Annotated in this window: 53 protein-coding genes (2 of these 53 only partly in view); 24 read left to right on the forward strand and 29 right to left on the reverse strand. The window is 71.9% G+C overall.

Going from position 1 to position 55,410, the window contains the following annotated elements; all coding sequences use genetic code 11:
- The 4 genes in view from BMZ92_RS25065 to BMZ92_RS25080 are tightly spaced (at most 8 nt apart) and all read right to left on the reverse strand, a layout consistent with a single transcriptional unit that may run on beyond the window.
- Positions 1-182, reverse strand: partial view of an acyl-CoA thioesterase gene (locus tag BMZ92_RS25065; RefSeq protein ID WP_091512164.1) — the 5' portion only. 661 nt of this gene lie to the left of the window's left edge; 182 of the gene's 843 nt are visible here — the first part of the coding sequence; its start codon is at positions 180-182; its stop codon lies beyond the left edge, outside the window.
- 8 nt (positions 183-190) lie between these two features.
- Positions 191-955 (reverse strand): crotonase/enoyl-CoA hydratase family protein, encoded by a 765-nt coding sequence (locus BMZ92_RS25070; protein WP_091512166.1) that lies wholly within the window; start codon positions 953-955, stop codon positions 191-193.
- A complete protein-coding gene (locus BMZ92_RS25075; RefSeq protein ID WP_091512168.1) occupies positions 952-2,103 on the reverse strand; it encodes an acyl-CoA dehydrogenase family protein in 1,152 nt (383 codons plus the stop codon). The genes BMZ92_RS25070 and BMZ92_RS25075 overlap by 4 nt, the downstream gene beginning before the upstream one ends.
- A gap of 1 nt (position 2,104) precedes the next feature.
- Positions 2,105-3,157, reverse strand: coding sequence for an alcohol dehydrogenase catalytic domain-containing protein (locus BMZ92_RS25080; protein WP_177228860.1), 1,053 nt, complete (start codon positions 3,155-3,157; stop codon positions 2,105-2,107).
- A 116-nt stretch (positions 3,158-3,273) separates the two neighbouring features.
- On the opposite strand from BMZ92_RS25080, the gene BMZ92_RS25085 reads away from it, so the two are divergent.
- Entirely contained in the window at positions 3,274-5,244 is a 1,971-nt protein-coding gene (locus BMZ92_RS25085; protein WP_091512173.1) for an alpha-ketoacid dehydrogenase subunit alpha/beta, read from the forward strand.
- Positions 5,245-5,312: 68 nt separating this feature from the next.
- On the opposite strand, the gene BMZ92_RS25090 is transcribed toward BMZ92_RS25085, so the two are convergent.
- The gene (locus tag BMZ92_RS25090) at positions 5,313-5,972 is read right to left on the reverse strand and encodes a TetR/AcrR family transcriptional regulator (protein ID WP_091512176.1); all 660 of its coding nucleotides are present in this window, start codon (positions 5,970-5,972) and stop codon (positions 5,313-5,315) included.
- A 223-nt stretch (positions 5,973-6,195) separates the two neighbouring features.
- Between BMZ92_RS25090 and BMZ92_RS25095 the strand changes: the two genes are divergently transcribed.
- The 8 genes from BMZ92_RS25095 to BMZ92_RS25130 are packed head-to-tail and all read left to right on the forward strand — an operon-like array spanning position 6,196 to position 14,591.
- Positions 6,196-6,423 carry a hypothetical protein gene (locus BMZ92_RS25095; RefSeq protein ID WP_091512177.1) on the forward strand — a complete coding sequence of 76 codons (228 nt, stop codon included), beginning with the start codon at positions 6,196-6,198 and terminating at the stop codon, positions 6,421-6,423.
- A gap of 16 nt (positions 6,424-6,439) precedes the next feature.
- Positions 6,440-8,470: a hydantoinase/oxoprolinase family protein gene (locus tag BMZ92_RS25100; protein WP_091512180.1), complete on the forward strand. Its 2,031-nt coding sequence runs from the start codon at positions 6,440-6,442 to the stop codon at positions 8,468-8,470.
- A gap of 11 nt (positions 8,471-8,481) precedes the next feature.
- Complete coding sequence (locus BMZ92_RS25105; RefSeq protein ID WP_091512352.1) at positions 8,482-10,413, forward strand: hydantoinase B/oxoprolinase family protein; 1,932 nt, start codon at positions 8,482-8,484, stop codon at positions 10,411-10,413.
- A gap of 10 nt (positions 10,414-10,423) precedes the next feature.
- Positions 10,424-10,825: a carboxymuconolactone decarboxylase family protein gene (locus BMZ92_RS25110; protein WP_091512182.1), complete on the forward strand. Its 402-nt coding sequence runs from the start codon at positions 10,424-10,426 to the stop codon at positions 10,823-10,825.
- On the forward strand, positions 10,822-11,562 hold the full coding sequence (locus tag BMZ92_RS25115; RefSeq protein WP_245783238.1) for an SDR family NAD(P)-dependent oxidoreductase: 741 nt from the start codon (positions 10,822-10,824) through the stop codon (positions 11,560-11,562). Before BMZ92_RS25110 ends, BMZ92_RS25115 begins: the two co-directional genes overlap by 4 nt.
- A 10-nt stretch (positions 11,563-11,572) precedes the next feature.
- Complete coding sequence (locus BMZ92_RS25120) at positions 11,573-12,346, forward strand: SDR family NAD(P)-dependent oxidoreductase (protein WP_091512184.1); 774 nt, start codon at positions 11,573-11,575, stop codon at positions 12,344-12,346.
- The gene (locus BMZ92_RS25125) at positions 12,346-13,857 is read left to right on the forward strand and encodes an acyl-CoA synthetase (protein ID WP_091512187.1); all 1,512 of its coding nucleotides are present in this window, start codon (positions 12,346-12,348) and stop codon (positions 13,855-13,857) included. The genes BMZ92_RS25120 and BMZ92_RS25125 overlap by 1 nt, the downstream gene beginning before the upstream one ends.
- Positions 13,854-14,591, forward strand: a complete 738-nt coding sequence (locus tag BMZ92_RS25130) for an SDR family NAD(P)-dependent oxidoreductase (RefSeq protein WP_091512190.1) — start codon at positions 13,854-13,856, stop codon at positions 14,589-14,591. Before BMZ92_RS25125 ends, BMZ92_RS25130 begins: the two co-directional genes overlap by 4 nt.
- Before the next feature lie 503 nt (positions 14,592-15,094).
- On the opposite strand, the gene BMZ92_RS25135 is transcribed toward BMZ92_RS25130, so the two are convergent.
- Positions 15,095-15,667: a hypothetical protein gene (locus BMZ92_RS25135; RefSeq protein WP_091512192.1), complete on the reverse strand. Its 573-nt coding sequence runs from the start codon at positions 15,665-15,667 to the stop codon at positions 15,095-15,097.
- Positions 15,668-15,801: 134 nt separating this feature from the next.
- On the opposite strand from BMZ92_RS25135, the gene BMZ92_RS25140 reads away from it, so the two are divergent.
- Entirely contained in the window at positions 15,802-16,686 is an 885-nt protein-coding gene (locus BMZ92_RS25140) for an SCO4651 family lipoprotein (RefSeq protein ID WP_091512194.1), read from the forward strand.
- On the opposite strand, the gene BMZ92_RS25145 is transcribed toward BMZ92_RS25140, so the two are convergent.
- Positions 16,664-17,302 carry a M15 family metallopeptidase gene (locus BMZ92_RS25145; RefSeq protein WP_091512197.1) on the reverse strand — a complete coding sequence of 213 codons (639 nt, stop codon included), beginning with the start codon at positions 17,300-17,302 and terminating at the stop codon, positions 16,664-16,666. The two genes, BMZ92_RS25140 and BMZ92_RS25145, sit on opposite strands and share 23 nt — an antisense overlap.
- A 30-nt stretch (positions 17,303-17,332) precedes the next feature.
- Between BMZ92_RS25145 and BMZ92_RS25150 the strand changes: the two genes are divergently transcribed.
- A complete protein-coding gene (locus BMZ92_RS25150) occupies positions 17,333-17,953 on the forward strand; it encodes a class II aldolase/adducin family protein (protein WP_218153547.1) in 621 nt (206 codons plus the stop codon).
- 83 nt (positions 17,954-18,036) lie between these two features.
- Here the strand turns inward: BMZ92_RS25150 and BMZ92_RS25155 are convergent, their stop codons facing one another.
- Positions 18,037-18,990 (reverse strand): GlxA family transcriptional regulator, encoded by a 954-nt coding sequence (locus BMZ92_RS25155; RefSeq protein ID WP_091512199.1) that lies wholly within the window; start codon positions 18,988-18,990, stop codon positions 18,037-18,039.
- 71 nt (positions 18,991-19,061) lie between these two features.
- Here BMZ92_RS25155 and BMZ92_RS25160 point away from each other — a divergent pair, with 71 nt between their 5' ends.
- Positions 19,062-19,391, forward strand: a complete 330-nt coding sequence (locus BMZ92_RS25160) for a cupin domain-containing protein (RefSeq protein ID WP_091512358.1) — start codon at positions 19,062-19,064, stop codon at positions 19,389-19,391.
- Here BMZ92_RS25160 and BMZ92_RS25165 read toward each other — a convergent pair whose 3' ends face one another.
- The 3 genes from BMZ92_RS25165 to BMZ92_RS25175 are packed head-to-tail and all read right to left on the reverse strand — an operon-like array spanning position 19,392 to position 23,034.
- On the reverse strand, positions 19,392-21,572 hold the full coding sequence (locus BMZ92_RS25165) for a xanthine dehydrogenase family protein molybdopterin-binding subunit (protein WP_091512201.1): 2,181 nt from the start codon (positions 21,570-21,572) through the stop codon (positions 19,392-19,394).
- The gene (locus BMZ92_RS25170; protein ID WP_091512203.1) at positions 21,569-22,552 is read right to left on the reverse strand and encodes an FAD binding domain-containing protein; all 984 of its coding nucleotides are present in this window, start codon (positions 22,550-22,552) and stop codon (positions 21,569-21,571) included. Before BMZ92_RS25170 ends, BMZ92_RS25165 begins: the two co-directional genes overlap by 4 nt.
- Positions 22,549-23,034, reverse strand: a complete 486-nt coding sequence (locus BMZ92_RS25175; RefSeq protein WP_091512206.1) for a 2Fe-2S iron-sulfur cluster-binding protein — start codon at positions 23,032-23,034, stop codon at positions 22,549-22,551. Before BMZ92_RS25175 ends, BMZ92_RS25170 begins: the two co-directional genes overlap by 4 nt.
- A 104-nt stretch (positions 23,035-23,138) precedes the next feature.
- On the opposite strand from BMZ92_RS25175, the gene BMZ92_RS25180 reads away from it, so the two are divergent.
- Positions 23,139-23,783 (forward strand): TetR/AcrR family transcriptional regulator, encoded by a 645-nt coding sequence (locus BMZ92_RS25180; RefSeq protein ID WP_091512208.1) that lies wholly within the window; start codon positions 23,139-23,141, stop codon positions 23,781-23,783.
- Between the two features lie 3 nt (positions 23,784-23,786).
- Here BMZ92_RS25180 and BMZ92_RS25185 read toward each other — a convergent pair whose 3' ends face one another.
- Complete coding sequence (locus tag BMZ92_RS25185) at positions 23,787-24,293, reverse strand: MOSC domain-containing protein (protein WP_091512360.1); 507 nt, start codon at positions 24,291-24,293, stop codon at positions 23,787-23,789.
- 10 nt (positions 24,294-24,303) lie between these two features.
- Positions 24,304-24,912: a LysE/ArgO family amino acid transporter gene (locus BMZ92_RS25190; RefSeq protein WP_091512214.1), complete on the reverse strand. Its 609-nt coding sequence runs from the start codon at positions 24,910-24,912 to the stop codon at positions 24,304-24,306.
- 68 nt (positions 24,913-24,980) lie between these two features.
- Between BMZ92_RS25190 and BMZ92_RS25195 the strand changes: the two genes are divergently transcribed.
- Positions 24,981-25,868 carry a LysR family transcriptional regulator ArgP gene (locus BMZ92_RS25195; RefSeq protein ID WP_091512217.1) on the forward strand — a complete coding sequence of 296 codons (888 nt, stop codon included), beginning with the start codon at positions 24,981-24,983 and terminating at the stop codon, positions 25,866-25,868.
- 34 nt (positions 25,869-25,902) lie between these two features.
- Here the strand turns inward: BMZ92_RS25195 and BMZ92_RS25200 are convergent, their stop codons facing one another.
- Both BMZ92_RS25200 and BMZ92_RS25205 read right to left on the reverse strand, forming a co-directional pair.
- Complete coding sequence (locus BMZ92_RS25200) at positions 25,903-27,135, reverse strand: acetyl-CoA hydrolase/transferase family protein (protein WP_091512222.1); 1,233 nt, start codon at positions 27,133-27,135, stop codon at positions 25,903-25,905.
- 45 nt (positions 27,136-27,180) lie between these two features.
- Positions 27,181-28,350, reverse strand: a complete 1,170-nt coding sequence (locus tag BMZ92_RS25205; protein ID WP_091512225.1) for an amidohydrolase — start codon at positions 28,348-28,350, stop codon at positions 27,181-27,183.
- 61 nt (positions 28,351-28,411) lie between these two features.
- On the opposite strand from BMZ92_RS25205, the gene BMZ92_RS25210 reads away from it, so the two are divergent.
- The gene (locus tag BMZ92_RS25210) at positions 28,412-29,860 is read left to right on the forward strand and encodes an aminotransferase class I/II-fold pyridoxal phosphate-dependent enzyme (RefSeq protein WP_091512227.1); all 1,449 of its coding nucleotides are present in this window, start codon (positions 28,412-28,414) and stop codon (positions 29,858-29,860) included.
- Here the strand turns inward: BMZ92_RS25210 and BMZ92_RS25215 are convergent.
- Positions 29,841-30,290, reverse strand: a complete 450-nt coding sequence (locus BMZ92_RS25215) for a 2'-5' RNA ligase family protein (RefSeq protein ID WP_091512230.1) — start codon at positions 30,288-30,290, stop codon at positions 29,841-29,843. The two genes, BMZ92_RS25210 and BMZ92_RS25215, sit on opposite strands and share 20 nt — an antisense overlap.
- A 114-nt stretch (positions 30,291-30,404) precedes the next feature.
- Here BMZ92_RS25215 and BMZ92_RS25220 point away from each other — a divergent pair, with 114 nt between their 5' ends.
- Positions 30,405-30,761, forward strand: a complete 357-nt coding sequence (locus tag BMZ92_RS25220) for a hypothetical protein (RefSeq protein ID WP_143249937.1) — start codon at positions 30,405-30,407, stop codon at positions 30,759-30,761.
- Between the two features lie 248 nt (positions 30,762-31,009).
- Here the strand turns inward: BMZ92_RS25220 and BMZ92_RS25225 are convergent, their stop codons facing one another.
- The 4 genes from BMZ92_RS25225 to BMZ92_RS25240 all read right to left on the reverse strand — a co-directional run bounded on the left by BMZ92_RS25225 (position 31,010) and on the right by BMZ92_RS25240 (position 35,360).
- Entirely contained in the window at positions 31,010-32,179 is a 1,170-nt protein-coding gene (locus BMZ92_RS25225; protein ID WP_091512234.1) for an ROK family protein, read from the reverse strand.
- 4 nt (positions 32,180-32,183) lie between these two features.
- On the reverse strand, positions 32,184-33,362 hold the full coding sequence (gene xylA, locus BMZ92_RS25230; protein WP_091512237.1) for a xylose isomerase: 1,179 nt from the start codon (positions 33,360-33,362) through the stop codon (positions 32,184-32,186).
- A 77-nt stretch (positions 33,363-33,439) separates the two neighbouring features.
- A complete protein-coding gene (locus BMZ92_RS25235; RefSeq protein WP_091512239.1) occupies positions 33,440-34,060 on the reverse strand; it encodes a hypothetical protein in 621 nt (206 codons plus the stop codon).
- A 79-nt stretch (positions 34,061-34,139) separates the two neighbouring features.
- A complete protein-coding gene (locus tag BMZ92_RS25240; protein WP_091512241.1) occupies positions 34,140-35,360 on the reverse strand; it encodes an MFS transporter in 1,221 nt (406 codons plus the stop codon).
- 163 nt (positions 35,361-35,523) lie between these two features.
- Here BMZ92_RS25240 and sfnG point away from each other — a divergent pair, with 163 nt between their 5' ends.
- Together sfnG and BMZ92_RS25250 are read left to right on the forward strand one after the other, a co-directional pair.
- The gene (gene sfnG, locus BMZ92_RS25245) at positions 35,524-36,666 is read left to right on the forward strand and encodes a dimethylsulfone monooxygenase SfnG (RefSeq protein ID WP_091512243.1); all 1,143 of its coding nucleotides are present in this window, start codon (positions 35,524-35,526) and stop codon (positions 36,664-36,666) included.
- Positions 36,663-37,847, forward strand: a complete 1,185-nt coding sequence (locus BMZ92_RS25250) for an acyl-CoA dehydrogenase family protein (protein WP_091512246.1) — start codon at positions 36,663-36,665, stop codon at positions 37,845-37,847. Before sfnG ends, BMZ92_RS25250 begins: the two co-directional genes overlap by 4 nt.
- Before the next feature lie 44 nt (positions 37,848-37,891).
- Here BMZ92_RS25250 and BMZ92_RS25255 read toward each other — a convergent pair whose 3' ends face one another.
- Together BMZ92_RS25255 and BMZ92_RS25260 are read right to left on the reverse strand one after the other, a co-directional pair.
- On the reverse strand, positions 37,892-38,287 hold the full coding sequence (locus BMZ92_RS25255) for a CBS domain-containing protein (RefSeq protein ID WP_091512249.1): 396 nt from the start codon (positions 38,285-38,287) through the stop codon (positions 37,892-37,894).
- Positions 38,288-38,372: 85 nt separating this feature from the next.
- Positions 38,373-39,110: a TetR/AcrR family transcriptional regulator gene (locus BMZ92_RS25260; protein ID WP_091512251.1), complete on the reverse strand. Its 738-nt coding sequence runs from the start codon at positions 39,108-39,110 to the stop codon at positions 38,373-38,375.
- 53 nt (positions 39,111-39,163) lie between these two features.
- On the opposite strand from BMZ92_RS25260, the gene BMZ92_RS25265 reads away from it, so the two are divergent.
- Positions 39,164-39,541 (forward strand): VOC family protein, encoded by a 378-nt coding sequence (locus BMZ92_RS25265; protein WP_091512253.1) that lies wholly within the window; start codon positions 39,164-39,166, stop codon positions 39,539-39,541.
- 133 nt (positions 39,542-39,674) lie between these two features.
- Positions 39,675-41,693, forward strand: a complete 2,019-nt coding sequence (locus BMZ92_RS25270; RefSeq protein WP_091512256.1) for a phosphocholine-specific phospholipase C — start codon at positions 39,675-39,677, stop codon at positions 41,691-41,693.
- A gap of 44 nt (positions 41,694-41,737) precedes the next feature.
- On the opposite strand, the gene BMZ92_RS25275 is transcribed toward BMZ92_RS25270, so the two are convergent.
- The gene (locus BMZ92_RS25275; protein WP_091512362.1) at positions 41,738-42,664 is read right to left on the reverse strand and encodes an NADP-dependent oxidoreductase; all 927 of its coding nucleotides are present in this window, start codon (positions 42,662-42,664) and stop codon (positions 41,738-41,740) included.
- Positions 42,665-42,752: 88 nt separating this feature from the next.
- Here BMZ92_RS25275 and BMZ92_RS25280 point away from each other — a divergent pair, with 88 nt between their 5' ends.
- The 4 genes from BMZ92_RS25280 (at position 42,753) to BMZ92_RS25295 (ending at position 50,767) form a co-directional block, all read left to right on the forward strand.
- Positions 42,753-43,523, forward strand: a complete 771-nt coding sequence (locus tag BMZ92_RS25280) for a helix-turn-helix transcriptional regulator (RefSeq protein ID WP_245783239.1) — start codon at positions 42,753-42,755, stop codon at positions 43,521-43,523.
- A gap of 1,229 nt (positions 43,524-44,752) precedes the next feature.
- Positions 44,753-45,241, forward strand: coding sequence for a MarR family winged helix-turn-helix transcriptional regulator (locus tag BMZ92_RS25285; protein WP_091512261.1), 489 nt, complete (start codon positions 44,753-44,755; stop codon positions 45,239-45,241).
- 41 nt (positions 45,242-45,282) lie between these two features.
- Complete coding sequence (locus BMZ92_RS25290) at positions 45,283-47,562, forward strand: MFS transporter (protein ID WP_177228861.1); 2,280 nt, start codon at positions 45,283-45,285, stop codon at positions 47,560-47,562.
- Between the two features lie 139 nt (positions 47,563-47,701).
- The gene (locus tag BMZ92_RS25295) at positions 47,702-50,767 is read left to right on the forward strand and encodes a discoidin domain-containing protein (protein ID WP_091512268.1); all 3,066 of its coding nucleotides are present in this window, start codon (positions 47,702-47,704) and stop codon (positions 50,765-50,767) included.
- Here the strand turns inward: BMZ92_RS25295 and BMZ92_RS25300 are convergent.
- From BMZ92_RS25300 to BMZ92_RS25325, 6 genes are all read right to left on the reverse strand, one after another.
- Complete coding sequence (locus tag BMZ92_RS25300; protein WP_091512271.1) at positions 50,764-51,420, reverse strand: MSMEG_1061 family FMN-dependent PPOX-type flavoprotein; 657 nt, start codon at positions 51,418-51,420, stop codon at positions 50,764-50,766. The genes BMZ92_RS25295 and BMZ92_RS25300 overlap by 4 nt on opposite strands.
- Positions 51,421-51,431: 11 nt before the next feature.
- Positions 51,432-52,379 carry a PDR/VanB family oxidoreductase gene (locus tag BMZ92_RS25305; RefSeq protein WP_091512272.1) on the reverse strand — a complete coding sequence of 316 codons (948 nt, stop codon included), beginning with the start codon at positions 52,377-52,379 and terminating at the stop codon, positions 51,432-51,434.
- A gap of 29 nt (positions 52,380-52,408) precedes the next feature.
- Positions 52,409-53,212: a siderophore-interacting protein gene (locus BMZ92_RS25310; RefSeq protein WP_091512275.1), complete on the reverse strand. Its 804-nt coding sequence runs from the start codon at positions 53,210-53,212 to the stop codon at positions 52,409-52,411.
- A gap of 92 nt (positions 53,213-53,304) precedes the next feature.
- Complete coding sequence (locus BMZ92_RS25315; RefSeq protein WP_091512278.1) at positions 53,305-53,871, reverse strand: TetR/AcrR family transcriptional regulator; 567 nt, start codon at positions 53,869-53,871, stop codon at positions 53,305-53,307.
- 91 nt (positions 53,872-53,962) lie between these two features.
- Positions 53,963-55,315 (reverse strand): GH1 family beta-glucosidase, encoded by a 1,353-nt coding sequence (locus tag BMZ92_RS25320; RefSeq protein WP_091512280.1) that lies wholly within the window; start codon positions 55,313-55,315, stop codon positions 53,963-53,965.
- Positions 55,315-55,410, reverse strand: partial view of a glycoside hydrolase family 2 protein gene (locus BMZ92_RS25325; RefSeq protein ID WP_091512283.1) — the end only. It continues 2,355 nt past the right edge of the window; the window shows 96 of its 2,451 coding nt (coding positions 2,356-2,451); its start codon lies beyond the right edge, outside the window — the gene reads right to left on this strand; the stop codon is at positions 55,315-55,317. Before BMZ92_RS25325 ends, BMZ92_RS25320 begins: the two co-directional genes overlap by 1 nt.

Raw genomic sequence — 55,410 nt, forward strand, 5'->3', positions numbered from 1 at the left:
TCCGGCGGGACGGTCCGTTCCGCGGCCACGAAGGCCTGCGCGCACACCTCGCCGCCGAACAGCCGCCCGCCGGGCTCCCCGGTCGACCGGCTGCGGAAGATGTCCAGCTCGATCGGTTCGAGATCGAGGACGTCGAGGAGCGGCGCGAGCCCTTCACGGGCCGCGGGAACGGGTTCTGTCATCGGCTTCCTCACTCACCACGCCAGACCGGAGCGCGCTTCTCCGCGAAGGCACTGGCGCCTTCACGGGCGTCGGCCGATTCAAACACAGGCCGGGCCAGTGCCTGCTGGTGAGTGAAAGCCTCGTCACTCCGCCAGTCCGCGGAGCGGGTGATGATCTCCTTGCTCGCCCGCACCGCGAGCGGGGCGTTCGCGGCGATCCTGCCGGCGAGCGCGAGCGCCTCCGGCAGCGCCCCGCCCGGCTCGGTCAGCCGGTTGACCAGGCCGTGCCGGTGCGCGTCGGCGGCGGAGAAGGAGTCGCCGGTCAGCGCGTACTCCATCGCGAGCTGCGGTGGGATGCGGCGCGGCAGCCGCAGCAGCCCGCCGGCACCCGCCACCAGCCCCCGCTTGACCTCGGGGATGCCGAACCGCGCGTCCTCGGCGGCGACCACGAGGTCACACGCGAGCACCAGCTCGCACCCGCCGGCGAGCGCGTACCCCTCGACCGCGGCGATCATGGGTTTGCGGGGCGGCCGTTCGGTCATCCCCGCCAGCCCGCGGCCGGGCAGCTGCACGACCTCGCCCCGCAGGAACGCCTTGAGGTCCATCCCGGAGGAGAACGTGCCCTCGGCGCCGGTGAGGATGCCCACGACCAGGTCGTCGCGTTCGTCGAGCACGTCGAGGGCGGCACTGACCCCCTGGGTGACCGCCGCGTTGATCGCGTTGCGCGCCCGCGGCCGGTTGATCGTGATCACCAGGACCGGCCCGTGCTCGGCGACCAGCACTTCGTCCGTCATCGCGCGCTCAGTGACCGGGCGATCACGTTCCTCTGCACCTCGCTGGTGCCCTCACCGATCTCCAGGATCTTCGCGTCCGCGTAGAAGCGGGAGATCGTCGATTCGCGGATGTAGCCGTACCCGCCGTGGATCTGCAGGCTCGCGCTCGCCACCCGGTTGGCCACTTCGGAGGCGTACAGCTTCGCCATGGCCGCGGCCTGGCCGAAGGGACGGCCCTGGTCGCCGAGCCAGGCGGCGCGGTAGACCAGCCAGCGGGCGGCCTGCACCTCGGTCGCCATGTCGGCGAGCTTGTGCCCGACCGCCTGGAACGCGCTGAGCGGGCGGCCGAACTGTTCACGCTCACCGGCGTGGCGGATCGCCAGGTCCAGTGCCGCCTGGGCGAGTGACAACGCCAGCGCGGCGACGCTGATGCGGCCCGCGTCGAGGACTTCGAGGAACTGGCGCAGCCCGTTGCCCTCCTCGCCGATGAGGTGGTCGTCGGGGATCCAGCAGTCGGTGAACACCAGCTCCCGCGTGTCGAGCGCGTGCCAGCCGAGCTTGCGCAGCGGCCTGCCCTTCTCGTAGCCGGGAGTACCGTCCGGGACGAAGAACGTGCCGTAGCGCTTCTTGCCGTTCGCGCCGGTGCCGGTCACCGCGAGGACGGTCACGCCGAGGCTCATCTCGGTGCCCGCGTTGCTGATGAACATCTTCGTGCCGTTGAGCACCCAGCCGTCCTCGGTGCGGCGGGCCCGCGTGCGGATGCCGGCCGCGTCGGAGCCCGCCGTCGGCTCGGTCAGCCCGAAGGCGCCGATGTTCTCGCCGGTGGCCAGCGGGGTGAGCCAGCGCCGCTTCTGCTCCTCGGTGCCGAACGCGGCCAGCGGCAGGGTCGCGATCGTCGAGTGCGCGTTCCACGCCGAGGCGATCGACTGGTCCGCCTCGCCGAGCGCCTCCATCGCGGCCACGTAGGACACGAAGCCCGCGTTCGCGCCGCCGTAGGCCTCGTCGACCAGCATGCCCATCAGGCCCAGCTCGCCGAGCTTGCGGAACACCTCGCTGGGGAAGTACGAGCGCTCGGACCAGTCGGCGGCGTGCGGAGTGATCTCCTTCGCCGCGAACTCGCGGCACATCTGTTGCAGCGCGGCGGTTTCCTCGGGCAGGTCGAAGTCCATGTCAGCGTTCCTCCGGGGCGAGCAGGATCTTGAGGTGGGAGCCCGATTCGAGTTCGGCGAAGGCTTCGGGCCCCCGGGACAGTGGGTACACGCCGGTCAGCAGCGGCGTGGGGTCGAAGCGTGCGGTGGCGATCAGGTCGAGCACGCGCGGGATGTCGAAGTTGTAGCCGAGTGAGCCGAGCACGGTCCGTTCGAAGGGCACGATCTGGGTCAGCGGCACGGAGACGTGCTCGCCGCTGATGCCCGCGAGCACGGCGCGGCCGCCGCGGCGGACGGTGGTGACCGCGAGCGCGGCGAGCTCCGGCCGCCCGGTCGCCTCGATCACGACGTCCGGCCCCACGCGGCCGGTGCGCAGGAAAACCTCCCGGCGCACGTCCGTGTGCGCCGGGTCGAAGACCTCTGTCGCGCCGAGTTCGGCCGCCCGCTTCGCGCGTGCCGGGGCCGGTTCGCTGACGTAGATCCCCGCCGCGCCGGCGAGCTTCAGCGCCATCAGCACGGCGATGCCGATGGGGCCCGCGCCGAGCAGCAGGGCGTGGTCGCCGGGCCGCACGGCGGCCCGGCGCACGGCGTGCAGGCCGACGGCGAGTGGTTCGGCGAGCGCGGCGAGTTCGTCGGACACGCCGTCGGGCACCGGCACGAGCCCTTCGACGGGCACGGTGACCAGCCGGGCGAACGCGCCGGGGGAGGCCAGGCCGACCGAGCCGCCCTTCGCGCAGATGTGGTACTCGCCGTGGCGGCACCAGCGGCACGTGCCACAGCGCAGGCAGGGGTCGACCGCCACGCGCGTGCCCTCCTCGACGCCGGGCACCGGACTGCCGAGGGCGACGACGCGGCCGCTGAACTCGTGCCCGAGCGTGATCGGCGGAGCGAGCCCGGTCAGCGGGTGGGGGCTGGTGCGGATGAGGTTCGGGCCGTGGCGGTACTCGTGCAGGTCGGTGCCGCAGATGCCGCAGTAGGCGACCTCGACCACCGCCTGGCCCGGCTCGGGCGCGGCGGGTTCGGGCACCTCCTCCAGCCGCAGCTCGCCTCTTCCGTGCCAGCGCAACGCTTGCATCCGACCCACCTTCGCGCCAGAGTTGTTTTTTCGAACAGTCGGTACAAGAATCGTGGTTCCCCGCCGGATGTCAAGGGGCGGGGTGGAAACACCGGGAAGGCAAGGGCAACAACGCAATGACTTCCACTCTGGCGAGCGACACGGTGACCGGCCCGGCCGCACTTGCCGAGATGTACCGGCGAATGCGGTTGATCCGGCAGTTCGAGGACCGTGCGTCGCGGCTGTACCGGACCAACGAGATCCCCGGCTTCCTGCACCTGTCGATCGGCCAGGAGGCGTCCGCGGTGGGCGCGTGCTGGCCGCTGGACGAGCGGGACGTGGTGACGTCGACGCACCGTGGGCACGGGCACTGCATCGCGAAGGGGCTCGACGTGACCGGCATGTTCGCCGAGCTGATGGGGCGGCGCACGGGCACGTGCCAGGGCCGTGGCGGGTCGATGCACATCGCCGATCCCCGCAAGGGGATCTTCGGCGCCAACGGGATCGTCGCGGCCGGGCTGCCCATCGCGGCGGGCGCGGCGACGGCGGCGCAACTGCGGGGCCGGGGCGGTGTGGTGCTGGCGTTCTTCGGCGACGGTGCCGTGGCGCAGGGGATGTTCCACGAGGCGGTGAACCTGGCCGCGGTCTGGCGGCTGCCGGTGATCTTCTGCTGCGAGAACAACCACTACGCCGAGTTCTCGCCTGCTGCCGACCAGCATCGCGCGACGCTCGCCGACCGCGCACGCGGGTACGGCGTGGACTTCGCGCGGGTGGACGGCAACGACGTCGTCGCGGTCGCGTCCGTGGTCGGGGAGCTGGTGGCGGGGTTGCGCGAGGGCGGTGGCCCGGTGTTGCTGGAGGCGGAGACCTACCGGTGGCACGGGCACTACGAGGGTGATCCGGAGCGGTACCGGGAACCGGCGGAACTGGCCGAGTGGAAGGCGCGGGATCCGCTGGTGCTGCTCGCCGGGCGGCTGGACCCCGGCCGGGTGGCGGAGCTCGACGCCGAGGTGGAGGCGGTGATCGACAAGGCGGTCGCGGAGGCGAGGGCGGCGGAGGAGCCGGCGCCGGAAACCCTGCACCACTACGTCGGCGTGCCGCGTGAGCCGGTGCCCGAGCCGCCGGAACCGGACGGCGAGGTGTTCCGCACGATGGACGGGGTGCGGGAGGCGCTGGAGCACGAGCTGGCGGCGGACGGGGACGTGTTCGTGGCGGGCATCGACGTCGGAGCGGGCGGGAACGTCTTCGGACTGACGCGGGGGCTCGCGGAGAAGTACCCCGGCCGCGTGCGGGACACGCCGATCTCGGAAAGCGCCATCATCGGGGCCGGGGTGGGCGCGGCGATGGCGGGGCTGCGGCCGGTGGTGGAGTTGATGTACTTCGATTTCCTCGGGGTGTGCCTGGATCAGCTGATGAACCAGGCCGCGAAGCTGCGGTTCATGACGGGCGGGGCGGTGAGCCTGCCGCTGGTGGTGCGCACGCAGTTCGGGGCCGGGAAGTCCTCGGGCAGCCAGCACTCGCAGAGCCTGGAGGCGCTGCTGGCGCACATCCCGGGGCTGACCGTGGTGATGCCGTCCACCCCGGCGGACACCTACGGGTTGTTGCGGGCCGCCATCCGGGATCCGAACCCGGTGGTGTTCGTGGAGAACCGGCTGCTGTACGGGCGCAAGGGGCCCAGGCCGCGCCCAGATCACCTGGTGCCGCTGGGAAGGGCGGCGATCCGGCGGCAGGGCACGGACGTGACGCTGGTGTCGTACTCGAAACTGGTGCACGACTGCGTCGCGGTCGCGGAGGAACTGGGGGAGGAGGGGATCAGCGCCGAGGTGATCGACCTGCGCACCATCGCCCCGCTGGACAAGGAGACGGTGCTCAGGTCCCTGGCGAAGACCGGCAGGCTCGTGGTGGCCCACCAGGCGGTGGAGCAGTTCGGGGTGGGGGCGGAATTGGCGGCCATCGCGGCCCAGGAGGGATTCTGGACGCTGGACGCCCCGGTGCTCAGGGTCGGAGCGGCGCACACTCCGGCGCCCTACGCGCCGGCGCTGGAGCGGGCATGGCTACCGGACCAGGAGCGGATCAAGGCAGCCGTGAGGCGGTCGGTGCTGGGGTAACAGCGGCAGCCGGATGGCCCTGCGGTTCGGCGTAGGGCCTCGATGCCGGATTCTGGGTGCTTCGGGGCTTACGCCTCCTCCCGCTCCCGGAACCTCCGTACCCGTTCCTCCAGGTCGTCGGCGTCGTACTCGGGGCTGCGGAAGCCTGAGATCAGCGTCGCGCAGTACTCCCTCGACAGGAACTCCGCGTTCCACTCCCCGCCGGGCTTCGCCCACTGGTAGGTGTGGTTGTGCATGTTCAGGAACTGCAGCATGGCCAGCCGGGGATCGAGTTCGCGGAAGGCACCCGTCTTCATCGCGGCGATCAGCAGGTCCTGCACGATCTTCTCGAACTCCCGGCGCTGGCGCAGCAGCCGTGCCCGGTTCGCGCCCCTCAGGTGCCGGTAGTCGTGCTCGTAGACCCAGATGTGGTCGAGCCGCGCGAGAATGAGCTCCAGCAGGGTCTGTGACAGCAACCGCAGCCGCAGCACCGGATCCTCGTCGAGCGCCGCGATGCGCCGGGCGGCGGTGAGCAGTGGCCGCAGCACCCGGTCCTGGATCTCGACGAGCAGGTTCTCCTTCGAGCCGATGTAGTAGTACAGCGCGCCCTTCGCCAGGCCGGCCACCTGGCCGATCTCGGCGATGCCCGTGGCGGCGTAGCCCTGCCTGGCGAACAGTTCGGCGGCCTGGTCGATGATCTGCTGACGCTTGATCTCGTAACCCGGCCCGTGGCCCGGTGGTCTCGGCATGGCTCAACAGCCTATCGGCCCCTCCCGCCCCCCGGGAGAAGAGTCCACTTCGTCCCCCGCGCTCTCACCCGGTACGGGCTTGTCAGTCCGCCGCCCCGAGCCTTACAGTGCTTCCCGTCACCGTTTCGTAGACCGACTGGTACACGAAACTCGCCACCGGCACAACACACTGGAGTGATGGCCCGTGAGTGATCATCAAACCGCTGTCCCGCAAGGGCTTTCCGTGCCCCGCGAAGAGGTCTCCGAAGCCGAGCTGCGGGAGCTGGGGGTCGACCTGGCGCGGGATTTCCCTGGCAGCACGGCCGCGGACTTCCGCCGTTACCCGGTGCTGTCCGAAGGCGGGTGGTTCCTCGCCGTGAAACACCAGAAAACGCTCGTCTCGGTAGCCCGCGAGCCGTGGCAGCTGCTCGGCCCGATCACCCTGACGTCCGACGGTCTCGACGTCTACTGAGGAAGGAGAACCACCCATGATCGGAGTAGACGTCGGCGGCACGTTCACGGACGTGGTGGCCATCGAGAACGGTGAGATCAAGACCGTCAAGGTCGCCACGGACGTGCGCACCACCGAACGCGGCGTGCTCAAGGGCGCCGAGGAGGCCGGGGTCAGCGCCGCGGAGGTGTTCAACCACGCCAGCACGCACGGGCTCAACGCCATCATCACCCGCCGCCTGCCCAAGATCGCCTTCCTCACCACCGACGGGCACCGCGACATCCTCGACATCGGCCGCACCTGGCGCCCGGTCGAGGGCCTGATGAACCCGGCGTGGCGCCGCTCCTACGGCGACGCGAACCGGCCGCTCGTGCCCCGTTACCTGCGCCGGGGCATCCGCGAGCGGCTCACCGCGGACGGCGGGGTGCTGATCCCGCTCGACGAGGAGCAGACGCGGGCCGAACTGGCCGTGCTGCGCCGCTGCGGCGTCGAGGGCGTGGCGATCTGCCTGCTCAACGCCTACGTCAACGACTCGCACGAGGAACGCCTGCGGCAGCTCGTGCACGAGGAGCTCGGTGACATCCCGGTGTCCATCTCCAGCGAGGTCTCACCGCTGGCCAAGGAGTTCGCGCGCGCCTCCACCACCGTGATCGACGTGTTCATGCGGCTGATCTACGACGACTACACCCGGCGCCTCGACGCGGGACTGCGGGAACTCGGCTTCGCCGGGGACCTGAACTTCGCCGACTGCGCCGCCCAGCTCGTGCGCTCCGACGTCGCCATGGAGCACCCGTTCCGGATCGTGTTCGCCGGCCCCGCCGCGGGCACCGTGTCCAGCGCGCACTTCGGCGGCCTGATCGACGCCACCAACCTGCTCTGCGCGGACGTCGGCGGCACCTCGTGCGACATCAGCATGGTCACCGACGGCAAGCCGTTCGTGAACACGACGTTCGAGCTGGAGCACGACCTCATCGTCAACGCACTGTCCAATGAGGTCTCCAGCATCGGTGCCGGCGGCGGCAGCCTCGTCACGATCAGCCCCGCCGGCGAGCTGAAGGTCGGCCCCGGCAGCGCGGGCGCCGACCCCGGCCCCGCGTGCTACGGCATCGGCGGCACCCAACCGACGACCACCGACACCTGTCTGCTCATGGGCATCATCGACCCCGACGGGTTCGCGGGCGGCCGGATGAAGCTCGACCCGGAGCTGTCCCGCCGGGCGTTCGAGGCGCTGGACACGAAGCTGTCGTTCGAGCAGCGCGTGTCGTACGCCTTCAACATCGGCATCAACAACATCGCCGAGGGCGTCACGAACATCGCCATCCAGCACGGCGTCGACCCGCGTGACTACAGCCTCGTCGCTTACGGCGCGGCGGGCCCGATGCTGCTGCCCGCGGTGCTCGACCTGGTGCACGCCGCCGAGGTCATCGTGCCGCCGCACCCCGGGCTGTTCTCCGCGCTCGGTCTGGTCAGCTCCGACCTCGTCTACGCCGACAGCCGCAGCGCGTACACGCTGCTGACCGCCGAAGCCGCCGAGTCGGTCGACAAGGTGTACCGGTCGATGGAGCAGCGGCTGACCGAGCGGCTGAAGGAGTCCGACCGCGGCAGGGTCACCTTCGTCCGCAGTTTCGACGGACGGCTGGCGGGCCAGACGTGGGAGACGCCGTTCATCGCGGTGCCCGACGGGGAGATCACCGCCGAGGGCGTCGAGCGGATGGTCGCGAACTTCCACGAGGCGTACGCCGAGCGCTCGGGCAACAAGTTCGAGGCGCTGCCGGTGCAGGGCGTGACCTACCGCGTGCAGGCCGTCGTGCACGCCGACAAGGTCGACTACCCGGTGCTGCCGGAGCGGCGTGCGGGCGAGAAGCCGGTGCCGACGCGCACACTCACGATCCGGTACCTCACCGGCGAGGACCTCGCGGCCGCCGAGTACCAGCGCGCGGACCTGCGTGCCGGGGACGAGATCCCCGGGCCCGCCGTGATCCGCGAGCCGTTGTCCACCACGTTCCTCGTGCCCGGCCAGACGGCGCACGTCGGGACCTACGGCGAACTGCGCATCCGCAAGGCGTGAAGGGGACGACCATGACTGTTTCACTGAAAGATCTCGACGACGCGCAGTTCGCGGAGCGGTACGGCGCCGACCGGTTCACCGCCTCCGTGCTCGCCAGCCGGATGCGCTACATCGTGCAGCACATGTGCACGGGGCTGCTGAACAACGCGTTCTCGCTGATCCTGCGTGACTGGTACGACTTCGCCGCGACGATCTCCGGCCCGCCGGAGCAGAACTACCCCATGTCGTCGGTGAGCAACAGCCTCGCGATGTTCCTCGGCACCATGTCGGAGGCCGTGCGCAACACGATCGAGGAGTACGGGCCGGAGAACCTGCGGCCCGGGGATGTGGTGATCTGCAACGACCCCTACCGCGCCGGCAACCACGTCAACGACATCTGCTTCATCCGCCCCGTGTTCTCGGGGGAGCGGTTGATCTCGTTCGTGACCCTGCGGGCGCACCAGCTCGACATGGGTGGGGTGGTGCCCGCGGGGTTCAGCGGCACCAAGCGCAACGTGTACGAGAACGGTCTCGTCATCGCGCCGACGCTGCTCTACCGCGACGACAAGCCGGTCAAATCGGCGTTCAACCTGATCTTCGACAACGCCCGCTACTGCGCGCTGCTGCTGCCCGACATCAAGACGATCTACGCGAACCTGCTGCTGGGCGAGCAGCTGATCCTGGAGAGCGTCGAGCGCTACGGCGTGGCCGCCTACCTCGGCGCGATCCGCTACAGCACCGACGTGTCCGCGGAGGCGATGCGCACCGCGCTGGCCGAGCTCCCGGACGGCGTGTACGAGGCAGAAGAGGGCATCGACTGCGACGGCATCGACGACTCCATCGAGTACCGGATCAAGGTGCGGATCACCAAGGCGGGGCCGCGGATGGAGGTGGACTTCAGCGGTACGTCCCCGCAGGCCCGCACGAGCATCAACGCGGGCATCCTCGACACCAAGACCGCGGTCGGCGTCGCGCTGAAGTTCCTCATCGACCCGGTCACGCCCTTCACGTCGGGTGCCTACCGCGACATCGACATCGTGCTGCCCGCGGGCACGTTCATCAGCGCCACCCCGCCGGACGGCGCGGTGTTCCTCTACTGGGAGAGCACCGGCCCGGTGCTGCTCGCGGTGTTCCGGGCACTGGAAAAGGCGCTGGGCCGCAAGGCCGTGGGCGGCGACTACGGCTCGCTGAACATCCACAACGCCAACGGGGTCCTGGAGGACGGCACGCCCTGGGTCACCACCGCGCAGTGCGGCGGCGAGCACGGTCCGTGGGGTGCGACGGAAGCGGGTGACGCCGACAGCTACTCCGTGGTGTACCAGGCGAACAACCTCGACCCGGCCACCGAGGCGATCGAGTCGGAGCTGCCCGCGGTGGTGCTGCGGAAGGAGTACGTGGCCGACAGCGGCGGCGCGGGGACCAACCGCGGCGGCGCGGCGGTCATGAAGGACACGCTCTACCTCACGGCGGCCGAGCACTGGTCGAGCCCGTTGCACACCAAGCGCGCCAGCGGCGTGGGCGTCTACGGCGGCCGCAGCGGCGGGCTCGGCGCGACGTGGGTGTTCTCGCCCGACCACGTGGACGTGGTGCGCAGCAAGGACCTCATCCCCACCGGCGACGAGGTCTACGCGGGCGCCACTCCGGTCGCCGGCATGCTGGACCCCGAGACGAAGTGCGTCGACCCGGACGGGGAGTACTTCTACTTCGCCAGCACGCCGGTCTGGCACACGAAACCACGCGCGGTGTTCCGCTACCTCACCAACGGGGGCGGCGGCTGGGGCAAGCCCACCGACCGCGACCCCGAGCGCGTCAAGACCGACGTGCGTGATGAGTACGTGACGATCGAGGGCGCCTACCGCGACTACGGCGTGGTCATCACCGGCGACCCCCGCACCGATCCGGAGGGGCTGCGGGTGGACCTCGCGGCCACCGAGAAGCGCCGCGCCGAGATGGCCGCGCAGTAAGGAGACCGCAGTGTCCTCTGTGGAACTGACCGAGCAGCAGCGGGAGCTGCGCGAGCGGTTCGTGTCCGAGCGCGGCTACTGGAACCAGTTCTGGGAGGGGCTGCTCAGCCTCGACCAGGAGTTCTTCGAGGCGTACCTGAATTTCTCCGCCGTGCCCTGGCGCAAGGGCGTGCTGGAGCCGAAGGTGCGCGAGCTGATCTACACCGCCATCGACGCCTCCACCACGCACCTCTACGAGCCCGGCCTGCGGCAGCACATCCGCAACGCGCTCGGCTACGGGGCGACGAAGGAGGAGATCATGGAGGTGCTGGAGCTGACGAGCGTGCTCGGCATCCACACGTGCACGCTCGGGGTGCCGGTGCTGATGGAGGAGCTCGCCGCGCACGAGCAGCGCAACGGCCGGCTGTCGTGACCGGCGTGCTCGACGCGGGCGGTCCCGCCGGGATGCGCGGCCGCCGGGCCGTCGTCACCGGCGCCGCCCGCGGCATCGGGGCCGGGATCGCCCGTGAGCTGGCCGCCGCGGGCGCCGAGGTGACCGTTTTCGACCTGCGGGACCCGGCCGGAACGGTAACCGCCATCCGGGAAGCCGGTGGCCGGGCCACGGGCAGGACGCTGGACGTCTCGGACCGCGCCGCCGTCGAGGAGGCGTTCGGCGAGCTGCCCGGGCTCGACACCCTGGTCACGTGCGCCGCGATCTACGGCGACACGGTGGCGGTCGACGAGCTGGGAGAGTCCGAAGTGGACGCGGTGCTGGGCGTGAACGTCAAGGGCACGCTGTGGTCGATCAAGGCCGCGCTGCCGTTGCTGCGGGACGGCGGCGGCACCGTGGTCTGCATCGGTTCGGTGGCGGGCAAGGTCGGCGGCGTGCTCGCCGGGCCGCACTACGTCGCCAGCAAGGGCGCCGTGCACGCGCTGGTGAAGTGGCTCGCCAAAACCGAGGCGCGGCACGGCATCACCGCCAACGCGGTCGCCCCCGGCGTGGTGGACACCGACATGGTGGCGGGACGGGGCTACCGGCCGGATTACTGCCCGCTGGGCAGGCTCGCCCGGCCCGAGGAGATCGCGCGGGTCGCGGCGTTCCTCGCTTCGCCCGCCGCGAGCTACCTGACCGGCGCCGTGGTGGACGTCAACGGCGGCTACGCGATGTGAGGAGGCAGGAATGGACTGCGCTGTAGTCACCGGCGCCGCGTCCGGGATCGGGCGGGCGTGTGCGCTGCGCTTGGCGGAAAGCGGTTTCACCGTGGCGCTGCTGGACGTGGGCGACGCGGGGGAGACCCGTCGGCTGGTGGAGGAGCGGGGCGGCACGGCTGCCGGTTTCGCGGTCGACGTCACCGACGAGGCCGCCGTCGCCGGCGTCGTCGGGCGGCTGCCCGGCCCGCCCAGGGTGCTCGTCAACGCCGCGGGGATCATCATCCGCAAGAAGCTGCTGGAGACCTCGGTGCAGGAGTGGCGCCGGGTCGTCGACGTCAACCTCACCGGGTACTTCGTCCTGCTGCGGCAGGTCATCCCGGCGATGGCCGCGGCAGGGGGCGGCTCCATCGTGCAGATCGCGTCGATCGCCGGTCACACCGGCTACGGCTTCTCGTCCTACACCGCGGCGAAGGGCGGGGTCCTCGCGCTGACCCGCCAGCTCGCCGCGGAACTGGCCGAGCAGGGCATCCGGATCAACTCGGTCAGCCCCGGGGTGGTCCACAGCGGACTGAACAGGGACACGCTGGGCAACGAGGTCATCCGCTCGGCCACGGTCGGCAACATCCCACTGGGCCGCATCGGCGAGCCCGACGACATCGCGAAGGTCGTCGCGTTCCTCGCCGGGCCGGACGCGGCGTTCGTCACCGGTGCCGATCTGGTGGCCGACGGGGGCATGATCAGCACCATCCACTGGGGCAAGGCCGGCGGCGAGCTGCACAGCTTCCACAGCAGGGAGGGTTGATGGACAACTTCGCCGGGGTGCTCGACCACAACGTCGGCCGTTACCCCGACAAGATCGTGCTCACGCAGGGCGAGCGGCGGCAGACCAACCGGGAGTTCCTCACTCGCGTCAACGCGCTCGCGGCCGGGTTGCGGGAGCTGGGCATCGGCCGTGGGGACGTGGTGGCCCTGCTGCTGTACAACCACCTCGAGTTCCTGGAGGCGGTGTTCGCGCTCAACCGGATCGGGGCGGCGTTCCTCCCGCTGAACTACCGGCTCTCACCCGCCGAGTGGGAGTTCATCCTCGGGCACGCCGAGGCGGCGGCGTTGCTGACCGAGCCGGAGTTCGCCGACGCGGTGTGCGGGATTCCCGTGCCGCGCAAGCTGTTGCTCGGCGGTTCCCGCGACGGCTGGGTGTCCTACGAGGACCTGGTAGCCGGGCACCTCGGGGAGAGCGTACCCGTCGAACCGGTGGGGCCGGACGACCTGCAGCGCCTGATGTACACCTCGGGCACCACGTCGCGGCCGAAGGGCGTGCGCATCACCCACACCAACCTGCTGGCCAAGAACCTCGGCCACATCGTGGAATTCGGCATCACGGGTGAGGACACCACGCTCGTCTGCGGTCCGCTCTACCACGTCGGCGGCCTCGATCTGCCCGGGCTCGGTACCCTGCACGCGGGTGGTTCCCTGGTCGTGCTGCGGAAGTTCGACGCCCGCGAGGTGGTGGACACGATCGAACGCGAGCGCCCGACGAACGTGTGGCTCGCGCCGTCGATGATGAACGCCCTGCTCCAGCTGCCGGATCTCTCCCGGCGGGACACGTCGTCGATCCGCTTCATCATCGGTGGCGGGGAGAAGATGCCGGTGCCGCTGGTGGAACGCATCCGCGCCGCGTTCCCGTCCGCGTGGTTCGCCGACGCCTACGGGCTCACCGAAACCGTCTCCGGCGACACGTTCAACGACCCCGGGCACATGCTGTCGAAGGTGGGGTCCGTCGGGCGGCCCGTGGTGCACCTTCGGGTGCGGATCGTGGACGAGCTGGGTGCCGAGGTGCCCGCCGGGCAGCTGGGCGAGATCACGTTGTCCGGACCGAAGGTGTTCGCCGGTTACTGGCGTGACGAGGAAGCGACGGCGAAGGCGTTGCGGAACGGGTGGTTCCACACCGGCGACATCGGCCGCGTCGACGAGGACGGCTACCTCTACGTGGAGGACCGCAAGAAGGACATGATCGTTTCCGGGGGCGAGAACATCGCCACGCCCGAGGTGGAACGCGTGCTGTACGAGCACCCGGACGTGGTGGAGGCCGCCGTCGTGGGCAAGTCCCACGAGCGGTGGGGCGAGGTGCCGCTGGCGTTCGTGGTGCTGCGCGCAGGCGCGGCGGTGACGGCGGAGGAGCTGGCGGCGTTCTGCCGCGCACGACTCGCGAAGTTCAAAGTGCCCGCGGAGATCCGGTTCCTCGACGAACTGCCACGCACGCCGTCGGGCAAGGTGCTCAAGCGCGACCTGCGGTCCCTGCCGGTGATCGCGTGATCGGTTTCGACCTGACCGGGCGCACGGCGTGGGTGACGGGTGCGGGCAAGGGCCTCGGCCGCGCGATCGCGCGGGGCCTCGCCGCGGCGGGCGCGAGGCTGGTGCTCACCTCCCGCACCCGCGCCGATCTCGAGGACCTGGCCGCGGAGCTGGGGGAGGGCACGCTCGTCCTGCCCGGCTCCGTCGCCGATGCCGGGTTCGCGGACGAGTGCGCCGAGCGCATCGGGCACCTCGACGTGCTCGTCCACTGCGCCGGGATCAGCCCGACGTTCAAGCGCAGTGAGCGCGTGACCGACGAGGAGTGGCAGCAGGTGCTGCGCGTCAACCTCGACGGGACGTGGTTCTGCTGCCGCGCCGCCGGGCGGCGGATGCTGGAACGGGGCGGGGGCAGCATCGTCACCGTCTCGTCCGTGCACGGCACGACGGGCTTCGAGCGGATCGCGGCGTATGCGGCGAGCAAGGGCGGGGTCGAGGCGCTGACCCGGGTGCTGGCGGTGGAGTGGGCCGACCGCGGCGTGCGCGTGAACGCCCTCGCGCCCGGCTACTTCGCCACCGACCTGTCCGGCGGGCTGATGGCGAGCCGCTGGGGCGAGGTGATCCGCCGCGGCGTGCCGCAGGGGCGGATCGGCGCGGCGGATGAGCTGGCGGGCGCGGCTGTCTTCCTGGCGAGCGACGCCTCGTCGTACGTCACCGGCACCACCCTCTACGTCGATGGTGGCTGGACGGCGCACTAGGCTGCTGGGTCTTCCCGAGCTTCTTCGTACGCGTTCGCGTCGCCCCGTGCCCACGCCTCGGCGAGCGAGCCGACCACCAAGGTCACTGCCGTCCTCAGCTCGGGTGCGGCCACGATCTTCCTCCCCGGGTGACGTATCTGTATTTGTGCAATATCTGCACAAATACAGATGATGTTCGTGGCAACCTCGACGCCTGCACCGTCCGAGTGGTACGCGCTCAGCCCGCTCGCCCTCGAGGGGCCGTAGACCTCCGGCCAGCTGTCCGCCGCCACGGGCCGGGCACGTACGCCGGAGCGGGCACCCGGAGGATCGCCGCAAGGTGGTGGTCGAACGGGTCCCCGGCGCACGGTCCGAGATCGAAACGATCGTCGGCCCCCGGCGCCACATCGCCGACGTCCTCACGCGGACCGGGGCGTGCCGGGCCGAACGCGCAGCCCCCCGAGCGATCGGTCCCGGCACGCACCGCCATTGTCCCTGGTCAGCGCTCCGTGTGCGGGACGGTTTCAGCCGAACGGGCGGAAGCGCGGCGGGGTCTCGCCCGCCTCCCACAGCAGTCGCGCGCACGTGTCGACCAGGACGAACGGGAGTTCCTCCGTGACGGGCATGTGCCGGATCGCGGGGTAGACCGCCTCGCCGAGCACGACCGGCTGCGAGGTCTGGAGCACGGCGGGCTCGCCGTCGGCGTCGAGGGTGACCACGACGGCGGTGCCGTCGGCCATCCGCAGGATGGTCGTGCCCGCGGAGTCGCTGTTCGGCGGGGTGAACCGGGCGCCGGTGCCGGCGTAGTGGCCGCGCAGGCCGGGATCGATGCGCTGCCAACGGGTGTCGCCGCCCGAGACCAGCCGCGGGTCGCCCGTCGCGGCGAGTTCCTCGCGCACCGCCTCGACCACCTGCCGGACGGGGATCGAGGGGTCGACGGGCTCGATCACCTCGTAGAGGAGGAAGCGCGTCTCGCCCGGGGCGGGCGGCAGCAGGAACAGGTGGAGCAGGGTGAAGTGCTCGTCCGCCGCCCGGGTCATCGTGATCAGCCTGCGCACCAGCAGGCCGCGCAGCCGGGCCGCCCGTTCGCCGTCCATCGCCGAGAGACTCGGCGCCAGGGATCGCACACCCGCACCCTACAAAGCGTCGCTTACGTGACGATCATCACACCTGTAAGTGTGATCGCCGATTGGGGGGCATCCGAGGCGCACTGGGAGCGAAGGAGGACAACATGCGCACAGCGTTGGGGGCGGCCTCGGGAGCCGCGCTGGTGGCGGCGGGTCTGGCCCTTTCGGCCTGCTCGGCGGACGGGAGCACGGCGGCGCCGGCCGCCCAGCAGGAGAACTCGCCGGACCGGGTGGTGGCCGCGGCGTACGAGAAGACGACGGACGCGCGCACCGCGAAGACGAAGATCGACACCCAGGTGTCCGCGAACGGGCAGTCCATGCCGATCAGCGCGTCCGGCGTGATCGACTTCGCCGGCCGCGCCGCCCAGCTGACCACGACCCTGCCGGGCGGGGCGGGCACCAGCGAGACCAGGTTCGTCAACGGCACCGTCTACCAGCAGCTGCCGGGTCAACTGGGGGCCCAGCTCTCCGGCGGCAAGCCGTGGATCTCGATCGACGCGGAGAAACTGGCGCAGCAGCAGTACGGCGCCTCGCTGGACGACCTGGGCACCAATCTGACCGACCCGGCCGACACGCTGGGCTACCTGCGTGGCGCGAGCGACCAGGTGCGGGAGATCGGGCCGGACACGGTGGACGGCACGCCGACGAAGCACTACGACGTGACGCTGAACCTGGACAAGGCCGCCGCCGGGCAGTCGCCGCAGGTGCAGCAGGGGACCCAGCGGCTGGAGCAGCAGCTGGGCACGCACACCCTGCCCGCCCAGGTCTGGCTCGACGACCAGGGCCGCCTGCGGAAGCTGACCACGGAGGAGAAGATCACGCCGACGACGAGCGCGTCCGCCTCGCCGGGCGCCGCGCAGACCGGGCCGGTGACCATCTCGATCACGGAGACCTTTTCCGACTTCGGCACGCCGGTGAGCGTGACCGCGCCGCCCGCGGACCAGACCGCGGACGTGACGGACCGGCTCACGCAGCAGGGCGGTCGCTGACCGGGCCGTAGCGGGTGGCGGTGGCACTGGTCAGGTGGGCCCAGTAGCGCTCACCGTACGACCAGTGCCACCACTCGGTGGGGTAGTTGACCAGGCCCGCCCGGGTGAGCGCGGCGGCGAGGAGGTCGCGGTTCCGGCGGGCCCGGGCGGAAATCCCGGCGGCGTCGGTGAAACAGGCGCCGCGGCTGCTTTCCGGGTCGGCGTTCACCGCGGTGCCGAGGTCGAGTTCCTCGCCGTCGGCGGTGGCCAGTGTGAGGTCGACGGCCCCGCCGGTGCAGTGCGGCGCGACCTCGGGCGGGGAGACGAACTTGCTCGCCTCCACGTGCAGCCGTTCGCCGGACCAGTCGGGGTGGTTGGCCCGGAGTTGCGCCTGGTAGCCGGAGAAGTAGCGTTCCTGCAGTTCGGGGGAGCGGTAGCCCTCGACGATCAGCAGCCGCAGGCCGCCGGGGAGCGCGGCTTGTGCGGAGAGCAGCCGCCGGACGACGTCCTCGCGGAGCAGCGGCGAAATCCCGGGGGAGCGCGGGGCGAACGGGAGCCCGGGTGAGGTGATCAGCTCCTCGCCGTTGTCGGAGACGGGGATGGCGGCGATGCGCGGGTCGGACAGCAGCACGGTCATGGCACCCATCCTGTACGGCAGGATGGCCCCGTGGACGAGCTGATCGCGAAGCTGGCCGAGGTCGGGCGCCGGGCGGTGGAGCTGGGGCTGGTGGTGGCGAGCGGCGGCAACCTGTCGGCGCGGCTGCCCGGCGCTCGGGAATTCGTCGTGACAGCCGCCGGGACGTGGCTGGACCGGCTGCGGCCCGAGGACTTCGTGAGGATGACCCTCGACGGCGAGACCGTCAGCGGGGCCGCGCGGCCGTCGAGCGAGTGGAAGCTGCACCAGCGCACGTACCGGGTGCGCGAAGACGTGAATGCGATCGTCCACGTGCACCCGCAACACGCCGTGCTCGTCGACGCGCTCGGCCACCCGATCCGGCTGTTCACCCTCGACCACGCGACGTACGTGCGCAGCGTCGGGCGCGCCGCCTTCCACCCCAACGGTTCTGACGAGTTGGCCGACGCGGCGGCGGAGCAGGCCAGGGAGCACAACTGCGTCCTGCTGGCGCACCACGGCTGTTCCACACTGGGCGCCGACGTCGACATGGCGTTCCGGCGGGCGCTCAACCTGGAGGAAGCGGCAGTGGCGACCTACAGGGCCCTCACCCTCGGCGACACGACGACCGCCTTTCCCGCGGAGGCATGGGGTTCGGTACACGAGGTGGGTTGAGCAGTGGGCGCCGCCTGTTCGCCTACGGGACCAAACCCCTGGGCCGCGTTGGCTGCGGCCGTCCTGCTCGTGCGGCTGACCGATCAGGCGTTCACACCCGCCCGGAACGCCCGCCGGTAGGCGCCCGGCGTCGTGCCCAGGGCGGTCGCGAAACGCCGGCGCAGGTTGGTCGCCGACGACAGGCCCGTGCGCCGGGCGATCGCGTCCAGCGGGAGGTCCGTCGACTCCAGCAGGTCCTGCGCCGCCGCGATCCGCTGCGTCAGCAGCCACTGGCCGGGGCTCGTGCCGAGCTGGTCGGCGAAGCGCCGCGCCAGGGTGCGCGGCGACAGGCCCGCGTGCGCCGCCATGTCCTCCAGCGTCACCGGGTCACCGAGCCGCCCGGTGACCCACTCCAGCAACGGCGCCAGCGTGCCGTCGATCTGCGCGGGGTGCGGCGGCGCCGCGTACTGCAGCTGCCCGCCCTCGCGGTGCGGCGGCATCACCATCCGGCGCGCGACCTGCGCCGCGTACCGGGCGCCCTGGTCCTTGCGCACCAGGTGCAGGCACAGGTCGAAACCCGCCCCGGCACCCGCGCTCGTGGCCACGTCACCGTGGTCGACGTACAGCACGTCCGGGTTGAGCCGGACGCGCGGGAAGCACGCCGCGAACTCCTCCGCCTGCGCCCAGTGCGTCGTCGCCTCGCGGCCGTCGAGCAGGCCGGCGTGCGCCAGCGCGAACGCGCCCGAGCAGATGCTCACCACGCGCGCCCCGCAGGAGTGCGCGTCACGCAGGGCCTGGACGACGGCGGGGGAGGGCGGCACCTCCGTCGGCAGCCAGCCGGGCACGATCACCGTGTCGGCGCGGCCGAGCGCGTCCAGCCCCTGCCGCACCAGCATGTCGAACCCGGCGTACGTGCCGACCGGGCCGGGCTCCTCCGTGCACACCTCGAAGGCGTACCGCGTCGGCAATCCCTGTCGCTCCACCCCGAACACCTGTGCCGCGCACCCCAGTTCGAACGTCGACTGCGGCGCGCGGACGAGGGCCACCACGCGATGCATGGCAAAAAAGTACCGCAGGATGTCTTTCCTGACACTCGGCGGTGCGGCACCCGTTCGTCAGGCTGGTGCCCATGACGACACAGCACACCCCCGGTTACGTGTGGTCCGCGGTCGAGGACGCCCCGGTCCGCGAGCTCTTCCCCGGTATCCGCCTGCGCACGCTGTGGCGCGGCGACGGTGGCGCCACGGCGCACGTCCTGGAGATGGACCCCGGTTCGCACTGGGAGGGCATCGACGTGCACGAACCGGGCCCCGAGGAGGTTTTCGTGGTTTCCGGCGTCTTCAACGACGGCGAGCGGGACTACCCGGCGGGCTCGTTCATCCACGCCCCCGCCGGGTCCTCCCACGTGCCGCAGACGACGGCCGGCTGCACGCTGTTCCTCTTCTACCCCGAGGGCTGACTACAGCAGCTTGTCCAGGGTGATCGGCAGGTCGCGGACGCGGACGCCCGTCGCGTGGTGGACCGCGTTCGCGACCGCCGCGGCCACGCCCGTGATGCCGACCTCACCGGCCCCGAGGATGCCCAGCGGCGTCGACGGATCCGGATCGTCCAGAGTGGACACTTCGATGGGTGGCACGTCGGCGTGCACGGGGAGGTGGTACTCGGCGAGGCTCGGGTTCATCACGCGTCCCGTGCGCGGGTCGACGAGGGTTTCCTCCGCCAGCGCCATGCCCAGCCCCATCACGATGCCGCCGCGCAGCTGGCTGTGCGCCGTCTTGCGGTTGACCACCGTGCCGATGTCGAACACCGCGAGCCAGCGCGAAACCCGCACCTCGCCGGTTTCCGGGTCCACCCGCACCTCGCAGAAGTGCGCTCCCGACGCGGCTTTCACCCAGCGCCGCTGCTCCCGGAGGTACCGGGCCACGAACCGCACCTGCCCGGTCACCCGCCCGAACCGGCTGTCCGAACCGACCGCCGCCTCCACGTACGGCTTGGCCGCCCGCCGCAGGATCTCGGCGGGGGAGTCACCGCCGGTGCGCTTCGCCAGCGACGCCAACGACCGCTGGACCTTTCCGCACGCTTCGCCGAGGCTCCGCGCTACGCTCGCCGTCTGCGCGGACCCGCCCGCGGCGGGCCCCATCGGCAGCGCGGAGTCCCCGTACTCGACGCGCACGGCGTCGAACGGCACGCCCAGCGCGTCCGCGGCGATCTGCGCCTGCGCGGTCGCGCCGCCCATGCCCATCTCCTGGAACCCGCAGCGCACCACCACGGTCCCGTCGGCGGACACGCGCACCCGCACGTTCGCCGGGAACTCCACCGCCGGGTGGTACGCCGAGGCCGCCCCGAACCCCACCAGCCAGCGGCCGTCCCGCATGGACCGCGGCCGCGGCGCCCGCTCGTGCCAGCCGAACCGCTGCGCGCCCACCTCGTAGGCCTGGCGCAGCCTCCGGTGCGAGAACTGCTTGCCGTCCAACGGGTGCCTGTCCGGTTCGTTGCGCAGGCGTAGTTCGACGGGGTCCACGCCCAGTTCCTCCGCCAGCTCGTCCATGGCGGACTCCAGTGCGAAGGTGCCGATCGACTCGCCGGGCGCGCGCATGAACGTGTTCGGCAGCAGGTCCATCGTCACGGTCTCCTGCCGCACCAGGATGTTCTCCGCGCCGTACAGGTGCCGCGACTGAGAGGTGATCTGCTCGGGCATCCCGCCGGTCCGCCCGAGCCGCGCGACGCTGGTGTGCACCAGCGCGGTCAGCTTCCCGTCCCGGCCGGCGCCCAGCGCGACGCGCTGCACCGACGGAGTGCGGCCGCCGACCGTCCGGTAGACCCCTTCCCTGGTCTGCAGGAGCCGCACCGGCCTGCGGGTCGCCCGCGCCGCGAGCGCGGCGAGGATCGTGCCGGCCCAGACGCTGCCCTTCCCGCCGAACCCGCCGCCGACGAACGGCGCGATCACCCGCACGTCGGTGACCGGGATGCCGAACCGCACCGCCAGCTGCGAACGGAACCAGTCGATCCCCTGTGTGGAGTCGTGCACGGTGAGCCGGTCGCCCTCCCACACCGCCGTCGTGGCGTGCGGTTCGATCGCGTTGTGCGAGTGGCCCGGCGTGGTGTAGCGGTGGTCGACGGACACCGGTGCGGCGGCTAGCGCGGCTTCCGCGTCGCCCTTCTTCTCCTCGCCCTTCGCCAGCATGCTGTTCGCCTGGGGCTCGGCGTTGGGTACCGCCGCCGCGAAGTCCACAACGGACGGAAAGGTCTCGTACTCGGCCCGTACCAGCCCGGCCGCCTTGCGCGCGGCGGTGGAGGTCTCCGCGACGACGACCGCGATCGGTTGCCCGTCCCAGTGCACCTCGTCGTCCTGCAGGTAGTTCACCGAGGTGCCGGACGCCATCGAGCTGAGGTTCAGCGGGGTGACCTTCGGCGCCGGCTTGAGCGGCGGCGCGTTGAGGTGGGTGAGCACGGTGAGCACGCCCGGTACCGCGGCCGCCTCCTCCGTGTGCAGCCTGGTGATCCGGCCGCGGCTCACGGTCGCGAACGCCAGCGCGGCGTGCGCGAGGCCCGGGTAGGTCTGCTCCGCGGCGAAACGGGCCGCGCCGGTGGTCTTGGCCCCGCCGTCGACGCGGTCCAGTGGCTGTCCGACGACGGTCATGCCGCGCTCCTCTCCCGCAGCCCGCGCAGCGCCGAGACGATCGTGCGCCGGGCCAGTGTCACCTTGAACTCGTTCTGCGGCCGGGTGACCGCGGCGGCGAGCTCGGCCTCCGCCGCGCGGGCGAAGGACTCCTCCGTCGCGGGCGCGCCCAGCAGCACGCGCTCGGCTTCCCTTGCCCGCCAAGGTTTTGTGGCCACGCCGCCCAGTGCCAGGCGCACGTCGGCGACCACGCCGTCCTCGACGGCCAGCGCGGCGGCGACCGACACCAGCGCGAAGGCGTACGACGCGCGGTCGCGCACCTTGCGGTAGCGGGAGTTCGCCGCGACCGCCACGGCGGGCAGCTCGACGGCGGTGATCAGCTCGTCCGGGGCCAGCGTCGTCTCGACGTGGGGCCTGTCGCCGGGCTCGCGGTGGAACTCCGCGAACGGGATGCGCCGGACACCCCGGGTGCTCTCGACCTCGACGGTCGCGTCGAGCATCGCCAGCGCGACGGCCAGGTCGGACGGGTGCGTCGCGATGCAGTGCTCGCTCACGCCGAGCACGGCCGTGCCGCGCGAAAACCCTTCCAGGGCGTCACATCCGCTGCCGGGGGAGCGCTTGTTGCACGCCGCCGCGTCGTCGTAGAAGTACAGGCAACGCGTGCGCTGCAACAGGTTCCCGCCCACCGTGGCCATGTTCCGCAGCTGCGCCGAAGCGCCGTTCAGCACCGCCTGCGCCAGCACGGGGTACCGCGCGCGGATGAGCGGGTCGGCGGCCAGCTTGCTGTTGCGCACCAGTGCGCCGATGCGCACCCCGCCGTCCGGCAGTTCCTCGATGCCGGTGAGCGGCAGCCGCGTGATGTCCACGAGCGTGCCCGGCGACTCGATGCGCTCACGCATCAGGTCCACGAGGTTCGTGCCGCCGCCGAGGAACTTCGCGTCGTCGTCCTCGGTGATGGCGCGCAGGGCCGTGGCGACGTCCGGAGCGCTGACGTACCTCATTCGGCCACCTCCTTGATGGCCGCGACGATGCCGTTGTAGGCGCCGCAGCGGCAGAGGTTGCCGCTCATCCGTTCGCGGATCTCCTCGTCGGTCAGCTCGGCGGACTCCTCGACGTCCTCGGTGACCGCGCTGGGCATGCCCTCCTTGTGCTCGGCCAGCATGCCCACGGCGGAGCAGAGCTGGCCCGGCGTGCAGTAGCCGCACTGGAACCCGTCCGTCCGCACGAACGCCTCCTGCAGCGGGTGGTCGAGCCCCTCGACGGTGGTGATCTCGCGCCCGTCGTACTGGACGGCGAGGGCGAGGCACGAGTTGATGCGCTCGCCGTCGGCCAGCACCGTGCACGCGCCGCACGCCCCCTGGTCGCAGCCCTTCTTCGTGCCGGTGAGCCCGAGGTGCTCGCGGAGCGCGTCGAGCAGGCTCACCTCCGGTTCGAGTTCGAGTGATCTGGCGGATCCGTTGACCCGCAGGGATATCGCGGTCATGACTGCCTCCCGGTCAGCGCCTGTGACCGCCGAAGCTAGCAGAACGCTGTACTCTTAACAAGAGGACGCCGTTCTTTAAACTGGGGGCATAGAATGATCCGGACATGTCCAAGGGAGCGTTTCTGCGGGCCAGGCGCCCGGAGCACAAGGAGCAGCGCCGCGAGGCGATCCTCGCCGCGGCGCGAGAGCTCGCGCTCCAGTCGGGCGTGGGCAAGGTGAGCCTCGGCGCGGTCGCCGAAGCGGTGGGGCTGGCGAAGTCCAACCTGGCCCGGTACTTCGCGACGCGCGAGGAGATCTTCCTCGAACTCAGCGTGCGGGAGTGGCAGGACTGGGAACGGGCGGCGTGCGAGCAGCTCGAAGCCGGGGCCGACGTGGTGGACGCGCTCGTGGACACGATCGTCGTGCGGCCGCTGTTCTGCGATCTCGTCGCCCACAGCTCCCTGACCCTGGAGCACAACATCACCAGGGAGGCGGCGCGCGCCTTCAAGCTGGGCGTGCTCGCCGCCACCGGGAACATCGCGCGGGCGGTCGCGCGGGCCCGGCCCGATCTGACGGAACGCGAGACGGTCGAGCTGGTCGGCGCCACGGCCGGGTTCGCGTCGATGCTGTACCCGGCGGCGAACCCGCCGCCCGTGCTGGCGGAGCTGTACGCGACGGACCCGGAGGTGGCCGCCGCGTGCATCCCCTTCGGGCCGACCGTCCGGCGGGCGGTCGCCGCGATCGCGGCGGGACTGCCCGCGTTGCGCTGAGCCTCAGCCCTCGACGAGGAGCTTCGCCGGGCCCACGCTGAGCGTGCCGTCGGTCACTGGCACGCACCGCACGCCGCCGTGGCCGCGCAGCGCCTTGAACGCGCCGGGCGCGAGCACGGTGTCCATCCACGCGCAGGGGTGCGCGGGCCGGTGGGCCTGGAAGCGGACCGGCCCGTCGCCGGAATCGAGGCTGAACTCGCGTCCTCTGGGCAGTTCGTCCACGGGGTAGCCGCGCAGGATGATGTTGCGGCGGGTCAGCAGCGGGTCGGGGACGGCGGGCAGGCCGAGTTCGGCGGCCAGGCGGTCGAGCACGTCCGCGTCGAACACCGTCACCGCCGCGTTCCGGTGGGCGGGGTGGTCGAAGTAGCGGTCGCCGACGAGGCCGAGCCCGGCCCGCACGCTCACGCGGCCGGTGCCCGCCGCGGCCGGATCGGGGCGCGGTCCGTCCGCCGGGCGGCCCTCGAAGGCGTGCACCGGCGAGACGAGCAGCGCCACGATCTCGATGTCCACGGTGAGCACGCTAGGGGATCAGCAGTGTCACGCCGACCGTGACCATCGTCGCGGCGACCAGCCCGTCCAGCACGCGCCACGACGAGGGGCGCGCGAAGAAGCCGGTGAGCAGGCGGGCGCCGAAGCCGAGCGCGGTGAACCAGCAGACGCTCGCCAGCACCGCGCCGAGCGCGAACTCCCAGCGCAGCGCGCCGTGCGTGGCGGCGATCGAACCGAGCAGCAGCACCGTGTCGAGGTAGACGTGCGGGTTGAGCCAGGTCATCGTGAGGCACGTCAGCGCCGCCCGCCGGGAGGAACCCGCGGTCGTGCCCGAGACGGTGAGCGCGGCGGGCCGGAACAACCGGCGCGCGGCCAGCACCCCGTAGCAGATCAGGAACCCGCCGCCGAGCACGCCGACGACGGTGAGCGCGGCGGGCTGTGCTCGCACGACCGAGCCGATGCCGGCCACCCCGAGCGCGATGAGCACGGCGTCGGAGGCGGCGCAGATGCCGACGACGAGCGGCACGGCTTCGCGGCGGATCCCTTGGCGCAGCACGAAAGCGTTCTGCGCGCCGATGGCGACGATGAGCGAGAGGCCGGTGCCGAAACCGGCGGCCACGGCCAGCAGGAGCGGGGACACACCCCGACGTTAGGAAGTGTGCTGTCAAGAGTCCAGCTAAGGATTCTTACGTATCATTAGCGCTCGTGATGCCACTGGACCAGGTCCGCACCCTGCTGGCCGTCGTCGACGAAGGCACCTTCGACGCCGCGGCAGCGGCGCTGCACGTGACGCCCTCGGCGGTGAGCCAGCGGATCAAGGCGCTGGAGCAGAGCACCGGCCGCGTGCTGCTCCTGCGCACGAAACCGGTGCGGCTGACCGAATCCGGCGAGGTCGTGGTGCGCCTGGCGCGTCAGCTCGCGCAGCTGGAACACGACGCCCGGCGCGAGCTGGGCCTGGCGCACGAGGGCGAGCCGGCGACGCTCCCCATCGCCGTGAACGCCGATTCGCTCGCGACGTGGTTCCTGCCCGCGCTCACGCGGGTGCCCGCCGAGCTGCGTGTGTGCTTCGAGCTGCGCCGCGAGGACCAGGACCACACGACGACGTTGTTGCGGGAGGGCGTCGTGATGGCGGCGGTGACCTCGTCGCCCGACCCGGTGCAGGGTTGTTCGGTGACCGCGCTCGGGCGCATGCGCTACGTCCCCGCGGCGAGCCCGGAGTTCGTGGCGCGGTGGCTGGACGGCCCGCTGCGCCAGGCGATCGGGCGGGTGCCGGTGGTGGTCTTCGACCGGCGTGACGACCTGCAGGACCGCTTCGCCCGGCGGCTCACCCGCGGCCGGGACGCCGGCAGGCTGCGGCACCACGTCCCGTCGTCGGAAGGTTTCCTCGACGCGGTGCTGGCCGGGATGGGCTGGGGCCTCGTGCCGAGCGCGCAGGCGGAACCGCGCCTGCGCGAGGGCGGGCTCGTGCTGCTGGACCCCCGGCGCGCCGTCGACGTGCCGCTGTACTGGCAGCAGTGGAAGCTCCACTCACCCGCCCTCGCCGCGACGGCGGAAGCGGTGGCCGCGGTGGCGGGGGAGGCGCTGGAGCCGTTCTGAGGGCGGGTGGCTCAACCCAGCCGCGACCCGCCCCTCACCGCAGCGGGAAGCCCAGCGCCCGCCCGCCTTCCCGCAACTCCTCGCGGGCGTCCGGGTGTGCGACGTTGTCCACGATCTCCTGCGCCTGGCTCGCCGCGTCGCGGCCCCAGATCGTCGCCGTGCCTTGTTCGCTCACGATGAAACTGTGCTGGAACGACGTGACGGGGCCGGCCAGCCGCGGCACGACCGTCGAGACGTCCGCCTTCGGGTGCCACGAAGGCAACGCGATGACCGCCCTGCCACCGGGGGAGTGCAGCGCCCCCACGACGAAGTCCGTCTGCCCGCCGAACCCCGAGTAGATCACCCCGTGCACGCGCCCGGCGTTCGCCTGCGCGTACAGGTCCACCTGCAGCGCGCTGTTCACCGACACCAGCGCGGGCTGCCGCGCGATCAGGCCCGGATCGTTCGTCTTCTCCGTGCGCAGCATCCGCACCCTCGGGTTGCGGTCCACCCAGTCGTACAGCTCCGCACTGCCGAAGACGAACGACGCCGTCAGCGGCACCTCCTCGTCGAGCGCGCCCGCCTTGTCCAGCCCCAGCACACCGTCGCTGAACATCTCGGACCAGATCTTCAGCCCGCGGCGGGCCGTGAGCGCGGCGAGCGTCGCGTCCGGGACCGCGCCGATACCCAGTTGCAGCGTCGCGCCCTCCGGTACCAGCTCCGCGACCCGGGCGCCGATCGTCTGCGAGACCTCGTTCGGCGGGCGCGGCACGGGGTTCGGCAGCGGCTCGTCCACCTCGATGGCGTAGTCGATCTCGTCCAGCGTCAGCACCGCGTCGCCGTTGGTGAACGGCATCTGCGGGTTGACCTGCGCCACCACGAGACCGCCGCGTGCCCTGGCCGCCTCCACCGCCGCGGGCAGGATGTTCACCTCCGTGCCCAGCGAAACCGTGCCGTCCCGCGGCACCGATGTGTGCAGCAGCACCACGTCGGGCGGCAGCGTCTGCTTCAGCAGCGGCGGCACCAGCGACAGCCGCGACGGGAAGTACCGCAGCCCCGGCTTGCCCCGCATCCCCGGGCCGACGAACGGCGTCTCCAGCGTCACCCCCGGCCGGTCCGGCACCCCGTGCTGCGCGTTGAGCATGAACAGCCGGTACTCGGCCAGCGCCCCGTCGAGGAGCGCGAGCGCCCGTGCCGGCGTCGCGAAATTGCCCGCCGCCACGACCCGGGGCACGCCGGGCAGCCGCGAGAGGGCCGCCGCGAGCTGGGAGTCAGAGATCGTCCGCACGAAGCCATTCTTCCCGGCCCGGGGGGCAGGCACGGGGGACCTTGGTCACCGTTCGGCCGCCGCTTGCCGCGAGAACTCCGCCCACGCCGCGTCCTTCGCGCCGGTGAGCACGTCCACCGCGGTCCTCGCAAGCGCTTTCGCCGACGCCAGCACCACGGTCCTGGCCCGCTCGCTCGCGGCCGCGGCGGCGAACTCCGGCGTGTGGTCGGACTGCTCCGGCCCGGTGATCGCGACGAACGGGTGGATCGCGGGCACGGTCGTGCTGACGTTGCCGATGTCGGAGGAGCCGAGGAACACCCCGGGTTCCGGCGCGGACATCGGGATGCCCAGCTCACCGAGGTGCCGGGCGAACGCCTCCGACAACACGGTGTTGTTGCGGAAGTGCGCATAACCCTCCCGCGGCCGCTCGACGGTGACGGTGGTGCCTGTCGCCTGCGCGATGCCCTCCGCGGCCTCCCGCAGCTGCCCCGCCAGGCGGTTCAACGCGGCCGTGGTCAGGCCGCGCAACCCGAACCGGCCCTCGGCGAGGTCGGGCACGATGTTCGTCGCCTCACCGCCGCGCGTGATGATGCCCTGCACGTGTGACCCCGCCGGAAGGCGGCGTTGCAGCACCGCCAGCACGTTGAACAGCTCGATCAACGCCGCGAGCGCGTCGACGCCCTCCGTGGGGTTGCCGGTGGGGTGCGCGGCGCGGCCGTGGAAGGTGACGGTCAGCTCGGTCTGCGCGGTCAGCGGCGCCCAGGACCAGCTGTGCGTCCCGGGGTGCATCATGAGCGCCGCGTCCGTCCCGTCGAACACACCCGCCGCCAGTTCGAGGACCTTCCCGCCGCCGTTCTCCTCGGCCGGGGTGCCCACGGCGAGCACCGTGCCGGGCAGCTGCGCCTGCCGGAGCGCCAGCGCCGCGCCGAGCGACGCGGCGGCGATCAGGTTGTGCCCGCACGCATGCCCGAGCCCGGGCAGCGCGTCGTACTCCATCAGCAACGCGACCCGTGGACCGCCTTCGCCCGCACGGCCAGTGAAGGCGGTCGGCATCCCCGCGACCCCGCGCTCCACCGAAAATCCACCCTCGGTCAGCTCCTCGCACAGCCGCGCGGCGGCGCGGTGTTCCTCGAACGCCAGCTCGGGGTCGTGGTGCAGCGACAGCGCCACGTCCCACAGGCGGTCCGCGAGCCCGTCCACGGCACTGTCCACAATGGGGTACCAGCGATCAGCCATGATGTCCGGCTACCCGGGCCGCGGCGGTTTGATCCCCCGCCCGCGCGGGCATTTCCGGAGCATGGACCACAGTCGGGCACCGGCGCTGGAGGCGTTGCGGGAGTTCCACGAGCGCGGCTACGTGCCGTTCAACCCACCGGGGCACAAACAGGGCCGCGGCGTGGACGAGGACGTGCTGGACGCGGTCGGGGAAAGCGTGTTCACGGCCGACGTGATCTCGGTGAACGGGCTCGACGACCGCCTGTCGAGGCAGGGCGTGCTGTCCCGGGCGCAGGAGCTGATGGCCGACGCCGTCGGCGCCGAGCACACGTTCTTCTCCACCTGCGGCAGTTCGCTGTCGGTGAAGAGCGCCATGCTGGCCGTCGCGGGCCCGCACGAGAAGCTGCTGGTCGCCCGGCACGCGCACAAGTCCGTGATCTCCGGGCTGATCGTCAGCGGTGTCGAGCCGGTGTGGGTGGACCCGCGCTGGGACGCCGAGCAGCACCTGTCGCACCCGCCGGGCGTGGACGAGGTGCGCGACGCGTTCGACCGCGCGCCCGAGGCGAAGGGCATGCTGCTGGTCACGCCCACCGACTACGGCACGTGCGGCGACATCGCGGCGATCGCGGAACTGTGCCACGAGCGGGACCGGACGCTGATCGTCGACGAGGCGTGGGGCGCGCACCTGCCCTTCCACGACGACCTGCCGCCGTGGGCGATGAACGCGGGCGCCGACCTGTGTGTCACGAGCGTGCACAAGATGGGCTCGGCGGTTGAGCAGAGTTCGGTGTTCCACCTGCAGGGCGACCGCGTGGACCCGGCCGTGCTCAAGGCGCGGGAGGACCTGCTCGGCACGACCAGCGCGACGTCGCTCGTGTACGCGACGTTGGACGGCTGGCGGCGGCAGATGGTGCAGCACGGCAAGGAGCTGCTGAGCGCTGCGCTGGAACTGGTGCATTCGGTGCGGGCGCGGCTCGACGGGATGCCGGGGCTGCGGGTGCTGGCGGAGGAGTTCGCGGAGCTGACGAGTTCCTACGACCCGCTGAAGGTGGTCGTGGACGTCTCGGGGCTCGGGATCAGCGGCTACCAGGCGGCCGACTGGCTGCGGGAGCACCAGTGCGTGACGGTCGGGCTGTCGGACCACCGGCGGGTCGTCGCGCAGTTCACCTACGCGGACCGGGAGGAGACGGCGGAAGCGCTGGTGTCCGCGTTCGAGGCGCTGGGCGGAGCGAAGCTGCCCGAGCCGAAGCCGGTGGACCTGCCGACCCCGGACGAGCTGCGGCTGGAGACGGCGATGCTGCCGCGGGACGCGTTTTTCGGCCCTGCCGAACAGGTTCCGGCGGAGCAGGCGGTCGGCCGGGTCGCGGCGGAGATGCTCACGCCGTACCCGCCGGGCGCGCCCGCGGTGGTGCCGGGCGAGGTCATCACGCGCGACGTGCTGTCGTACCTGCGCTCGGGTCTCGCGGCCGGGATGTCGGTCCCGGACGCGGCCGACTCCTCGCTGGACACCATCAGGGTCGTGGCGAAATGACCGGCCGCCAGCCGCCGGAGGTGCGTTCGACGAAGTAGGGCCCGAGGACCGGGGTCCGGCACGGCAGCAGCTCGCGGACGACCTCGCCGACGCGGTTCGCACCCGCGCCGAGCGCGAGCGTGACGTGTGCGGGAGGCGTGTCGCCGTAGCGGCCGTCGTAGGGCGTCGTCGTGGGGAACTCCGCGCGCAGCCGGGCCAGCACCGGGTCGAGGTCCGGCGTGGTCGCGCCGACGAACCCGTCCTCGACGAGCAGGCCGGTCAGCTCGATTTCGCCGGGCAGGTCGAGCGCCGCGATGCGCCCGGCCGTTTCCGCGCTGGCGGGCGGGCCGGGGTAGAGCAGCGAGACGTGCGCGGGCAGGGCCCTGACCAGCTCCGGCGCGACGCGGCGGACGGCGTCGAGCAGAGGTTCGGCAGCGGGGGTCAGCACCACGACAGCGGTGGAAATCGTGTCCTCCGGTCGGTAGGGGGGCCAGGATTCGTACCAATGCGTAACGGTTGAGTGACTCAGCGCACCCGGCGGTGTCCGTCGTCCTTATCGTGGAGTATGACCGAGAACTCGCCCCTTGCGGTGATGCGGCAGGTCGAGTTGAACCAGCTCCTGATGGAGGTACGGCGCCGTCAGGTTGACCCGCACGTCCTCGTCACGGAGCTGGATCTGCTCGGTGACGACCTGTTCTCCCACCGGATCAGCCCCGCCGAACGGCGGCGCTCCCTCGCACTGGTCCTGCTCGGGATCCTCACCGGGATCCTGCTGGTCGGTGTGCTCGTGCTGGCGCTGCTGAGCCAGCCCATCCCGGACCTGCTCTCCGGCCTCGCCGGCAGCGGGCTCGGTGCCATCGCCGGGATCCTGACGTCCTCCGGCGCCCCCATCGATGTCCCGAGGGCGGGAACACCGGTCTAGCGGTTTGGATGGCTTGCGAGCCGGTGCGGGTAGCGGAACCTGAGGCCCGCCCGCCAGCCCGACCACCACGCCTCACGGACGCTCCGCGGCTGTGCCTCCCACCACGTCAGCGCTGTCCTCGCGAGGAACCGCCCACCCGTCGCCCACCACCACCCTCAACGGACGCGCTCCGCGCGGCAGAGCCGATTCAGACCCGCGGCGGTGCCGGTTGCGCGGGTGGGAAAAGCTGCGGCTGCGCGACATCACATCTAGCCCAGCCACCGCACCGGGTCGGCGAGGAGGGTGGACAGGGCGCGGAAGGCGGCGCCCGTCGCGCCGGGGGCTGGGATCGGTTGTGCCGCCTCGATCTTCGGCGGGGTCCAGCGGGCGGACAGCACACGGGTCCGCAGCTGCTCCTCCAGGTCGTCCCGGAGCAGGTCGGCGAGGTGGGCCAGGTGCCCGCCGAGCACGACGGTGGGGATGTCGAGCACGTTGACCACTCCCGCCAGCGCCACCCCGAGCGCCCGCGCCGCCGTCCCGATCGCGGCGAGTGCCCGTGCGTCCCCCTCGGTCGCACGGGCTGCCAGTTCCGCCGGGCTCGACAAGCCGGCCGCGGCCAGCAGCGCCGTCCTGCCCGCGTAGGTCTCCAGGCACCCCGTCGACCCGCAGCGGCAGCGCGGGCCGTTCGGGTCGGCGGTGACGTGCCCGATCTCGCCGGCCCAGCCGTGCCGCCCGCTCATCACCCTGCCGCCGAGCACCGCGGCCCCGCCGATGCCGATTTCGCCTGACAGGTAGACGAAATCCGACACCGCGCCGGGCCTGCCGGGTGCCGTCTCCGCGACGGTGCGCGCCGCGAGCGCGGCTTCGTTGTCCACCAGCAGGTCCAGCCCGTCCGGCACCGCGTCCCGCAGCAGCGGTTCCGGGCGCACGTCCGACCAGCCGAGGTTCGGCGCGCGCAGCAGCGTGCCCGTTTCCGCCGCGACCAGACCGGGCAGCGCCAGCCCCGCGCCCGTCAGCGTGACCGGGCGCGGCAGGTCGCCGAGCACCCTCCGGCACAGCCGCGCGAGCCTGCCGAGCGTGGCTTCCGGGTCGCTGCCCACGAAGTCGTCCTGCTCCTGCGCCTCGCCGACGACCTCGCCCCGCAGGTCGATCACCCGCACCGCGAGGTAGCCGGCGTTGACCTGCAGCCCGAGCGCGGCGAACCGCGAGCCCGGCACGAGCGGGGTGGCCGGCCGTCCCCGGCCCGCCGCGGCGGGCTCGGTCTCGGCGAGCACCCCGCCCGCGACCAGTTCGTCGACCAGCCGCGACGCGGTCGCCCTGGTCATCGACGTGGCGGCGGCGACGTCGGCGCGCGACGGCGGGAGCGCCGCCGCGCACACCGTGCGGGCCACCAGCGCCAGGTTGGTGGCCCGCAGGGTCGACTGCCGCGCGCTCGTCACCGGCTCAGCCGATGAGGTGCTCGAGGGCCAGGTTCTGCAGCCGGACGAAACCGAAGTCCCGCTGCGCGGCCTTCTCCGGGTCGAACCCGTCGTCGGTGGCCAGGAACGACTCGACGCTCTCGCCCGGGTCCAGCGTCGGCGTCGCCAGGTCGTACACGCCCGCGTACGCCATCGCCTCCTGCACCCGCGAGTCGGCGCGGAAGGCCTTCGCCTTGTCCGCCAGCATCAGGTACGTCGACATGCAGGCGCGCGCCGACTCCCAGACGCCGTCGAGGTACTCCGTGCGCGAGGGCTTGTAGTCGAAGTGCCGGGGACCGGTGTAGCGCGGGCCGTCGGGGTAGCCGGGGAAGCCGTTCTCGATCAGGTCCACGGTGAAGAACGCGGAGATCAGGTCGCCGTGCCCGAAGACCAGGTCCTGGTCGTACTTGAGCCCGCGCTGCCCGTTGAGGTCGATGTGGAACAGCTTGCCGCTCCACAGCGCCTGCCCGAGCGCGTGCGTGTAGTTGAGGTTGGCCATCTGCTCGTGCCCGGTCTCGGGGTTGAGGCCGACGATGTCGCCGTGCTCCAGCTGCGCGATGAGCGCGAGCGCGTGGCCGACGGTGGGCAGGAAGATGTCACCCCGCGGCTCGTTCGGCTTCGGCTCCAGGCCGATGCGCAGGTCGTAGCCCTGGGACTTGATGTAGCCCGCGACGGTGTCCAGGCCCTCCTTGTACCGCTCGAAGGCGGCGTAGACGTCCTTCGAACCGTCGTACTCGGCACCCTCGCGGCCGCCCCACATGACGAACGTGCTCGCGCCCATGTCGGCCGCGAGGTCCACCGCCTGCAGGATCTTGCGCAGCCCGAACCGCCGGATCGAGCGGTCGTTCGAGGTCAGGCCGCCGTCCTTGAACACGGGGTGGCTGAAGGTGTTGGTGGTGACCATCTCGATCACGAGGCCGGCCTTGTCGGCCGCGTCCTTGAGCCGCCCGCTGATCCGCTGCTTCGTCGCGGTGTCCGCGTCGAACGGGAAGACGTCGTTGTCGTGGAACGTGATGCCCCACGCACCCAGTTCGGCGAGCTTGTCGGAGTACTCCCACGGGTCGAGCGCGGGCCGGCTCGGACCCCCGAAGGGGTCGGTCCCGGTCCAGCCGACGGTCCACAGACCGAACGAGAACTTGTCTTCGGGGGTGGGCTGGCGCAGCATCTTCGCTCCTCCATTTTGTTTTTCCATGTAACTTATTCGCGGACGTGGAGGAGCGTCAAGGGGCCGGGGTCACCGGATCAGCGGCGGACGACGCCCAGGACGCCGCCGATCAGGGAGACGACCCCGGCGATGAGGAAGAAGTAGTAGCCCAGCGACGTGCTGTCGGGGTTCGGGTCGCCCCCGGTCAGCCAGAACACCGCGCCGACGACCATGAACACCGACAGCACGAGCGTCACGACGCCGATCGGCCGGTGGTTGCGCATCGGCACGAACATCGTCGCCCCGAGCAGGATCTCCAGCGCGCCGCCGATGAGGACCGCCCACACGCCGATCTCGATCAGGGTCGCGCTCGAACCCGCGCCGAACGCGCTCGCCGCGCTCGCCAGGTCGGCGACGTCCATGCCGGTGGCGTGGACGTTCGAGAAGCTCGAGTCGATCCACGGCAGGAAGAACTGCAGCACGCCGAACAGGCCGCCGAGGACGAGCACCGCGCCGGCCCAGATGTTGGGCCGCGAGAGCGCGGGCGGCTGCCCCCACTGGCCCGGCTGGCCGTAGGGCCCCGGCTGCCCGTACCCGTACTGCTGCTGCCCGTACGGCCCCGGCTGCTGCGGGTACTGCCCCGTGGGGGGCTGCTGCGGGTACTGCCCCGGCTGCTGGCCGTACGGGTTCCACTGCGGTGGCTGGTTCGGATAGCTCACGGTGCCCCCTGGAGAAAACGGCTTCCTGCTCGCGCGGAATCGTACTGCCCCCGGGGCCCGGTACCACCCCGCCGAGCCGTCACGCCCGGCTCGGTTCCACCGTTTCGCCCAGTGTGAAGCCCCGCACCAGGAGCACGGTGAGCCCGGCGAGGGCGACCTGCGCCAGCCCGGAGATCACGAACGTCGTGCTCGCGTGACCCGCCAGGCGCGTCAGCGCGCCGCCGAGCAGTGCCCCGACGGGCACCGCCCCCCACACGACCGTGCGCCACGCGCCGAGCACCCTGCCGAGCAGCTCGCCGGGGACGAGCGCGTGCCGGGCCGTCGCGAGCACGACGTTGACCGCCACGACCGCGGCCGCGAACACCCCGAAGCACACCGCCGCGGCGACCGAGTGCCGGATCAGCCCCATGGCGAGGAAACCGAGCCCGCCGGCCAGGATCCCGCCCACCAGCACGGAAGTCCGGCCGGTGCGCCGGACGAGCCACGGCGCGGCGGCGGCGCCGGCCAGCCCGCCGAGCCCGCCCACGAAGCTGAACACCCCGAACGCCGCCTCGCTCAGCCGCAGGTCTTCGAGGGCGTAGAGGACGAGCTGCGCCTGCGCGAGCTCGCTGGTGACGCTGATCAGCCCCGCGACCAGCACCAGGCGCAGCAGCAACGGGTTCCGGGCGAGCCAGCGCAGCCCGTCGGCGAGATCGGTGCGCAACCGCGTGGGGTTCGCGGGCGCGCGCGGCCGGTAGCTGCCCGCCATGCCGAGCAGCAGTGCGGCCGCGATCGCGAACCCGGCGGAGGAGAGCAGGAACGGCAGCGTGGCGAACAGGGCGAACGTGGCGCTGCCGAGCGGGCCGCCGAGGAAGGTCTGGCCGAGGATCTCGGCGGCCTGGAACCGGCTGTTGGCCTGCTCCAGCCTGCCGCCCTCGGCCACGGCGGGGATCACCGCGTTCACCGCGCTCTCGGCCACCGTCTCCGCGGCGCCCAGCAGCAGGGCCACGAGGTAGATCAGCCAGATCGACAGCGCGCCGGACCACAGGAGCACCGCCGTGCCGAGGACGAGCACGGCCCTGGCGGCGTTGGCGAGCAGCATCGCCCGCCTGCGGTCGACGCGGTCCACGAGCGCGCCCGCGACCGTGCCCAGCAGCAGCCACGGCACGAACTGCGTCGCCGACAGCGCGCCGATCTGCACCGGGTCACGCGTGATCGTGGTGGCCAGCAAGGGAAAAGCGACCTTGCCGATGCCGTCCGCGAGGTTGCCGGCACCCGCCGACCCCAGCAGCCACCACACTCGACGACCCGACAACGACATCCCCCAGGCTGGCACTTCCCGTGAACTCCACAATCACAGTACGGGCAACTCGCCGCAACGGGGCCGGAATCGGCCGGACGACTCATCCGGGTGATGCCGGGTGGAGTAGTCCAGATGCTGAACGGTTTTGCGCCCATTCGCCGTCGTTGCTCTACTCCCTGTCGTGGCCGAAAACGAAAACCCGTACGGGGAACTCCTCAAATTCGCCTACTGGGTCCCGAACGTCAGCGGCGGACTCGTCACGAGCAAGATCGAACAACGCACCGACTGGGGGTACGACTACAACAGGGAACTCGCCGTCCTGGCCGAGCGCAACGGGTTCGAGTACGCGCTCACGCAGGTCCGCTACACCGCCAGCTACGGTGCCGCCTACCAGCACGAATCCACCGGCTTCAGCCTCGCGCTGCTGCTCGCGACGCAGCGGCTCAAGGTGATCGCCGCGGTGCACCCCGGTCTGTGGCACCCCGGTGTGCTGGCGAAGTTCGTGGCCAGCGCCGACGTCCTTTCCGGTGGCCGCGCGGCGGTCAACGTGGTGAGCGGCTGGTTCAAGGACGAATTCACCGGATTGGGCGAGCCGTGGCTGGAGCACGACGAGCGCTACCGCCGTTCGGAGGAGTTCATCCGCGTGCTGCGGGAACTGTGGACCGACGACCACGCGGAATTCCGCGGCGACTTCTACCGCATTCACGACTTCGACATCAAGCCCAAACCGCTCACCGGACCGGGGCGTCCGCATCCCGAGATCTTCCAGGGCGGCAACTCGACCGCCGCCCGCAAGCTCGCCGGGCGCGTGTCCGACTGGTACTTCAGCAACGGCAAGGACTTCGACGGGTTCTCCGAGCAGGTCGACGAGGTGCGCGGGTACGCCGCCGAGCACGGCCGCACCGTCCGCTTCGGACTGAACGGCTTCGTCATCGCCCGTGACACCGAGCGCGAGGCGAAGGACGTCCTGCGTGAGATCGTGGAGAAGGCGGACACCCAGGCCGTCGAAGGGTTCCGCGGCGCCGTCAAGCAGGCTGGTAAGTCCACATCGGACGGCAAGGGGATGTGGGCCGACTCCGAGTTCGCCGATCTCGTGCAGTACAACGACGGCTTCCGCACCGGGCTGATCGGCACGCCCGAGCAGATCGCCGATCGCGCGATCGAGTACAAGCGACGTGGCGCGAACCTGCTGCTGCTCGGTTTCCTGCACTATCACGAGGACGTCGAATACTTCGGCAGGAACGTGCTGCCGATCATCCGTGAGAAGGAACGCGACCTCGCCCGCGGGGCCGCGACACCCGAACCCGTGGGGAGCCTGTCATGACCAGCAGCCAGGAATGGGTCGAGATCGCGCGGGACATCGCCGCGAAGCTCGCCGTGGACGCGGTGGAGCGCGACCGGGCGCACGAGACCCCGTACGAGGAGGTGCGGCTGCTCAAGGACAGCGGCCTGGTCACCCTGCTCGGGCCGGCCGAGCACGGCGGCGGCGGGCAGACGTGGGAAACCGCGTACCGCGTGATCCGGGAGGTGGCCCGCGGCGACGGTTCGATCGGGCAGCTGCTGGGCTACCACTACCTGTGGGCGTGGGCGGTGCGGCTCGTCGGGACCGAGGCGCAGATCGCGGCCGTCGAGGAGCTGTACACGAAGGACAAGCTGTTCTTCGGCGGGGCGGTCAACCCGCGTGACTCGGACCTGACCATCACCGAGGACGGTGACGAGCTCGTCTACTCCGGGCACAAGTCGTTCTCCACCGGCAGCAAGGTGTCCGACCTGACGGTGCTGGAGGGTGTGCTCGAAGGCACCGGGGACCACATCTTCGCGATCGTGCCGTCCCGGCAGGAGGACATCGTCTTCCACGACGACTGGGACAACATCGGCCAGCGGCTGACCGAGTCGGGCAGCGTGACGATCAAGAACGTGCGGGTCCCGTGGGCGAGCGCGGCCGGGTACGTCGACCGGAAGTTCCAGCCGCTCACGTACAACACCCTGAACGTGCCGGCGATCCAGCTCGTGTTCACGAACTTCTACCTCGGCATCGCCCAGGGAGCGCTGGACACGGCGCTCGCGTACACCCGCGACCACACGCGAGCCTGGCCCTACGGCGGGGACGACAAGGCGTCCGCGGGGGAGGAGTGGTACATCCTCGAAGGCTACGGGGACCTGCAGGCGAAGCTGTGGGCCGTGGAGGCGCTCGTGGACAGGGCGGGTGCGGAGATCTCGGAGGTGCTGCACGCGCCGCGCGAGCAGCTCACCCCGCAGCGGCGCGGCGAGCTGGCCGTGCTCATCGCGGCGGCGAAGCAGCGGGCGAGCGACACCGGGCTGGAGGTCGGCACGAAGATCTTCGAGCTGACCGGGGCCCGTGCCAGCGCGGCGAAGTACGGGCTGGACCGGTTCTGGCGCAACCTGCGCACGCACTCGCTGCACGACCCGGTGGCGTACAAGCGGCGTGAGGTGGGCGCGTACGCGCTGCTGGGGCAGCTGCCGGAGCCGACCTGGTACACGTGACGAGGTCCGGCCCGCCGCGTGCGGCGGGCCGGCAACCCCGTCCGTCAGGAGTTGGACGTGGCAGCGCTGATGTCGCCCAGCGCGGAGTCGGAGTCCTTCTCCAGCGCCGCGTCGCCGAGGGTGAACACGCCGACCGCCCGGCCGTCCTCGACCACGGCGATGCGGCGCACCGCGGCCTCGCGCATGCGCTCGATCGCGGTGTCGATGTCGTCGTCCGGAGCGGCGGTGACCAGGTCGGAGCTGCACACGTCCCGCAGGCGGCAGTCGCTGAGGTCGTCGCGGTCCGCCACGGCCCTGGTCACGATGTCCCGGTCGGTGACGATGCCCGCCACGCGGTCGTCGTCGAGCACTAGCACGTTGCCGATCTCGCGCTCGCGCATGCGCTGGGCGGCCTCGCGCACGGGGGTGTCCGCGGGCAGCGCGACGGGGTTGGTGGTCATGACCTCGCTGAGTCGGGTGGTGTTGCCGCGAGCGGGGTGGTCAAACGCGCGGCGCTCACTCCGGACGGGTGGCCCACGGGCAGGCTCAGCCCGCCACGAGGGCGGCCAGCCCGTCCAGCACGCGGGCGAGGCCGAAGCGGAAGGCGTGCTCCGGGTCGTAGGCGCTGCCGTGCGCCTGCCCCGCCGCGGACCCGACGCGGACGGCCCTCGGGTAGGCCTTCTCGTCGAACACCCGCGCCAGCAACGGTTCGCTCGCGTCCCACCACGACTGGTCGTCCCGCTGCTGCGCGGCGGCCGCCTGGGCGCACGACCGCACGAACGCCAGCAGGAACGCCAGCGCGTCGTCGAGCGTCACGTCATCGAGGTCCAGACCGTCCAAAGCGGACAATTCATGCTCGTACTTCGCCAGCTGGCCCGGTCCGAGCACGGGCCGGTTCGTCGCGATGCCCGCTGCCCACGGGTGCGTCCGGTACAGCGCCAGGTTCTCCTCCGCGACGACGGTCAGGCGCTCGCGCCAAGGGCGGCCCGACGTGTCCTCGCGCGGCATGCGGGCGTACGCGGCGTCCAGCATCAGGTCGAGCAGCTCCGCCTTGCCCGGCACGTACGTGTACAGCGTCATGGGCGCGACGCCGAGCGCCTGCGCGACACGGCGCATGCTCACCGCCTCGAGTCCCTCGGCGTCGGCGAGGGCGGTCGCGGCGTCGACCACCGCGTCGATCGTCAGCCCCTGGCGCGGTCCCCGCTTCGGCGCCGCCACCGGATCCCGCCACAGCAGGCGCAGGGTGCGGGCCGGGTCACCGGCGCCGCTTCGTTCGGTCGACATGGGGCAATCTTCGCGTATGCTTACTCTGTACGGTGTACGAAGAAAGGGGTTCCATGCGCATCACCTCCTCCGCGGTGTCCCTCACCGTCGACGATCCGGCCGCGTCGAGCGCGTTCCTGGCGAAGCACTTCGGGTTCACCGAGCAGATGTCCGCCGACGGTTTCGCCTCGCTGGGCAGGCCGGACGCCGGGATGAACGTGATCTTCCTGCGGCGCGGGCTGCCCACCCTGCCCGCCGACCAGCGCGACGAGCGCGCGTCGGGCCTGATCCTCGCCTTCGTGGTCGACGACCTGGAGGGCGAGCTGGCCCGGCTCGAAGCCGAGGGGGTGCCCATCACGATGCCGCTCACCGTCGAGGAGTGGGGCGAGCGGGCGTTCCAGGTGCGTGATCCCAACGGGGTCATCGTGCAGCTGGTCGACTGGCAGGGCTGAACCGGGCATCGAGCGCCAAACCGCCCACGCTCCACAATAGACGTCCGGCGGTAGCCGCCCGCCGCCGGATGTTCGCCGAAGTTTCGCCTTTTCGGTGGTGTACCCGCGGGCCGGGATCAGCAGACTGTGCCCCATGACCGACCTCAACCGCCGCCGGTTCCTCCAGGTCGCCGGCGGTACCGCGGCCGCGTCGATGCTCACCGACAGCATCGCCCGCGCCGCGGCGATCCCCGCCCACTCCCGTACCGGCAGCCTGCGCGACGTCGAGCACGTCGTCGTCCTGATGCAGGAGAACCGGTCCTTCGACCACTACTTCGGCTCGCTGCGCGGCGTCCGCGGCTTCGGCGACCCGCGCCCGGTTTCGCTGCCGAACGGCAAGCCGGTGTGGTACCAGTCGGACGGGACGCGGGAGATCCTCCCGTTCCGGCCCGAGGTGAAGGAACTGGGCCTGCAGTTCATCCAGGACCTGCCGCACGGCTGGAACGACACGCACGCGGCGTGGCACGACGGGCACTACGACCGGTGGGTGCCCGCCAAATCGGCCACCACCATGGCCTACCTGACCCGCGAGGACATCCCCTTCCACTACGCGCTGGCCGACGCCTTCACCATCTGCGACGCCTACCACTGCTCGTTCATGGGCTCGACCGACCCGAACCGGTACTACATGTGGACCGGCTACACGGGCAACGACGGCCAGGGCGGCGGCCCGGTCATCGGCAACGACGAGGCCGGCTACAGCTGGACCACCTACCCCGAGCGACTCGAGAAGGCCGGGGTGTCGTGGAAGATCTACCAGGACGTCGGCGACGGGCTGGACGCCGCGGGCTCGTGGGGCTGGATTCCCGACGCCTACCGCGGCAACTACGGCGACAACTCGCTGCTGTACTTCAACCAGTACCGCAACGCCAAGCCCGGCGATCCCTTGTACGACAAGGCTCGCACCGGTACGGACGCCAAGAAGGGCGAAGGGTTCTTCGACATCCTGAAGGCCGACGTGAAGGCCGGGCGGCTGCCGCAGGTCTCGTGGATCGTGGCGCCGGAGGCGTTCACCGAGCACCCGAACTGGCCCGCCAACTACGGCGCCTGGTACATCTCGCAGGTCCTCGACGCGCTCACCGCCGCGCCCGAGGTGTGGAGCAAGACGGCGCTGTTCATCACCTACGACGAGAACGACGGCTTCTTCGACCACATCGTGCCGCCGTACCCCGCGCCCTCCGGCGCGAAGGGCGCTTCGACGGTCGACACGCGCTACGAGATCCTCAACGGCGTGCCCTACGGCCTCGGCCAGCGCGTGCCGATGCTCGTCGTGTCGCCGTGGAGCCGCGGTGGCCGGGTGTGCTCGGAGGTCTTCGACCACACGTCCATCGTGCGGTTCCTGGAGCGGCGCTTCGGGGTGCGCGAGCCCAACATCTCGCCGTGGCGCCGTGCCGTCGTGGGGGACCTGACCTCGGCGTTCGACTTCTCCCGCACCGAACGCGCCGTGCCGCGCCTGCCGTCCACGGCCGCGTACGTGCCCCCGGACCGCGACCGGCACCCCGACTACGTGCCCACCCCGCCCGGCACCCCGTCGCTCCCGCGGCAGGAGCGGGGGCAGAAGCCGGCGCTGCCGCTGCCCTACGACCTGCACGTCGACGGGCAGGTGCGCGGTGAGCGCCTGACGCTGGAGTTCGGCAACGACGGTTCGGCGGGCGCGTGCTTCCACGTCACGTCGTCCAGCGACCAGAACGGGCCGTGGACGTACACCGTCGAGCCCGGGAAGAAGCTCTCCGCGGACTGGACGCTGTCGGGTGCCTACGACTTCAGTGTCCACGGCCCCAACGGTTTCCACCGCCGGTTCGCGGGGCAGGGGAGCGGGGTCGAGGTCAGCGCCCGCGCCACCGGCCCGGCCGGGGACCTGACGCTCGTGCTGACGAACTCCGGCAGCGCCCCGGTGTCCGTCACCGTCGCCGACGCGCCCGGGTACGGCCACGGCCGCCCGGACAGCTACGGCCTGCGGCCGGGGGCGCGCGTCGTGCACGTGGTGCGGACCGGCGGTACCGCGGGCTGGTACGACGTGTCCGTCACCGCGGGCCGGTTCGTCCGGCGCCTCGCGGGCCACGTGGAAACCGGCCGGATCACCCTCACCGATCCGGGTATCGGGGCCCGCTGAAACAGCGCCGTCCGCCCGGGTGCGCGCCCGGGCGGACGGCGCGCTCACACGGTGAGGACGACCTTGCCCTGGAGGTGCCCGCTTTCGAGCAGCCGGTGCGCGTCGGCGATGCGCTCGAACGGGAAGGTCTCCTGCACGTGGACGCGGAGCTTGCCCTGCTCGACCAGGTCGACGAGACCGCGCAGGGCGACCGGGTCGGGATCGACCCCGATGCCGCTGAACCGCATGCCCGCGGCCTCGAACTTCGCGATGAGTGCGGTGTCCTCCTCGGCGACCGCCGTCACGAGGTGCCCGCCGGGGCGGAGTACCGCGAGCGACCGCTCGACGGTGCTGCCGCCGATCGTGTCGAGCACGAGGTCGACATCGCGGACCGCCTCGGCGAAGTCGACCGCCCGGTAGTCGATCACCTCGTCGGGGCCGAAGCCCTCGACGAACTCCCGTTTGCTCGCGCTCGCGGTGGTGATCACGTGTGCGCCCAGGGCTTTCGCGAGCTGGATCGCGACGTGGCCGACCCCGCCGCCACCGCCGTGGATCAGGACGCGATCGCCTTCGGACACACCGCCGAGGTCGACGAGTCCCTGCCACGCCGTCAGCCCGACGACCGGCAACGCCGCCGCCTCGACGTGCGAAAGCGACGCGGGCTTGCGGACCAGGTGCAACGCCGGTGCGGCCACGGCTTCGGCGTATGCGTTGGCGGCGCGTGGGAACCGTGGCATCCCGAACACCTCGTCGCCCGGCCTGAACCGCCACGTGTGCGCGTCTTCCACTACGCCGCTGATGTCCCAGCCGAGGGTGAACGGTGGCTGCCCGAGCAGCGGGAACTCGCCGGCGCGCAGGCGTGGTTCGAGCGGGTTCAGCCCGATGGCCTTGATGCGGACGAGGACCTCGGTCGGCAGGGGACGGGGCTCGGGCACGTCCACGACGGTGAGGACCTCGGGTCCCCCGAACTGGTGCTGGGTGATGGCTCGCATGGGTTCCACCATGGTCTCGGGGTGTCAGGCGGACCACCGTCCTCCCGCCAGGAAATGCCGGGAATCCGCCACGGTTAGTCTGGATCTCGTGACCGAAGTTGCCCACGAGCCGGTGTTCTTGGACGGCGATGTGGTCGAGTGCGAGCCCCTGTCCCACGGCGAGGTCGTCGCCCCGCACTGCCACGACTTCGGGCAGCTCCGGTACGCCGTTTCGGGAGCCCTGGTCACGACGACCGAGGTCGGCACGTGGGTGACGCCCGCGAACCGCATCACGTGGGTGCCGCCGTTCCACGTCCACAGCAGCCGTGCGCATGGTGAGACCGACATCAGGCTGCTCCGGGTTCCGGCGGACCGGGCGGGGCAGCTCCCGGCGGAACCGTCGGTGTTCGTGGCGAGCGCGTTGCTGCGAGAGGCCTACCTGGCGCTGCTCGGGGATTCCGATCAGGGGCCGCGCGCCCGGCTGTTGCTCGACGTCGTGCTGATGGAACTCGCGCGTGCTCAGCGGGAACCACTGCGCCTCCCGGAGCCGGCGGACCCCCGCCTCAAGGCCGTGGCCGACCTGCTGCACGCGAACCCGGCCAGCCCGGCGACGCTCACGGAGCTGGGGCGGCGGACGGGGTCCAGCGAACGGACGTTGAGCCGGTTGTTCAGCGGGGAGCTGTCGATGAGCTTCCACCAGTGGCGCACGCTGCTGCGGGTGCAGCGGGCGGTGCTCGACCTCGCCGAAGGCGCGTCGGTCACGGACACGGCGATGCGCCTGGGGTGGGCGAACCCGAGCAGTTTCATCGAGGCCTTCACGGCGCTCGTCGGCCAGACCCCGGGCCGGTACCGCGCCACGGCTCGCGCGGGCCGGGGGTAGTGGGGGGTTGGTTTCTGGGGGCGGTTGGCTTTTGTTGGGTGGTCCCGCGCCTGCCCACGCGCGCCCACTCGCTTCGGTTGGTGGGGCCCGCAGGGCTCCGCTCCGCTCCGCCCGCCGCCGCTCGGCGCCCGCGCCCGCCCGCCGCTCGGCGCCGCTCCTGCGCCCGCCGCCGCTCGGCGCCGCCTCGCCCGCGCTCACTCGCTCTGCTGGCCGAGCCCACGTGCGCGCCCGCCCGCCGTCGCTCCTGTGCCCGCGCCCGCCCGCCTCGGCGGAGCCCGCACGGCTCGGCGGGAGCCCGTGCGGCTCCGCTCCGCCCGCTCGGCCACCGGCGCGCGGTTCGCTCGGCGGGGCGCGCCCCCTCCGGTCCCACGGCTCGCCTCGGCTCGCCCCGCTCCCGCCCCCGCGCACTCGCTGGCGCCCCCGCTCGCTCCGCTGGCACTGCCGCCTCCGCTCCGCCGCGTTCGCCCGCTTCGCTCGGACGTGCGCTCGCCTGGCTTCCGCCCGCACGCTCCGCCGCGCCCGCCCGCTCCCGCCTGCCTCCGCTCCGCCGCGCTCGCCCGCTTCGCTCGGCGGGGCGCGCCCCCTCCGCTCCCACGGCTCGCCTCTGCTCGCCCCGCTCCTGCCCGCCTCCGCTCCGCCGCGTTCGCCCGCTTCGCTCGGACGTGCGCTCGCCTGGCTTCCGCCCGCACGCTCCGCCGCGCTCGCCCGCTTCGCTCGGCGGGGCGCGCCCCCTCCGCCGCGCTCGCCCGCTTCGCTCGGCGGGGCGCGCGCCCTCCGCTCCCACGGCTCGCCTCTGCTCGCCCCGCTCCTGCCCGGCTTCCGCGCCGCTCGTTCCGCTGCCGCTTCCGCTCCGCCCGCTCGCCCGCTCCGCTCCGCCCACCCGCGCCCGCCTCCGCTCCGCCGCGCTCGTTCCCGCCCGCACACTCCGCCGCGCTCGCCCGCTCCGCCGCGCCCGCCCACCCGCGCCCACCTGCGCTCCGCCGCGCCCGCCCCCGCTTGCCCCGCTCCGCCGCGCTCGCCCGCTCCGCCGCGCCCGCCGCTCGCCCGCCCCGCGCCGCTCGCTCCGCTCCCGCCGCCTCCACCCCCACCTCCCGACATCCCCACCCGTTCCCGGCACCTCCGGCATCCCGCCCCTCCCGGGCAAGTGGGACAAGTCACCCCTTAGATAGTTGCCACATACAACTACAGGGCTATAGTTGTATGTGACAACCAACTGGGAGGTGGGTGCGATGGGGGCCGGCGGCGACAAGGCGGTCGCGCTGATGCGGGAGCTGCGCCTGTCCGCGCAACTGCAGCACGCCTGGGTCCACCAGGCCTGGCAGCGCGAGGACACGTCCCTGCACCCGGCGGCGCTCATGCTGCTCTCGGAACTCGACCGGCACGGCGAGTGCCGCCCGTCCGACCTGGCCAAGCGCAAGATGGTCGACGTCTCGGTGGTCAGCAGGCAGATCGCGCAGCTGGCCGGCGCCGGCCTGATCGAGCGCAGACCCGCACCCGAGGACGGCCGCGCCAGCCTCGTGCGCATCTCCGCCGAGGGCGTGCGGCGGCTCGCGCGCTGGCGGACGCAGTACCTGGAGTACGTGGACCGCGCGCTCGGCGAGTGGACCGACGCCGAGCTCGACACCCTGACCACCCGGCTGGCCCTGATGAACCAGGGACTGCGCGACGCGCTCGCGCCGGTCGCCTGCCCGCCCCAGGCGGGGGAGAAGAGGAAGTGAGCCCGAAGGTGAGTGCCTCCGCACAGGCAGCACAAGCCCCGATGACCCCGCGCCAGGTGGCGCGCGCGTTCTCGGGGCTGCTACTGGCGCTGCTGGTCGCCGTGCTGTCGTCCACGATCGTTTCGAACGCCCTGCCGACCATCCTGGCCGACCTCGACGGTTCGCAGAGCCAGTACACCTGGGTGGTCACCGCCACCCTGCTGGCCTCGACGGCGAGCACCCCGATCTGGGGCAAGCTGTCGGACCTGTTCAGCAAGAAACTGCTGTACCAGCTGTCCATCGTGATCTTCACGGCGGGCTCGGTGCTCGGCGGCATCTCGCAGTCCATGCCCGAGCTGATCGCGTTCCGCGCGGTGCAGGGCCTGGGCATGGGCGGGCTGCAGGCGCTGATCCAGGTCGTGATCGCGGCGATGATCTCGCCCCGCGACCGCGGCCGCTACAGCGGCTACATCGGCGCGGTGTTCGCGCTCGCCACGGTCTCCGGGCCGCTGCTGGGCGGCCTGATCGTGGACTCGCCGCTGGGCTGGCGCTGGTGCTTCTGGATCACGGTGCCCGTCGCCGTGCTCGCGTTCATCGTGCTCGGCAGGACGCTGCACCTGCCGGTGCTCAAGCAGCAGGTGAAGATCGACTGGCTCGGTGCGACCCTGCTCGTCGGCGGTGTCTCGCTGCTGCTGATCTGGATCTCGCTGGCGGGCGGCAGCTTCGGCTGGTGGTCGTGGTCGACGCTGCTGTACGTGCTGGGCGGCGTGGCGACGCTGGCGCTCGCGGTGTTCGTCGAGTCCCGCGTGAGCGACCCGGTCGTGCCGCTGCGGCTGTTCCGCGGCCGGACCTTCACGCTCGCGGTGATCGGCAGCCTGTCGGTCGGCACGGCGATGTTCGGCGGCGCGGTGTTCCTCGGCCAGTACTACCAGCTGGCCCGCGGCTACTCGCCCACGCACGCCGGTCTCATGACGATCCCGCTGATGCTCGGGCTGTTCCTGTCCTCGACGGTCGCCGGGCAGGTCATCTCCCGCACCGGCAGGACCAAGCCGTGGATGATCGGCGGCGCGGTGCTGCTGGTCGCGAGCCTGTTCCTGCTGTCCACCATCGACCACGGCACGAACCTCGTGCTGATGGGCGGCTACCTGGCGCTGCTGGGGCTGGGCGTCGGCGCGCTGATGCAGAACCTGGTGCTGGTCGTGCAGAACACCGTGGCGATGAAGGACATGGGCTCCTCGTCGTCGGTGGTGACGTTCTTCCGCACGCTCGGCGGTTCCGCCGGGGTCTCGGCGCTGGGCGCCCTGCTCGCGGCGAAGGTCAGCGACCACGTCGCCAGCGCGCTGGCCGCACTCGGCATCCACGGCGGCACCGGCGGTTCGGGCGGCAGCCTGAACCTCGGCGCGCTGCCCGAGCCGATCCAGAGCATCGTGCGCGCGGCCTACGGCGACAGCATCGGCTCGGTGTTCTTCGCGGGCGGCATCATCGCGGTGGCCACGCTCGTCGCGGTGCTGTTCATCAAGGAGGTCCCGCTGCGCCGCAGCATCGACCTGACCACCGAGGAGCCCGCCGCCACGCCGGTGCCGGGCGCGAACGTCTCGGGTGTGGTGAGCACGCCGTCGGGTCGGCCGATCGCCGGTGCGGCGCTGACGCTGACCGATCCGGCCGGGCACCAGGTCGCCCGTGCCGTGACCGGCGAGGACGGCCACTACGAACTGGCCGCGCCCCCGAACAGCGGCTACGTGCTGATCGCCTCGGCGGGCCGGTTCCAGCCCAGTGCCACCGCGCTCGCGGTGAACGGGCAGACGGTGCGGCGTGACGTGACGATGACGGGGGCCGGCGGGCTCAGCGGCGTGGTGCGGTCCCGTGCCGGGCACCCGGTCGGCGGCGCGACGCTGGTGCTCACGGATTACCGCGGCGAGGTGGTCGCCTCCGTCGTCACCGGCGGAGACGGCTGGTACCACGTGGACGACCTGCCCGGCGGCACGTACACGGTGACGGTCGCGGCCGCGGGACACCGGCCGTCCGCCACACAGCTGTCCACTGTGGACGGCGAGGAGTCGGCGCACGACGTCGAGCTGGACTCGGCGGCGGAGCTGACCGGCGTCGTCCGGTCCGGCAGGCTCGGCGTCCCGGTGCCGGAGGCGCGGGTGAGCCTCGTCGACCCGGCCGGTGAGGTCGTGGCCGTCACGACCACAGACGCCGAGGGCCGCTACCGGTTCACCGACGTCCCCGAGGGCGACTACACGCTCGTCACCAGCGGTTTCGCCCCGGTGAGCGCGCCGCTCGCGGTCAGCGCGGGCCACGCCGTCTCGCGGGACGTGGAACTGGGCGCCACCGCCTGACCCTGGTGCGGAGTCGACCGCGTTCCGGCAGGACAGGAACGCGGTCAACTCCGGCCCGAACCCTTGACGCCACCGGCGCCGCCGACGAAAACTCCAGGTGCGGTTTCTGTTGACAACGTTGTCAGGAAGGCAGGGGTGCATGAGCGGGCAGTCGTTCCACGTCCGGCGGCGGGCGGTGCTGCAGGCGGCGGGTGTCCTGGCGGTGGCGGCCGGGCTGCCACGGGCGGCGGCCGCGGCGGAGAGCACGAGCGCGGCGCCCGACCCGGTCGCGGAGACCTACCACCGGGTGCTGCTGCGGCACACCCGCTGGGCGGAGCAGCAGTTCGACTCGGCGCTCGGCTACTACCGCCGCACCGACTTCTCCTTCGCCGTGGTGCTCGGCAACGCCCTCCTGCTGACCCGGGGCCGGTACGACGCGTCGCTCGCGGGGGTGGACCGCGAGACGCTGCGGGCCCACACCCTGGCCACCATCCGGCACTTCGCGGCGAGCAACGTCGTGGCCGGAGGCAGCGAGTGGGGCCAGACCTTGTTCTTCGACACCACGTTCCAGTCCTACTTCGTGCTGGCCGCGCGTCTACTGTGGACTGAACTCGACGACGCGACCCGGGCCGACGTGGACCGGATCGTGCGGGGCCAGGCTGCCTACACCGCGTCGCTCGGCACCGGCAACGACCCGCGTTCGGGCAGCTGGACGCCGAACGGGCTGACCGGCGGCTACCAGGGCGACACCAAACTGGAGGAGATGGGCGTCTACGCGCAGTCGCTCGCCCCGGCGCTGGCGTGGGCAGCGGACGACCCGGACGCCCCGCGGTGGCGCGAGCTGTTCGGCCGCTGGAGCCGCAACGAGACCGGGCTGCCCGCGTCCGACCTGGCGACGCCCACGCTGGTCGACGGCGTGCCGGTGTCGGACAACACCGCGACGAACCTCTACGACACGTTCATCGTCGAGAACCACGGCTCGTTCGGCCCGCACTACCAGGAAGAGCTGTGGCGGACCTCGGGCCGCAACGCGATCCACTTCCTGCTCGCCGGCCGGCCGCTGCCGGAGGTCCTGACGCGGCAGCCGAACGGGGAAGCGTTGTGGCGCACCATCCTGCTGACGATGAGCGACGCCGGTGAACCCCTGATGCCGATGGTCGACGACCGCGAGCACCTGTACGGGCGTGACGTGCTGCCTTTGGCGTTCCGGTCCCAGGTGCTCGGCGACGCCCTCGCCGCCCGTGCGGAGGCGGAGCTGGCGGCCCGGCTGGAGCCGTACCAGGACTACGCACCCGCCACGCGCATCACGAAGTTCTCGGGGGAGCCGAAGTACGAGCCGGAGGCCCGCGCGGAACTCGCCATCAGCTACCTGCTGCACGAGTGGCGGGCGACGCAGCGCGGCGCCGTGACCGCCGTGTCGCGCGAGCGGCTGTTCGCCGACTCGGCCGGGGTGCGGGATTTCGGGGCGGGGCCAGGACTTGTCGCGCAGCAGAGCGCCGCCGCGTGGGCGGGTGCGGTGAGTAAGCCCGGGTTCACGAAGTTCGCGTGGCAGCCGGGGCACGACGACTGGCTGTTCGCGCTCGGCGGGGGCACGCCGATGTTCCTGCCCTCGACCGGCCTGGCGGTGACACGCCGCACGACGCAGGTCTACCGCGGTGTGCGTGACGGGTTCGACGGCTCGGTCACGGTGCTGTCGTTCGCCACCGGGCGCGCGGGTTTCGCGACCCTGCCGACCGGCTCGGTCGTCTACGCCAGCACGGGCCTCGGCGACGGCGAGGGGTGCGTTTCGGTGCACAACCTGACCATGCCGGGTGTGCCGGGGCTCGACGGTGACCGGACGTACACCTTCGCCGAGGGCACGGTGTCCATCCCGGCCGCGGATGCCCGGTCTCTGCCGCCGGGAGTGTCTCGTGTGGACGATCTGACGTTCCCGGTTACCGCCGTGCGGTACGTGCGGATGCTCGGCGTGACTCCGCATCCCGTCTACGGTTACTCGTTGTTCGAGGTCGAAGTCCGCAACGGCGCGGACGGTCCGGACCTCGCACTGGGCGGCACGGCCACCGCGTCCTCGGCCGACACCGGCCGCGCTGCGTCGTACACAGTGGACGGTTCGTACAGCACGCGCTGGGCCGTGTCCCGTGCCGACCGCAGTCGGGCGGACAGCTGGCTGTCGGTCGACCTCGGGTCGGTGAAGGGCGTCGACCGGGTGCGGTTGTTCTGGGAGACGGCGGCGGGCAGCCGGTACGTGGTGCAGGGGTCCGTCGATGGCAGCTCTTGGCGGGACCTGGCGTCGTACCCGGATCCGGACGTGCGCAGCATCGGTGGCTGGCTGGCGGTCGACGACCGGGCGAGTTTCGTCGTGCGCGGCCCGAATCCGCTGACCGTGCAGGGGGACCGGATCGTGCTGTCCGACGGACCTGCCGCGCCCGTGCTGGTGGAAGGACATGTGGGCCGGGTTCGGCCCGGGCCGGCGCCGGTGGCATCGGGCGGATTGCGGGCGAGCCTGGTCGACGGCTACCTCGTGGTGTTCAACCTCGGCGACACGACGACGACTGCGACGGTCACGGTGCCGCTGAGCGGCGAGATCCCGCTGTACGAGGGCACTCAGCGGATCGGGTCGGACGGCAGCGTGCTGACGGTCACGCTCGAGGCGGGCACCGGTCGTGTCTTCGCGCCGAGGTTCCATCTGGACGGACGAGTTTCGTCGGCAACCGTCTACAACGGACAGTCGGTGGAGCTGTCCGGACCGCGGTCGTTGGTGCAGCTGACCGCCGGGACAGGGCGCGCCCGACCGGTGGCGGTGAGCCCGCGGGGAACGTCAGTGGTCTTCCCGGAAGTGCCCGCCTACCCACTCGATGACCTGGCCCTCGGCTGCGACACCTTCCCCGCACCGCCGGTACTGCCACCGGGCATGACCGACCCGGCGGCCGCGGTGGACGGCGACGCGCGGACGTCGTGGACACCGGGGCCGGGCGGGCGGATGGTGGTCGACCTCGGGAGGTCCCGCCCGCTCCGGGAGGTGGTGCTGACCTGGGCGGGCGGCAGGCTGCCCGCCGTCGCGCTCGCCGTGAGCGACGACGGCCGGACCTACACGCCCGTTCCCGTGCCAGGCCGCACCACCCGCCGTACGGTGGTCGCCGTGCGGGCCACGGGGCGTTACCTCGCGGTGTCCACTCCAGACTGGCGGCACGGCGACGCGCCGTTGACGTCGGTTTCGGTGCGTTAGAACAACTCCGTGCGGTAGGAGTGTTCCAGCATCGCGCTCAGCTGGGTCACGTGCTCGCCGAGGCTGTCCGCCATCTTGGCGGCGTTCTCGGCGAGCATGAGCGCCGACACGTCGCCGCCGAGCGTCACCGCGTCCGCGAGGCCCCGCTCGTCGCCCTCCCAGAGCTTCGCCCTGATCACCGCCTTGCCGCACTGCGAGAACACCTCCCGCACCCGCACGACGGTCGCCAGCACCGCGGGTTTCCCGTCCGCGCTGAGCATTTCCAGCAGTTCCGGGTCGTCGCTGATGAACGCGTCCCCGTTGACGCGCACGCATTCGCGCAGCCCGGGCACGAAGAACACCAGCCCGACGTTCGGGTTGCGCGTGATGTTCTCGAAGGAGTCCGCGAGCTTGTTCCCCGGCCGGTCGGGGATCGCGATCGTCCACGGGTCCAGCACGCGCACCGAACCGGGCGGGTCGCCCTTCGGGCTCGTGTCGACCTGGCCCTCGTCGTCGGCGGTGGACACGCAGAAGAACGTGCTGTGCGCGATGAACCGCGCGGCGAACTCGCCCACGCACGGTTCCTTCTTCTCCGCGATGAACGGCATCGGGTGGCCGATGATCTCGCGCACCCGCGCGATGTCGATCGCCCGGTAGTTGTCGGCCGCGATCATGGTCTTCCTCCTCACACGTCGAGCACGAGACGGGGGGTGCTGGCGCGGGACACGCACACGTACATGCGGTCGCCCGCCGCCCGGTCCTCTTCGGACAGGATGTCGTCGCGGTGGTCGGGAACCCCTTCCAGCACGCGGGTTTCGCAGGTGCCGCAGATCCCTTCCCGGCACGACGCGGCCACCGCGACCCCGGCGTCCTCCAGCGCGGACAGGATGCTGCGGCCCGGCGGCACGGTGACCGCGACGTCGGACTGCGCGCACACCACCTCGACGGCGGTGTCCTCGGCCGCCGGTTTCGGCCTGGCCTTGAAGCGTTCGAGGTGCAGCGTGCCCGGCCGCCAGTGCGCGGTCCGCGCCTCGACGGCGCTCAGCAGCGGTTCCGGCCCGCAGGCGTAGACCTCGGTGCCGTCCCTCGGCGTGCCGAGCCAGTCGTCGAGCGGGATCAGGCCGACCTCGTTCTCCGGGTACACGAACACGCGGTCCTCGTAGTCCCGCAGCTCCTCCAGGAACGCCATCGACGACGCGTGCCGCCCGCCGTAGACGAGCTGCCACGGCGCGCCCCACGCCTGCGCCTGGCGCACCATCGGCAGGATCGGCGTGATCCCGATGCCGCCCGCGATGAACAGGTAGGACCGCGCCCGCGAGAACCCGAAGTTGTCGCGGGGCGGCCGGATGCGCACGGGCTGTCCCGGCCGCAGGTAGCTGTGCACGTACTCGGAACCGCCGCGGCTCGCGCGTTCCCGCAGCACGCCGATCCGGTAGGCCGAGCGGTCGTCGGGGGAGCCGCACAGCGAGTACTGCCGGGCGATCCCGGTGGGCAGCACGAGTTCGATGTGGGCGCCGGGCTGCCACGGCGGCAGGTCCTTGCCGTCGGGGTCGCTCAGCTCGACCGAGACGACGCCGGCCGCCTCCCAGCGCAGCTGGCGCACCACGGCGGGCAGTTCGGTGGTGGTGGACATGGTGTTTCTCCTCGTGATCGGGTGGTCGGTCATCCCGGTGCGGACCGGCCGAGCCGCCAGTAGCCGAAGAACGCGATGGCGGACTTGGGCACCTCACGTTCCCGGTGCAGGTACCGGCGCGCCCCGGTGGCCAGCGCGCTCTCCCCGGCGATCCACGCGTAGTCCGGCTGGGGGAAAGCGTTTGCGGTAAGCGCTTCCAGCGCGAGTTGCCCCGGCCTGGCGGTACCGTCGCGAGGCAGCCACGTGATGTCCACACCGGACGGTGCGGACACGTCGTGCACGTCGTCCTTGGCGGGGACTTCGAGCAGGACCGTCGCCGCCAGGTCCGCCGGGGCGGTCTCCAGGATCGCCAGCGCCGCGGGCACGGCGGTCTCGTCGGCGACGAGCAGCTGCCGCCGCGCGCCCTCCGGCGGGAGGTACGTCCGGCCCTCGTCGAACAGCCCGACCTCTTCGCCGGGCCGGGCCCGCAGCGGGAACGCCCCGCCCGGTCCGCCGTCGGCGTGCAGCGCGAACTCGACGTCCAGTTCGAGCGGCTCCCGGCGGAAGGACCGCACCGTGTAGTTGCGCACCCACGGCCGGACCTCCGCCCGCATCAGCAGGGTCTGCACGATCCAGCCGTTCCCGGCGGCGGTGGGCAGGCGCAGTGCGTCCTGGCCCTCCCGACGGAAGAACAGGCGGAAGCACTGGTCGCCGCCGAGCGGTTCGAACGCCGCGAGGCCGGGGCCGCCGAGCGTCACGGTGGCGAAGTGCTCCGACGTGCGCTCGACGTGCAGGACGTGGGCCCGGACCAGGCTGCGCGTTTCCGGGGTCTGCCGCTTCGGCAGCAGGGACATGGCGGCCTCCCTCTTAGGCTTACCTAATTGAAACGGTACTGTTCCGTACTCATCGGTGTCAAGGCGGGGCCCGGTGACTGCACGACCGGTCGTCAGGAGACGGTGAACAGGGGCAGGACGATCTCGTCGGTGAAGCGCACGAGGTAGTCGTCGCTCAGTGCGGGTTCGTTCGGCAGGAGCTGGCTGGTGAACAGGCCTTCGCAGACGCGGTGCAGCCAGCCGAGGTCGATGCCGGGGCGCATCCCCTCGCGGCCGCGCCAGCGCTCGATGAGCGTCAGCCACACGGCGTCGTGCGGTTCGGCGACCTGGCGCTGCAGCTCGCGTTCCAGCGCGGGCTCGCGGCGCGAGGCGTAGATGAGGAACTGGACGACGGCGCGGTTTTCGGCGAGCCAGCGGGCGCTGTTCCGGAGCGCGGCGAGCACGTCCTCGCGGAAGCTGCCCTCGTCGGGCACGCGGAACGCGTCGCGGCCCAGGCGCTGGACGGCCGCGATGAAGAGCTCGTCCTTGCTCGGCCAGCGCCGGTAGAGGGTGGCCTTCGAAGCACCGGCCCGCGCGGCGACGGCGTCGATCGTGACGCGGTCGAGGCCCTGTTCCATCATCAACTCGAACGCGACGGCGAGGATCTCGTCTTCTCGTTCCCGGGTCAGGCGGGGCGGCATTGGAGGAAGCCTAACAACGCGGGTGCTGGGCGCGGTCGGCCGGGACCGGGCGGGGGCTCACGACGGTGTCGCTCGCCCCCGCCGAAAGGGCTCAGTCCGGCAAAGCGTTGCGCCGCACGACGTCGGCGTACCAGCGGGCGCTCGCCTTGGCCGTGCGCCGCTGCGTCGGGTAGTCCACGTAGTACAGCCCGAACCGGCGGGCGTAGCCCTCCGCCCACTCGAAGTTGTCCATCAGCGACCAGCAGAAGTAGCCCGCCACGTCGACCCCCTCGTCGATGGCGTCACGCAGCGCCGACAGGTGCCCGGCCAGGAACTCGACCCGCTCCTCGTCGTCGATGCCGCCCTCCGGGTCGGCGTAGTCGTCGAACGCCGCGCCGTTCTCGGTGATCAGGATCGGCGGCAGGCGCGGGTAGTCGTCCCGCAGCCGGACCAGCAGCTCGCGCAGCCCGTCCGGTTCGATGGTCCAGCCCATCTGCGTGCGCGGCAGCCCCTCGGGGTGCACCTGGTGCGCGTCGAGCGCCGGGCGCAGCGGGTGCCGCAGCCCGGCCCGTTCCCCGGCGGCGATGTGCGTGCGCGTGTAGTAGTTGACGCCGAGGAAGTCCAGCGGCGCGGAGATCGCCTCCAGGTCACCGTCGGCGACCACGTCCTCGAAGCCGTACCACGACACCATGTCCTCCGGGTACCGCCCGGTCAGCACGGGGTCGAGGAACCACCGGTTCTGGCAGCCGTCCATCCGGCGCGCGGCCGCCACGTCCGCCTCGTCGTCGCTGACCGCGCGGATGGGGGAGAGGTTCAGCGTGATGCCGACCTGCCCGCCGGCTCCGCGCAGCACCGGCACCGCCGCGGCGTGCGCGCACAGCAGGTGGTGCGCGGCGAGCAGCGCCGACCGGCCGTCGGTGAGACCGGGCGCGTGCCGCCCGCTGCCGTAGCCCACGAACGACGAAACCCACGGCTCGTTCAACGTGATCCACCTCGGCACGCGGTCGCCGAGCGCCTCCGCCACCACCTCGGCGTAGCGGGTGAACGCGTCGATCGTCACGCGCTCGGCCCAGCCGCCCTTGTCCTGCAGCGCCTGCGGCAGGTCCCAGTGGTACAGCGTGACCGCGGGCTCGATGCCGCGCTCCAGCAGGTCGTCGACGAGCCTGCGGTAGTGGTCGAGGCCCGCCTGGTTCACCGCGCCCGTGCCGTCCGGCACGATCCGCGGCCACGCCAGCGAGAACCGGTACGAAGTCACGCCCAGCTCGGACAGTAGCCCGAAGTCCTCCTGCCAGCGCCGGTAGTGGTCGCACGCGATCGCGCCCGTGTCCCCGTGGCGCACCGCACCCGGCGTCGCGCTGAAGGTGTCCCAAATGGACGGTGCACGGCCGTCCACGTCCACCGAGCCCTCGATCTGGTAGGAGGCGGTGGCGACCCCCCAGCGGAATCCTTCCGGCATGGCACGCATCAGTGGGCCCTCCTGGCGAGTTCGTTGGCGGTGTGCAGTACTTCGGCGAAAGCGGCGGGATCGGCCGCCTTCGGCGCCTGGACGCCGAAGGTGAC

Origin of the sequence: Amycolatopsis sacchari, from assembly GCF_900114035.1 — a bacterium.
GTDB classification, from domain to species: domain Bacteria; phylum Actinomycetota; class Actinomycetes; order Mycobacteriales; family Pseudonocardiaceae; genus Amycolatopsis_E; species Amycolatopsis_E sacchari.

Bases quoted from the DNA above. Each gene is read 5' to 3' on its own strand.
- BMZ92_RS25070 (WP_091512166.1), bottom strand. From the start codon at position 955: ATGACGGACGAAGTGCTGGTCGCCGAGCACGGGCCGGTCCTGGTGATC.
- BMZ92_RS25075 (WP_091512168.1), bottom strand. From the start codon at position 2,103: ATGGACTTCGACCTGCCCGAGGAAACCGCCGCGCTGCAACAGATGTGC.
- BMZ92_RS25080 (WP_177228860.1), bottom strand. From the start codon at position 3,157: ATGCAAGCGTTGCGCTGGCACGGAAGAGGCGAGCTGCGGCTGGAGGAG.
- BMZ92_RS25085 (WP_091512173.1), top strand. From the start codon at position 3,274: ATGACTTCCACTCTGGCGAGCGACACGGTGACCGGCCCGGCCGCACTT.
- BMZ92_RS25090 (WP_091512176.1), bottom strand. From the start codon at position 5,972: ATGCCGAGACCACCGGGCCACGGGCCGGGTTACGAGATCAAGCGTCAG.
- BMZ92_RS25100 (WP_091512180.1), top strand. From the start codon at position 6,440: ATGATCGGAGTAGACGTCGGCGGCACGTTCACGGACGTGGTGGCCATC.
- BMZ92_RS25105 (WP_091512352.1), top strand. From the start codon at position 8,482: ATGACTGTTTCACTGAAAGATCTCGACGACGCGCAGTTCGCGGAGCGG.
- BMZ92_RS25120 (WP_091512184.1), top strand. From the start codon at position 11,573: ATGGACTGCGCTGTAGTCACCGGCGCCGCGTCCGGGATCGGGCGGGCG.
- BMZ92_RS25125 (WP_091512187.1), top strand. From the start codon at position 12,346: ATGGACAACTTCGCCGGGGTGCTCGACCACAACGTCGGCCGTTACCCC.
- BMZ92_RS25135 (WP_091512192.1), bottom strand. From the start codon at position 15,667: ATGGACGGCGAACGGGCGGCCCGGCTGCGCGGCCTGCTGGTGCGCAGG.
- BMZ92_RS25140 (WP_091512194.1), top strand. From the start codon at position 15,802: ATGCGCACAGCGTTGGGGGCGGCCTCGGGAGCCGCGCTGGTGGCGGCG.
- BMZ92_RS25145 (WP_091512197.1), bottom strand. From the start codon at position 17,302: ATGACCGTGCTGCTGTCCGACCCGCGCATCGCCGCCATCCCCGTCTCC.
- BMZ92_RS25155 (WP_091512199.1), bottom strand. From the start codon at position 18,990: ATGCATCGCGTGGTGGCCCTCGTCCGCGCGCCGCAGTCGACGTTCGAA.
- BMZ92_RS25160 (WP_091512358.1), top strand. From the start codon at position 19,062: ATGACGACACAGCACACCCCCGGTTACGTGTGGTCCGCGGTCGAGGAC.
- BMZ92_RS25165 (WP_091512201.1), bottom strand. From the start codon at position 21,572: ATGACCGTCGTCGGACAGCCACTGGACCGCGTCGACGGCGGGGCCAAG.
- BMZ92_RS25170 (WP_091512203.1), bottom strand. From the start codon at position 22,552: ATGAGGTACGTCAGCGCTCCGGACGTCGCCACGGCCCTGCGCGCCATC.
- BMZ92_RS25175 (WP_091512206.1), bottom strand. From the start codon at position 23,034: ATGACCGCGATATCCCTGCGGGTCAACGGATCCGCCAGATCACTCGAA.
- BMZ92_RS25180 (WP_091512208.1), top strand. From the start codon at position 23,139: ATGTCCAAGGGAGCGTTTCTGCGGGCCAGGCGCCCGGAGCACAAGGAG.
- BMZ92_RS25195 (WP_091512217.1), top strand. From the start codon at position 24,981: ATGCCACTGGACCAGGTCCGCACCCTGCTGGCCGTCGTCGACGAAGGC.
- BMZ92_RS25205 (WP_091512225.1), bottom strand. From the start codon at position 28,350: ATGGCTGATCGCTGGTACCCCATTGTGGACAGTGCCGTGGACGGGCTC.
- BMZ92_RS25210 (WP_091512227.1), top strand. From the start codon at position 28,412: ATGGACCACAGTCGGGCACCGGCGCTGGAGGCGTTGCGGGAGTTCCAC.
- BMZ92_RS25220 (WP_143249937.1), top strand. From the start codon at position 30,405: ATGACCGAGAACTCGCCCCTTGCGGTGATGCGGCAGGTCGAGTTGAAC.
- xylA (WP_091512237.1), bottom strand. From the start codon at position 33,362: ATGCTGCGCCAGCCCACCCCCGAAGACAAGTTCTCGTTCGGTCTGTGG.
- BMZ92_RS25240 (WP_091512241.1), bottom strand. From the start codon at position 35,360: ATGTCGTTGTCGGGTCGTCGAGTGTGGTGGCTGCTGGGGTCGGCGGGT.
- BMZ92_RS25250 (WP_091512246.1), top strand. From the start codon at position 36,663: ATGACCAGCAGCCAGGAATGGGTCGAGATCGCGCGGGACATCGCCGCG.
- BMZ92_RS25255 (WP_091512249.1), bottom strand. From the start codon at position 38,287: ATGACCACCAACCCCGTCGCGCTGCCCGCGGACACCCCCGTGCGCGAG.
- BMZ92_RS25260 (WP_091512251.1), bottom strand. From the start codon at position 39,110: ATGTCGACCGAACGAAGCGGCGCCGGTGACCCGGCCCGCACCCTGCGC.
- BMZ92_RS25265 (WP_091512253.1), top strand. From the start codon at position 39,164: ATGCGCATCACCTCCTCCGCGGTGTCCCTCACCGTCGACGATCCGGCC.
- BMZ92_RS25270 (WP_091512256.1), top strand. From the start codon at position 39,675: ATGACCGACCTCAACCGCCGCCGGTTCCTCCAGGTCGCCGGCGGTACC.
- BMZ92_RS25275 (WP_091512362.1), bottom strand. From the start codon at position 42,664: ATGCGAGCCATCACCCAGCACCAGTTCGGGGGACCCGAGGTCCTCACC.
- BMZ92_RS25285 (WP_091512261.1), top strand. From the start codon at position 44,753: ATGGGGGCCGGCGGCGACAAGGCGGTCGCGCTGATGCGGGAGCTGCGC.
- BMZ92_RS25290 (WP_177228861.1), top strand. From the start codon at position 45,283: ATGACCCCGCGCCAGGTGGCGCGCGCGTTCTCGGGGCTGCTACTGGCG.
- BMZ92_RS25295 (WP_091512268.1), top strand. From the start codon at position 47,702: ATGAGCGGGCAGTCGTTCCACGTCCGGCGGCGGGCGGTGCTGCAGGCG.
- BMZ92_RS25300 (WP_091512271.1), bottom strand. From the start codon at position 51,420: ATGATCGCGGCCGACAACTACCGGGCGATCGACATCGCGCGGGTGCGC.
- BMZ92_RS25305 (WP_091512272.1), bottom strand. From the start codon at position 52,379: ATGTCCACCACCACCGAACTGCCCGCCGTGGTGCGCCAGCTGCGCTGG.
- BMZ92_RS25310 (WP_091512275.1), bottom strand. From the start codon at position 53,212: ATGTCCCTGCTGCCGAAGCGGCAGACCCCGGAAACGCGCAGCCTGGTC.
- BMZ92_RS25315 (WP_091512278.1), bottom strand. From the start codon at position 53,871: ATGCCGCCCCGCCTGACCCGGGAACGAGAAGACGAGATCCTCGCCGTC.
- BMZ92_RS25320 (WP_091512280.1), bottom strand. From the start codon at position 55,315: ATGCGTGCCATGCCGGAAGGATTCCGCTGGGGGGTCGCCACCGCCTCC.